This is a genomic window from Halomonas sp. GFAJ-1 (assembly GCF_000236625.2).
In the GTDB taxonomy this organism is placed as follows: domain Bacteria; phylum Pseudomonadota; class Gammaproteobacteria; order Pseudomonadales; family Halomonadaceae; genus Vreelandella.
This window is the reverse complement of the sequence record NZ_AHBC01000022.1, coordinates 57,672-114,767: the sequence shown is the minus strand read 5'-3', so window position 1 is coordinate 114,767 and position 57,096 is coordinate 57,672. Positions and strand designations below refer to the sequence as shown.

Genomic DNA, 57,096 nt, shown 5'->3' with positions numbered 1-57,096 from the left:
TCAGTTCTGTCGATGATGGAAAAAAGTTAAGATGCTCTCTTTGGTGGTATTAACGCCAGCGGATGCCAGGCCCTTGGTTTACCATTAAGTGCTTGGTTACCGCTAAAAGGTTCGAGTGTCATGAATACGCCAGTGTCCACTACCTGTATAAAAATCAAGGAGCTATCTCCATGTCGGCTGAGACCGCTAACCATGAAAATGCCAGTCGAGACCGTATTGAACGAAGTATCTTAAGTGCCGCTGAGCAGGTGTTTTCTCGCCACGGTTACCGCGGCGCTAGCCTACAGGCGATTGCCGACCAAGCCGGTTTGCCTAAAGCAAACATTCTGTATTACATGGGGAATAAGCAGGCACTGTACGTGCGTTTGCTGAACCGCATGATGAGCCGATGGAATGCGGTTCTTGAAGACATTACCCCTGAAAGTGATCCTGGACAGGTGCTGAGTGAGTTTATTCGCACCAAAATGTTGCTTGGACAACGCTATCCAGAAGGTTCGAAGCTCTTCGCCGCTGAAATTTTGGCCGGCGCCCCGTTTTTAAGCGACTATTTATCGGGAGAGCTGAGGGAGTGGGTAGCCTCTCGGGCGGTAATTATTCGTCAGTGGTCAGCACAGGGTAAAATGGACGATGTTGACCCGCGCTGGCTGATATTTTTGATCTGGTCATCTACTCAGCATTACACTGAATATAGTGCCCAGGTAAGCGGCATACTAGGTAGAAATACGCTCAGTGAAGCGGATATTGAATCGATTTCTCAGTTTTTAGAGCAAATAATTTTAAAAGGCTGCGGCATTCGGCAATCTTCCTCGCCTAGCAGTATCCACGCGTAACTATCATGTCTACTTTGCCTATTGAGCCGCATTTAGCCGCCTTGCAAACCGCATTAGATGCTCACAACCGGCTGATTTTGGTTGCTCAACCGGGAGCGGGTAAGACTACCCGTGTGCCGTTAACACTTCTTGGCAGCTCGTGGTCACAGGGGCAAAAGCTTTTGCTGCTAGAACCCCGGCGCGTTGCGGCGCGGTTAGCGGCAAACTATATGGCAGAGCAGCTTAATGAGTCGGTTGGCCAGACGATCGGTTATCGAATGCGTGGTGATAGCAAGGTTAGCGCACAAACCCGTCTGGAAGTGGTTACCCAAGGGGTGCTCACTCGCATGCTGCAGGATGATCCGCTCCTTGAAGGCGTTGCGGGCATTATTTTTGATGAGTTTCATGAGCGTAGTCTTGAAGCGGATCTTGGTCTTGCGTTTGCGCTGGATATACAGCAAAGCATTCGCGATGACCTACGGCTTATTGTGATGTCTGCCACGCTCGATGTCGTCGCGTTGAAAAATGTATTGGGAAACGATACGCCCGTCATTGAAAGCAGCGGTCGACAATTCCCTGTTGAAACACAATATCGTCCTACACGCGGCAGCGAATCGTTAGAAATGGCGGCTTTTCGCGTGATAAGCGAGGCTCTATCATGGCCAGATGCACGCGATGTGCTGGTTATCTTGCCCGGTGTGGCTGAAATTGCTCGACTAGTTCAGACGCTAGAGAGTGACATGCCTGATATTGAAGTGCGTGCATTACACGGACGAATGCCCATCGAAGCACAGCAAGCTGCGTTGAAGCCTCATGAAGTGCGCCAACGTGTGATTGTATCAACCGCGATTGCTGAATCCAGTGTCACCGTAAACGGTGTAAATGTGGTTATCGACGCAGGCCTGGAGCGAGTACCGCTATTTCAGCCGCGTACAGGGTTAACACGCTTAACCACACGACGTGTTAATCGCGCCAGCGCTGACCAGCGCAGGGGGCGGGCCGGTCGGCAGCAACCAGGCATATGTTTCCGCTTATGGCCCCAAGAACAGCCGCTGGTTGCCTATGGCGAGCCAGAAATCGCCCAGGCCGATTTATCTAAATTGGTACTTGAAGTTGCGGTCTGGGGCGTTCAGTCACCCGATGTGCTGGCATGGGTGACTCCACCGCCAAAGGGCGCTTGGCAAAGTGGCCAGGCGTTGCTTGAGCAGCTAGGCATCATTGACTCGGTGACTAAGCTAACGCCGCTGGGTAAGCAGAGTGCACTCTGGCCCCTTGAGCCACGGCTAGCCGTTATGCTGGCAACGTCTTTTTCACTCAATGCGGTGCCATTAGCCTGTGGATTGGCAGCGCTATTAGAGAGTAGAGAGCGCATAAACGGCACTTTACAGGAGGCTTTAGTTCAGCGATTTGGGCAGCCCGCACGGTTTCCCCAGTGGCAAAGAGAGGCTGAGCGCCTGGCTAAAGTAGCGGGTATAGCGTTGTCTCGCAGCGTTAGTTGCGAGCCGTTAGGCGTGCTGCTGGCACTGGCTTATCCGGATCGTATCGGTCAACTTATCACTTCCGGCCGGTTCAAATTGGCCAATGGGAAGACCGCAACATTACCCAGCCGCCACTCCCTGGCAAACGCCCCTTACCTTGTTGCGGTGAGTGTTGAAAGTGCTTCCAAGGATGCAGCCATTTACTTGGCAGAGTCGCTTGCGTTGGCAACACTTGTGCGTTTTTTCCCGGCAACCCAACAGTGGGTGGATCGGATAAGGTGGTCAGATTCCCAAGGCAAGCTTGTCGGCGAAGCCGTTCAGTGTCATGGAGAGCTGGTGTTAGCCTCTCGACCGCTCGGGGAGCTGCCCGCTGAGGCTATTCAGCGTGCATTACTCATAGCGCTGAAACAGCGTCCAAACGTGGTGTTTACAAAGGAGGTACGGCAGCTGCAGGGGCGTATGGCGCTGCTACATCGTCTCTTTCCAGACCAGTGGCCAGACTGGTCAGATAAAGTGTTAATGGATGCGTTGGATACATGGCTTTTACCCTACTTAGCGGGCATGACGCGCATGAGTCAGCTAGAAAAGATGTCCTTTCACACGCATTTACTGGCTTCGTTGAAGTGGGATGATCAGGTTGCTTTTGATCGATTAGCGCCTAAGGCGCTGCCTGTGCCTAGCGGCAGTCAGGTGATGCTCGATTATGCTCCCTGTCATGATGGCCGCCCGCCTGTGTTAGCGCTTAAACTGCAAGAAGCGTTTGGATGGCAAGACTCACCTAGCATTGCTGATGGGCATGCTGTGGTTCTCATTCATCTGCTTTCACCTGCAAGAAGGCCGCTACAAGTAACTCAAGATCTACGTAGCTTTTGGCTAAATGGCTATTCAGAGGTGCGTAAGGAGATGCGTGGTCGCTATCCAAAACACCCCTGGCCAGAAAATCCGTTAACTGCAAAAGCCACTGCCAAGACAACGCATGGCAGTGGCTCAGCGCATTAACGTAGGCGGCGCCATATGGCTTTTTCAATTTCGACTAACGCGTAAATAGCGAGACTTAACAGCAAAATGGCTAACCAGTGCTGCAATTGTAGGGCTTCGCTGGCAAAAATAACCTGCATTATCGGCCAGTAAGTAAATGCTAGCTGTAGGAGCATAATAGCGCCAATCGCTAGCCAAACCATGCGGCTACTAAAAATGCCGTGAAAGGAGAATGTGCTGTTGATGAGGAAGCGACTATTGATTAAATAGGCAGCGCTACCGACCACCAGCATATTGACGGCGGCAGTGCGCGCTAACTCAATGCTTTCGCCTTGGGCGAGAACCCAGCTGAAAACGCTGAAAACACCGCCCAGTAATAGTAATGAGACAAAGATGACACGCCAGAGTAGAAACATATCGAGCAATGCCGCTTTTGGGTCCCGCGGTTGACGCTGCATTAAATCCTGTTCACTTTCCTCGAAGGCTAGGGCTAAGCCGAGTGTGGTAGCCACCACCATGTTTACCCAAAGCGCTTGAAGCGGGGTGATCGGTAGGTTGGTGCCCGCCAGCACCGCCAGCATTATTGCTAAGCCTTGTGCACCGTTGGTAGGCAGAATGAAGGTGATCGTTTTACGAATGTTGTCGTAGACTTTTCTACCTTCAGCTATCGCATTCACAATCGTGGCAAAATTATCGTCTGCAAGTACCATTTCAGAGGCATCTTTTGCTGCCTCGGTGCCTTGAATGCCCATCGCCACGCCGACATCAGCACGTTTAAGGGCAGGGCCATCATTGACCCCATCCCCAGTCATCGCACATATACCGCCCTTTGCCTGCATAGCTTTAACCAGTCTTAACTTGTGTTCAGGCGATGCGCGGGCAAATACATCGACATCCGTAATAATCTCTTCAAGCTGTGTATCGCTCATTGCTTCAACTTCGCGACCGGTAACCACTCGCTCTGTCTGTGAAAAACCTAGTTGTTTGGCAATAGAAAGGGCAGTAGCGGCATGGTCCCCGGTAATCATGACAGGGCGAATGCCTGCTCTGAGACACTCTTTCACTGCGTCAATGGCTTCTTCACGCGGAGGGTCGAGTAGGCCGATGATGCCTAAAAAGGTGAGATCCTGTTGAATATGTTCATGATCAAGAGACGGTGAGTCGGGTGATGCTATTTCTGCGATAGCTAACACTCTCAAGCCTTGCGAAGATAGCTCTTCAATCCGTGTTTCCCATTGGCTGCGATCAATAGGTGATAACCCTTCTTGAGTCAACGTATGACTCGACATCTCAAGGAGCCTATCCGGGGCGCCTTTTACCAATACTCGATGCTTGCCATCAAGCTCGTTTACCGTTGCCATATATTTATGTTCAGACTCGAAAGGAATTGCATCAAGTCGCGGATGGCGCTCGCGTAGAGGCTGAATTTCAAAGCCTGCTTTAGCGGCAGCAACGATTAAAGCGCCCTCTGTCGGGTCGCCGACGATGTGGTATGAATCATCACGCTGGGCAAGTTCTGCATCATTGCAAAGCGAAGCGACCTTCAGGAAGTGGCTTAATGCAGTGTGATCTTCTATGGAAATAGAAGAGGGTTGTGATTGAGCATCAGCGTCGACCTGTCGAATATTGCCCTCGGGGTTAAAGCCAGTACCTTCAATGGTGTATTGAGCGTCACCAAGCCAAATAGATGTGGCTGTCATCTCGTTGCGAGTAAGTGTGCCGGTTTTATCGGAAAAAATAGTCGAAATTGAGCCAAGAGTTTCAACCGCAGGAAGGCGCCGAATAATTGCCTTTCGTTTCGCCATGCGCTGAACGCCAAGGGCTAGGCTAATGGTAACAATAGCGGGTAAGCCTTCAGGAATGGCGGCCACTGCCAAGCCTACTGCCGCCATAAACATTTCGTCTAGGGGTTGGTTGTGAAAAAAACTACCTACGGCCGCAGTTAGTGCGGCTGCGCCTAATATAAAGAACGCTAGCATGCTTCCAGCGCGGTCTAATTGGCGCAATAAAGGGGTTTTAAGCTGTTCAATGCCGCGTACTAGCTCAGAAATTTTACCAATCTCTGTTTGGGTGCCAGTTGCCACCACTAGGCCTTTGGCAGTGCCTTGAACAACAATCGTACTGGCATAAGCAATTGAGCTACGTTCAGCTAAATCAGCGTCGGTCGATACGGGGTGGGATTGTTTATCAACCGGTATGGACTCGCCCGTAAGAGCCGCTTCGTCGGTGCAAAAGCGTTTTACTTCAATTAAGCGAAGGTCGGCAGGAACACGGTCGCCACTTTCAATAAGTACCACATCACCAGGAACGACTGTTTCCGCGTCAACGACAGTTCGCTGCCCATTGCGTAACACTGTGGCTTGAGGGGAAAGCATATTGCGTATGCTTTGAATGGCCTGCTCAGCTTTACCTTCTTGAATAAATCCAATTAACGCAATGATCACTACCACCCCGAGGATGGCAGCGGCATCCAAGTGATGCCCCAGCAGAGCGCTGGCAACTGCTGCGATAATCAGGATAAGCATAAGGATGTTATTAAATTGATCTAAAAAGCGCCGATACCAGGGTCGCGCTTGTTCTTGCTGAAGCCTATTCGGGCCATGGGTTTTCAGCCGCGATTCAGCTTCTTGGCTGGATAAGCCGGTCGTGCTTGATTGCAGTGATGATATCGCTTCGTCTGCATCAGTGCTGTGCCATGCAGCAGTGGTTTCATTCGGTAGTGGTGTTTTGGCCATTCCGTGCCCCCTTTAATGTGTCAATACAAAATGCAGTATAGGGAAATATATGCTGCAGTGCAGTGACTGGGGACAAGGCTTAGATGTAATAGTGAAAAGCTAGATGAACGAAACGTTATTCAGGAATATCGCCTGGTAGACGATAGCGAACGCCTTCCGCCCGTTGCTCTTCATAACGTTGGTTTTCATTTTCCGGAACGACGCCCAATACAGTTTCCTGAGAGCCATCTGGCCACGTGTACGTGGTGCAGGCGGTTAAAGGTAGCAACAACCCCAGGGTGATAAAGGGAATGAATACATGAAATTTACGGCACTTGGGCATAGTTGGCTCCATAACCTGGGGTTGCTGCTTCGTTTTAAATAAACTGTGAGCGGCACTATAGGGCGCAACACGCTTGATTGTAAATTATTAGAGCTCTTCCCATAAGCTGCGCCGAAACTCATGGGAAAGCTGAGAAACTTTTGTCAGGCGCTCCATGTTGGCATCGGTGAGCGTCTTAACCATTTCTTGGTAGTGTTCTGTGAACTCAGCAGCGTTGCAGTGGTACGGATTGTCGGTCAGGCACAGCGTTAATTTTTCGCTGCTTTTGGCTAGGGCTTGAAAAAGTTGCGCCTCCATCTGCATAGCCTGAGTCACATTTTCTAACCAAGCAATTTGAAGTCGTACCATGGGCATCGTGCTTAATAAGCAGTATCGATGCCACCACGCCTGCATGGGTTGGGCATCGTCAATCCATGGCATGGAAGGGGTTTTATCGCTAGTTGCCATGGTGAGCTCCTTTTTTGATAGTGGAAACTGAACGGCATGATTTTTAAGATTGCCTATCTTGAACTATAGCTAAGTGCAGCATGAGTGCGCCGTTTTCGTAACGAAATTTGTCACTTTCCAGGAGATGCTCTATGTGGTCGGTTATTAAATCGGTTCTAGCCGCACTTATTGGCGTCCAAAGCGATTTCCAGCGCCAGCAGGATTTCTCAAGTGGGAAGCCCACTACCTTTATCTTAGTTGCCATTGTGGTAACCCTAATTTTTGTGCTGCTGCTCATAGCTGTGGCTAATATGGCGGCGCGGTGAAAAGCGTTGACAGCTTTTGCAAGGTAGTTCGTGACGTATGACACATGTTTTCTATACTGATTCTTATCACATAATCCCACCCTAATTAAAAAGCCGTTAATAACAACAATAACAAAGGAGGTAATTATGCTCTCACCGTGGCGCTGGCTGCTGCCCATAAGCTTTATTTCAACCGCTGCCCAAGCTCAATCCAGCGGGTGGAACATGCCCGTAGGCGTGACAGATATCAGTCGCGATATTTACGGTCTGCATATGACAATCTTTTGGATATGCGTAGTGATTGGCCTGATAGTGTTTGGAGTCATGTTTTACTCGCTGTTCCGCTATCGGCATTCAAAAGGAGCTAAACCAGCGAAATTTCACGAGCACACCACTGTTGAAGTGCTTTGGACAGCTATTCCGGTGTTAATTTTAGTGGGAATGGCCGTGCCTGCCACGGCCACACTTAAGAATATGTATGACACCTCTGAAGCCGAACTAGATGTGATGATCATCGGCCAGCAGTGGCGCTGGCGCTACGAGTATCTTGGTGAGGATGTGGCTTTTAACTCAAGCATGAGCACTCCTTGGGAGCAGATTCGTGGCGAGGAGGCACGTGATGAGCACTATTTACTTGATGTAGATGAGCCACTGGTGCTGCCTATTAACCGCAAAGTACGGTTCTTAATGACCTCAGATGACGTTATCCACTCTTGGTGGGTGCCGGACCTTGCCGTCAAGCAAGATACGATCCCTGGCTTCATTAATGAGAATTGGGTGCAAATTAACGAACCGGGTATTTACCGTGGTCAATGTGCAGAACTCTGTGGTGTTAACCATGGGTTTATGCCCGTGGTGGTGCATGCCGTTGAGGAGGAAGAGTTTGAAATATGGTTAGCGGAACGTAAAGAAGCGGCTCAGCAAGAAGCGATGGGAGTGGATCGGGAGTGGGAGCTTGATGAGCTAATGGCGCGAGGGGAGCCGGTATACCGCGCTATTTGTGCCTCATGCCATCAGGCGGATGGTCAAGGCGCGCCGCCTGCTTTCCCGGCGCTAGCCAATAATGACCAATTAATCGACGACTTGGACTGGCATATCGACCGTATTTTAAATGGCGTTTCGGGAACCGCCATGCCCGCGTTTCGCAATACGTTGAACCCGGTGGAGATTGCTGCGGTAGTGACCTATACGCGTAACGCATGGGGCAGCGACACGGGCGATGCAATTCAGCCAGCGGCAATTGCTGAAAAAATTGTTCAATAAAACGCATGCGTGCCAATCAGCAATGATAGCTACTAACGCTATCACAACAATAAAGTAGGCGGAGAGATTTATGGCGCCCAAACTACCTCCTCAACACTCGCTGCAGCATAGCTCTACCGCAGTGGCTGACGGTCAAGCACCCCATGCGCATCACGAAACGCCTAAAGGGATTATGCGTTGGCTGCTCACGACCAATCACAAAGAGATCGGCTCTTTGTACCTCATCTTTTCGCTGATTATGTTTTTTATTGGCGGTATTTTTGCGCTCGTAGTGAGAGCAGAGCTGTTCCAACCGGGTCTGCAGCTGGTTGAGCCTGAGTTTTTTAACCAAATGACCACAATGCATGGGCTAATAATGGTCTTTGCCGCGGTAATGCCAGCATTTACTGGCCTGGCTAATTGGATGATTCCTCTGCAAATTGGCGCGCCAGACATGGCGCTTCCTCGTCTAAACAACTTTAGCTTCTGGCTGCTGCCCGTCGCGTTTACATTGCTGTTGTCAACGCTCCTGATGCCTGGAGGAGGGCCAAATTTTGGCTGGACATTCTATGCGCCTCTATCAACGACGTATGCGCCGCCTTCAACCACGTTCTTTATTCTTGCCCTGCATATCGCGGGTATTAGCTCAATATTAGGTGCGATTAATATTGTTGCGACTATCCTCAACATGCGTGCTCCTGGCATGCGCATGATGGATATGCCGCTGTTTGTCTGGACTTGGCTCATCACCGCTTTCCTACTTATCGCCGTTATGCCTGTGTTGGCGGGCGTCATTACCATGATGTTAATGGATATAAACTTTGGCACTAGCTTCTTCGATGCTGCGGGCGGTGGAGACCCGGTGCTTTTCCAGCATCTGTTTTGGTTTTTCGGCCATCCTGAGGTTTACATTATGATTTTGCCCGCATTCGGGATTGTCTCCGCCATCATTCCTACGTTTGCCCGCAAACGGTTGTTTGGCTACGCCTCCATGGTTTATGCAACCGGCGCTATCGCACTGCTTTCGTTTTTAGTTTGGGCACACCACATGTTTGTGGTTGGTCTACCGTTAGCAGCAGAGCTGTTTTTTATGTACACCACAATGCTGATTGCAGTGCCAACGGGGGTTAAAGTCTTTAATTGGATCACCACACTGTTTCGAGGCTCAATTAGTTTTGAACCCCCCATGCTGTTCGCACTTGCATTTGTCGTTCTGTTCACCATCGGTGGTTTTTCGGGGCTTATGTTGGCAATTGCCCCTGCCGACTTTCAATACCACGATACCTACTTTGTGGTAGCCCATTTTCACTATGTGTTAGTGCCAGGGGCCATCTTTGCCATTATGGCAGGGGTTTACTACTGGCTTCCCAAGTGGACGGGGCACTACCCCCATGAACGATTAGCACAGTGCCATTTTTGGTGTTCGATTGTGGGCGTAAACCTGACGTTCTTCCCAATGCATTTTGCCGGTCTCGCCGGGATGCCGAGGCGTATCCCTGACTATGCGCTTCAGTTCGCGGACTTTAATCTTGTTTCAAGCATTGGTGCCTTTTTCTTCGGGGTGTCGCAGTTAATTTTTGTGCTGGTGGTGGTGCTGTGTGTCCGAGGGGGTAAAAAAGCGCCTGCTAAGGCATGGGAAGGCGCAGAAGACCTTGAGTGGAGTGTCCCTAGTCCAGCGCCCTTGCATACCTTTGAAACACCTCCCGTGTTTCATCGTGCACAACACGGCGAATAAGGCCTTATATAAGGCAAGGGGAGTGATATGTCTGAATATGAAGTCGTCAGGGCTGCGGGTGTGCGGCGCACCGTCATTCGGTCGATTGCGGCACTGATAGGCATGTTTGCGTTTGCGTTTGCGCTAGTGCCTCTTTATGACGTTTTCTGCCGCATTACAGGCATTAACGGCAAAGTAGATACCACTGCCCAGGCCATCATCCATGAGGAGGTTGATCAGTCGCGCTATATCACGGTGCAGTTTATCACTCGGGGGAGTGCTGGCTTACCTTGGCAAATGAGCGTAGCCACGCGTCAAATGCGAGTACACCCTGGGCAAACGGCTGAAGTGGATTTTACTTTTACGAATAATAGCGCCAAAGAGAGTTGGGGAAGAGCCATCCCAAGTGTTTCTCCCTCTAATGCGACGACCCACTTGCGAAAAGTAAGCTGCTTCTGTTTTCAGGAGCAGCAGTTGCAGGGTGATGAGCGTTTAACCATTCCACTGGTCTTCCAATTGGCGCGAGATCTGCCGGAAGAGATCACAACGATTACGCTGGTTTATACCCTGTACCCAGTTCATAACATGGCACTAGATTCCACAGTGAATAACAACAATAGCGTGGGGGATAAGATATGAGCGGCGGTAACTACTATGTTCCGACGACTAGCAGATGGCCCATTCTCGGCTCACTGGCGCTGGGGGTCATGATGGTGGGGGCAGGTTCCCAGCTAGTTTATGACACTGGTGCGTTAGTAATGCTGGCGGGTGTTCTTGGCGTTGTGGCGGTGATGGGGCTTTGGTTCAGGGATGTGGTCAGGGAGTCTATGAGTGGGTTGTACGACACCCAGATGGATCGCTCATTTAGGTGGGGGATGGGGTGGTTTATCTTCTCTGAGTTGATGTTTTTTGCTGCCTTTTTCGGTGCCCTTTTTTACGTTAGAACTTTTGCTATTCCTTGGCTAGGTGGTGAGGGAGAGAAAGGTGTCTCAGCGCTGCTATGGCCAGAATTCATCTCTCACTGGCCTCTGATGAACCCTCCTGATTCCTCTGTGCTAGGTCCTGAGCAAGTGTTCAGCCCATGGCAACTGCCGCTCGTTAATACGCTGATCCTTATCACGTCCAGTATCACGCTAACGGTGGCCCATGAAGCGTTAAAACTGGGCGAGCGTATTACCTGCCGAAACTGGCTTGCTGGCACAGTATTGTTGGGTTGCTGCTTTATCGTTATACAGGGGGTCGAGTACTACGAAGCTTACAACCATTACGGCATTACGCTGGAAGCCGGTATCTTTGGCGCTACTTTCTTTATTTTGACGGGGTTTCACGGTGTGCACGTCATTATCGGTACGATCATCTTAGGCTGTATTCTCGTCCGGATCTGTAAAGGCCATTTTGCTAACGATCATCATTTCGGTTTTGAAGCATCCTGCTGGTACTGGCATTTCGTTGATGTGGTGTGGGTGGGGCTGTTTATTTTTGTTTATGTCCTATAGCGGCTAGCCCAGTTCTCCTGACCAAAAGCCGAATACTAATAGCGCCATGAGAAGGCATGCCAGGGCAACACGCCACTTTAGTGATACCAGCAATCGCTTTGAAGGGGCGCTGTCTCGCAATAAAAAACCAGCGCCCGCTGCAAGGCTAATAACCATGGCAATAAATACTAAGGCAATAAGAAACTGTAACCACATGATGTCTACCTCTGTCAGATTAAGGCGCTTTTACGCGTGGTGTGCTTTTTGGAGCTTGTTAGTTGCATTAGGCATTTTTTTAGGACTATGGCAGTGGGAGCGTGCTAATGACAAGCGTGTTTTGTTAGACGCACGGGCGGCAGCTCCGGCTTTAACGGCGCCCCAAGAGATGCCGCAGGACGGCGCAATGGTAAGATTGAGGGGCGAGTATCTCCCACAACACACGCTCTTTTTAGACAATCGTGTGGTAGAAGGTCGGCTTGGGGTGGCTGTTCTCACCCCGTTGCGCGATGAGCATGGGCAGGTTTGGTTAATACAGCGTGGCTTTATTGAAACAGGCCCAAGTCGTAATGCCCCCGCTGCGCAAACGCCTAGCGGCAGTGTAGAAGTGTTTGGTGAATGGCAAACCACTCGCCCTGGTGGACCATTATATGGGGATAATCAAGAAGGACTCCGTCTGCAGCAAATGAGCTTGATACCTTGGCAAGAAACGCTAGCGCCCATTAGCTACCAGGGGTGGCTACATGCCACGGAAGGAGAAGGTGTTTTTATACCCTGGTGGCAAGCAAATGTAATGCCGCCCAGCCGGCATATTGGCTATGCTTTTCAGTGGTGGGGGTTAACACTTGCAGCTTTCGTTGTAATGATATTGGGTGGCTATCGCATGCGCAAAGACCGCATACAATAATAAGAGGAATGAAGAATGGAGCAGGCTAAAACGGTTCGATATCAGCGGCTCAAATTGATAATGATCTTTATTGTTTTTACAGCGCCTATGGCGACAGCCTGGGGAATGGTTAAATGGGGTTTTGGCATTCCTGCTCAACACACTGCACATGGAGAAGTAGCAGTAACGGCGCCAAATTTATATGAGTGGCCATTGGTTAATGTACCGGAAGGTTCGAAGGATGTATGGACGTTGGCGTTCGAGTGCGCCGTTGATTGTGAACAGCGTAAAGACGAGCTTTGGCGCCTTCACCGTGCTCTTGGCCGTGAAGCGCCGCGTTTGCAGCGGTTGCGCATCGGTGGTTCCTACGAAACCTTGCCCGGAGAGCAGGCTAACCAGTGGCAAGAGTCGCCAGCTTGGCGTAATGAAAGCGTTATTTGGTTACTGGATCCAATGGGAATGCCAGCGTTAGCATTTAATGAACAGGCTAATGCAAGTGATATTCTTGACGATATAAGGCATCTGTTCAAAGTAAATCACCATTAATGTTAGTCGGCACCCTGGGCCGTAAGGAAAGAGCATGCAATACGCAATGGAGCGGCGATTACGTTGGTTGGTGCGCCTCACCTTGGCAGGCACTCTGCTGACAGCCCTAGTGATTTTAGTAGGTGCCTGGACACGTTTAGTTGATGCTGGGTTGGGGTGCCCGGATTGGCCGGGTTGTTATGGGCGCTTGCTGGTTCCCGATAGCGAGCAAGCCGCGCTACGTCATCCTGATGTGCCTCTTGAGCCTTTTAAAGCATGGGTGGAAATGGCGCACCGCTATGTAGCGAGTTTTTTAGGACTGATGGTCATTAGCGTCGTCGCGCTAGGCTGGCCTCTGCGTCGCCGTCCTGGGTACCCTTGGGGCATTAGCCTGGCGTTACTCGTTGTGATTCTAATCCAGGGGGGCTTTGGTGCATTTACCGTAACACTCAAGCTTTGGCCGCAGGTGGTCACTCTCCATTTACTGGGTGGGCTGAGTGTATTAATGCTGTTTTTCTGGCTTCATTTGCGCGTTCGTCACGCATGGAAAGAGAGGGCGATGGGGCGGCAGTCTATTAATTTTTTATGGGCAGCGGCTATTGGCTTACTAGTGATTCAGCTGGCGCTTGGCGGCTGGGTCACCAGCAACTATGCAGGTATTGCTTGTCAAGGGTTTCCCACCTGTAACGGCCAATGGTGGCCAGAGATGGATCTAAGCGAGGGTTTTCATTTAACACAAACGGTTGGGCCTAATTATTTACACGGTCAGCTGCACGCAGACGCACGCACCGCTATACAAGTGGTTCACCGTATTGGTGCCTTGTTTTTGGGTATTGCGTTATTGGTGCTTTGGTGGCGGTATCGCTATTTAGTGATCCTAGGGAAGGCGCTAGCTGTTGTGGTTAGTGCCTATGCCGTACAGGTGGCGCTGGGTATTGCCAACGTCCTTCTGTGGCTGCCTTTATGGCTTGCTTTACTGCATACCGCTGGTGCAGTGGTGCTGACGCTTAGCGTTGGTTGGGCATGGTGGTGCTGGCGGCAAGCACCTGATGCGACACTTGTTGAGCGTCAATTGGCTCCAGCAACTGCCAAGTAGTGAGTTAAAAGTGGGTGTCATTGGTGTAACGACACCTTTAGGGTGTACAATTCTCGTTAAATTATTCTTGTGTGGCTAGCTGAAGGAGTGCCATGAATTCCACTACAGCTTTAGTTTTGCTCGCAGTAGGTATTGCGGTCATTGTTGCTCTCTGTGCCTATGCGCTTACCCTGCGTAAGGAGGTAAAGCGGCGAGAAGCTTATCGTGTCGATGAAGATCGTCGCGCACACCAAAATAGTCTAGAGAACCTTGACTACGTCGTTAGTGCGTTGGTTCAGGAGCAAGTAGATATAACTGAGGCCTCCTGGCGCTGTAAGGTTCTGCTTGAGATTGTTGATCCAAGCTTAACCGAAAGGCCAGAGTTTCAAGCGTTTGCCGAGGTTTATCAACGCACACAGCACTTGAAAACACACTCAGCACGTAAGCAGCTTTCCCCCCGTGAGCGGATGCAGGAAGATAAAGAGCGTTTGATTGTTGAGGATGAAATGCGCCCCGCAGTGTTAGCGGCAGCAGCAGCCGTTATCAAGTGGCGTGCCAAAGGACCAACGTCATTACACTGATGCCTCGTTGGAACCCCAAACGCACAATGACAACTATTTTTGAAACGAGTTCAGCTTTTTTGGCGCTTACAGCACCCTTTTTGCTATGCTGAAACGGTGGGTATTAGCAAGAAGTTGATATCTCGGTATTGTTGCCTTCTAGCGTTTAAACGTTAATCATAGGCAGAGTGTCCAGTATTAGAGCATTAGCTATGTATTGCTAGGGTGCTGGGCAGGCGAAAAAAGGATGCTCTCGCAATAAGAAGCATTGGATAGAATTGGTCGTGTGACCATTTCAGCATTGGATCAAGAAGGAGTCTTGCATGAAAAAATCAACAACTGGCTTGCTAGTCGGTTCTGCCCTGGTAGTTGGTTTATCAGGCTGCGCCAGCTCTGCCACCCAGACATCTGGACAGGCTAGTGCTAGCAGTGATCGTAGCTGGTATCAGCACCCGGCTGTTTGTGGTTTGGCTGGTGGTTTAATCGGCGGCAGCATTGGCTATGCCACCAGCGGTAGTTCCGATGAAGAAAGTGGTGCCGCTACAGGTGCTGCAGCTGGCGCTGCTATTGGTGGCCTGCTATGTGCTGACCGCACGCCTCAGCCTGTTGCGCCGCAGTGCCCAAGCTACGGCGAAGTGCCAGCTGGCGTTGCCGTTGATGCGCAAGGCTGCCCACTGGACTCCGACGGTGACGGCGTGCCGGATTACCGCGATCAGTGTCCAGGTACTCCGGCTGGCGTTGAAGTAGACGCGCGTGGCTGCCCGCTGGATTCTGATGGCGACGGCGTGCCGGACTACCGTGATCAGTGCCCGGATACCCCCGCAGGCGTTGAAGTTAACGCCCTGGGCTGCCCAGAAAGCCTTGTACTGCGTGATGTTAACTTCGAGTTCGACTCTGCTCAATTGACACCCAGCGCACAGCAAGTGCTTAACGGCGTTGCCGAGCGTCTGGTTAACAACCCTGACGTTCGTGTGAGCATTGAAGGTCACACTGACTCGCGCGGCTCTGCAGAGTACAACCAGAACCTGTCTCAGCGTCGTGCCGAATCAGTTGCTGCTTACCTGTCACAGCGTGGCGTAGAGACTAACCGTATGCGTGCAGTAGGCTACGGTGAAGAGCGTCCTGTTGCTTCTAATGAGACAGACGAGGGCCGCGCTCAGAACCGTCGTGTAGAGCTGGATGAGTGGAACTAAGCCACTGAGGCTAGTTCGGTTGAGCAATGATTGCTTATTGCAATGGTTTGCTTAATCAAATAAAGAAGCGGGAGGCCTTTGTGCCTCCCGTTTTATTTTACGGCTCACCGAATTCTGATAGGCTAGCGTCCTGCTATAAGAAAGGCCCGCAACTCCCGCCCATTGATAGCGAAATGTGATCCTTGGTATGGATCACCACTGCGCTCAAGGAATATTTGAATGCCCATTGTGACACTGCCTGATGGCAGCCAAAGAACGTTCGATACACCGCTTTCTATTATGCAGCTTGCTGAATCCATTGGCCCTGGTTTGGCCAAGGCCTGTGTGGCTGGCAAGATTGATGGTGTATTGGTTGATGCCGCTGATTTAATTGAGCAAGATGCTGAAGTGGCGATAATTACCGCTCGCGATCCGGAAGGTCTAGAGATCATCCGTCACTCTTGCGCGCACCTGATTGGGCATGCGGTTAAGCAAATGTACCCTGAAGCCAAAATGGCGATAGGGCCGGTCATTGAAGATGGTTTTTACTACGACATCGAGTTTGGTCAATCGGTTACTCCAGATGACCTTGAGGCCATCGAAACGCGCATGCGTTCATTAATTGAACACGAGTACGATGTAGTGCGCGAGTACGTTGATCGCGACCAAGCAATGTTGGCTTTTTTGCACCGTGAAGAGCCTTATAAGCAAGAAATTGTTCGTGATATCCCCGAGGGGGCGACCATTCGGTTGTATCATCACGAAGAGTATGTCGATATGTGTCGCGGCCCGCACGTGCCGAATACTCGTCATTTGAAAGCCTTTAAGCTGACTAAGTTGGCGGGTGCTTATTGGCGTGGTGACGCTGCTAACACTATGCTGACCCGTATTTACGGCACTGCATGGGGCGATAAAAAACAGCTGAAGGCCTACTTGCAGCGGCTTGAAGAGGCTGAAAAGCGCGATCACCGCAAGCTAGCGCGTAAGATGGACTTGTTCCATCTGCAAGAAGAAGCGCCGGGGATGGTGTTTTGGCACCCTAATGGCTGGACAATGTACCAGGCGTTAGAAGATTACATGCGCAAGATTCAGCGCGAGCATGGTTATCAAGAGATCAAGACGCCTCAAGTGGTTGATTTGTCGTTGTGGAAAAAATCTGGCCACTGGGGGCACTACAGTGAACTGATGTTCACGACAGAGTCGGAAAAGCGCGAATACGCGGTCAAGCCAATGAACTGTCCATGTCACGTTCAGGTGTTTAATCAGGGGCTAAAGAGCTACCGGGATTTACCACTGCGTTTGGCAGAGTTTGGCAGCTGTCACCGCAATGAGCCTTCAGGCTCGTTGCACGGTTTGATGCGCGTGCGTGGCTTTACTCAAGATGATGCCCATATTTTCTGCACAGAAGCGCAAATCCAAGCAGAGGCTGAAGCATTTATCGCACTAACGCTGCAGGTATACAAAACACTCGGTTTCGATGAAGTTGAGCTTAAGCTATCAACGCGTCCCGAGGATTTTCTGGGCGAAGCTGAAATGTGGGATCGTGCAGAGCAGGGGCTTGAAGCCGCGCTCAATGCGACGGGGCTCAAATGGGAGCTTCAGCCGGGTGAAGGCGCTTTTTATGGGCCTAAAATTGAATTTGCTCTACGTGATTGCCTGAATCGTGTTTGGCAATGTGGTACTCTTCAGCTAGATTTTAATTTGCCAGGACGTTTGGGAGCGCAATACGTCGATGAAGACGGTACGCGAAAAACTCCTGTAATGCTTCACCGTGCAATTTTAGGATCCTTTGAGCGTTTCTTAGGCATCCTAATTGAGCACTATGCGGGTGCGATGCCACTTTGGTTGGCGCCTCAGCAAGCAGTTTTGATGACAATTACGGACGCACAGCGTGACTATGCGCTCGAATTAGAGCATCGACTGCAAAAAAATGGCTTACGGGTCAAGGCGGACTTGAGGAACGAGAAGATCGGCTTTAAAATCCGTGAGCATACGTTACAGAAAGTTCCCTATCTCCTTGTGGTGGGAGATAAGGAAGTAGAAGCTGACTCAGTGGCCGTGCGAACTCGCAGCGGCGAGAATCTCGGCACTATGACGGTTGATGAGTTCATTGAGCGTTTTAGTGAAGAGCGAGCAGCCCTGGCGACATCGTCAATTGCCTAAGGAGACGGAGCGATCAAGCGAAGCAATCAGCGCGGGCGTCCACAAGACAAACGCCCACCAATGAACGAGCGAATTACCGAAGAAGAAGTACGTCTAATTGATGCTGAAGGTGAGCAGTTGGGTGTTGTGCCCACCACCGAAGCTCTTGAGCGTGCAGAAGCTGCTGGTTTAGACCTCGTGCAAATTTCGAATGCCGATCCTATTGTTTGTAAGATTATGGATTACGGCAAATTTGTTTTTGAGACGAAGAAGCAAAAAGCGGCTCAAAAGAAAAAGCAGAAGCAAATCCAGGTCAAGGAAGTTAAATTCCGGCCTGGCACCGACGAAGGCGATTATCAGGTCAAGCTTAAAAACCTGACGCGCTTTTTAGAAGGTGGTGACAAGGGCAAAGTCACATTGCGCTTCCGTGGTCGTGAAATGGCGCACCAGGACATTGGTCGCAAGCTAATGGAACGGATCGCGGCAGACCTGGAAGAGATCGGAGCGGTTGAGGCTTTCCCGAAAATGGAAGGCCGCCAGATGATCATGATTATTGCCCCGAAAAAGAAGTGATCCAACGGCGAAGTAAACGGGCCAGCGTGTAAACGCTGGTCGGCCCTGGGTTTTCTAAAAAATATCGAGCGGAGTTCTCTCATGCCGAAAATCAAAAGCAACAGCGGCGCTGCTAAGCGCTTTAAAAAGACCGCTAATGGCTTTAAGCACAAGCAGTCTTTCCGTAGCCACATCCTGACCAAGAAGTCGACCAAGCGTAAGCGTCAGCTGCGTGGAATGAAGCAGATTCATGCTGCTGATAAAGCGCTGATCCAGCGCATGCTGCCGAATCTGTAAGGTCGAATTATCTTATCTGAGTGCATATTGCCTCAGACTTAATGTCAGGAGTGTGTTATGACCCGTGTTAAGCGTGGCGTAGTTGCCCGTCGTCGCCATAAAAAAGTACTGAAACAGGCCAAAGGTTACTACGGTGCCCGTTCGCGTGTTTTCCGCGTAGCCAAGCAGGCTGTTATCAAAGCCGGCCAGTATGCTTACCGTGACCGCCGTAACCGTAAGCGCCAGTTCCGTGCGCTGTGGATCCAGCGTATTAATGCTGGTGCGCGCATTAACGGTATGTCTTACAGCCGTTTTGTTGGTGGCCTCAAAAAAGCCGGTATTGAAATCGACCGTAAAGTATTGGCCGATCTGGCGGTACACGAAAAAGCAGCGTTTGCTGCCATCGTGGAAAAAGCCAAGGCTGCCCAATAAGGTTTTTCGCGCTGAGTTAGATCAGTGTGAAATGCCCGAGGTCATTTCAGTGTGACCCAAACAGGGGAAGAGCAGCCGCTCTTCCCCTGTTTTTTTGTCACCTCCCTATGCCACACCATCTTTGGATGGAAACCGCTTAATTCGGAGTGAAACGGATGGATCACCTTCCTACTCTGGTATCAGAAGCTCGCGAAGCCATCCAGGCGGCGCCGAGTGTCTCTGCGTTAGATGAGTTACGAGTACGTTATTTAGGTAAAAAAGGCGATGTTACTGCCTTGTTAAAAGGCTTGGGTAAGTTATCCGCAGAAGAGCGTCCTGCCGCTGGCGAGCGTATTAACCAAGCGAAGCAAACTCTTTCCGAAGAAATTGATAAGAAGCGGCATGCGCTAGAAACCGAGGCATTGAACGCACGGTTAGCGGCAGAGCGGATTGACGTCACGCTACCGGGGCGTGGCCAGGCAGAGGGTGGGTTGCACCCTGTTACACGAACGCTTGAGCGTATCGAGAGTTTATTTACCCGTATTGGGTACGATGTGGCGGTAGGGCCTGAAATTGAGGACGACTACCATAATTTTGAAGCGCTCAATATTCCCGCTCACCACCCTGCGCGTGGAATGGCAGACACGTTCTACTTTGATGCTACTCGCTTGTTGCGTACGCATACCTCGCCGGTGCAAGTACGCACAATGAAAAGCAGTGAGCCGCCGATTAGGATCGTTTGTCCTGGGCGGGTATACCGAAGCGACTCCGACCTAACGCATACGCCCATGTTTCATCAGGTAGAGGGCCTGCTGGTTGACGAGGGCATAAGCTTTGCAGACTTGAAAGGAACGATAGAGGATTTCCTTCAAGCGTTTTTCGAGCGTGACGACCTCTCTGTACGTTTTCGTCCTTCCTACTTTCCGTTTACTGAGCCTTCGGCAGAAGTCGATATTCAGTGCGTCATGTGTAGTGGTAATGGTTGTCGCGTCTGCTCCCATAGCGGTTGGTTAGAAGTAATGGGCTGTGGAATGGTGCATCCAGAAGTATTCCGCCACTCGGGAATTGATACTGAGCGCTACACCGGTTTTGCTTTTGGAATGGGAGCGGAGCGTCTAGCCATGCTGCGCTATGGGGTGAATGACCTGCGCCTGTTTTTTGAAAATGATTTGCGCTTTTTACGTCAATTCTCCTAACGCCGCCGCCAAAGACAGGAACGAATATGAAATTTTCAGAACAGTGGCTGCGTGAATGGGTATCTCCGCAGTTGGATACGCAAGCGATTGCTGATCAAATCACCATGGCTGGCCTAGAAGTTGATGCGGTTGCGTCGGTTGCATCAGCATTCAGTGGCGTTGTTGTGGCGGAAGTGCTTACCAAAGAGAAGCACCCTGATGCTGATAAGCTTAACGTTTGTACGGTTAATGATGGTACGGGCGAGCCAGTTCAGGTGGTATGTGGGGCGCCCAATGTCGATGTAGGTCAGAAAATTCCTTTCGCCCAGGTAGGGGGTGTACTGCCAGGGGATTTTAAAATTAAAAAAGCCAAGCTGCGTGGTGTCGAGTCACGGGGCATGGTTTGCTCTGCTTCTGAATTGGGGTTGGAGGAGGAGGTCTCTCCCGGTATTTTGGTGTTGCCAGCCTCAGCGCCAATCGGGGTCAGTTTTCGAGAGTATATGCAGCTCGATGACATGACTATTGAGGTTGATCTAACACCTAACCGCGGTGACTGCCTTAGTATCAAGGGTCTTGCCCGAGAAGTTGGCGTATTGAATCGGCTACCGGTGAGCGGGCCTGCTACCCAGGCAATATCCGCTAGTATTGATGATACTTTTCCGATAGGTATTGAGGCTCCCGAGCAGTGCCCGCGCTATGCTGGTCGAGTCATTAAAGGCGTCGATGTTACCGTTGAAACGCCGCTTTGGATGGTAGAGCGCCTGCGCCGTAGTGGCGTTCGATCCATCGACCCAGTAGTAGATGTTACTAATTACGTTATGCTGGAACTTGGTCAGCCCTTGCATGCGTTTGATCGCGATAATTTGCAAGGTGGTATCACGGTGCGTTTGGCCCAAGAGGGTGAGCGGCTAACGCTGCTAGATGGTCAGGACATCGCGTTGCGCCCTGAAACGCTGGTGATAGCAGATAATAGCGGCCCCTTGGCGATGGCCGGCATTATGGGCGGTGAGAATTCAGGTGTTAGTAAATCCACTCATACTATTTTCCTAGAATCGGCGTATTTCACACCTTTAGCGATTGCGGGAAAAGCCCGCTCCTACGGTATGCATACTGATGCATCGCATCGTTTTGAGCGTGGTGTTGACCCTGAGCTTGCTGGTGTGGCCATTGAACGCGCCACGCAGCTGTTAATCGACATTTGTGGTGGGCAGGCAGGTCCTGTGACAGAGGCGGTTAGCAAGCCGCATATGCCAGCATTGCGGGCGATTTTTCTGCGAGAAAGCCGGTTGGAGAGTGCCCTTTCAAAGCATCTGGCTGCCGATGATGTGACCGATATTCTTCAGCGGCTGGGGTTAGAGGTAGATAAGCAGGCTGAAGGCTGGTCGGTGACAGCCCCCAGTTGGCGGTTTGACTTGGCTATCGAAGAGGATCTCATCGAAGAGATTGCTCGTATCCATGGCTACAATAACCTGCCTGTACGTCGGCCTGCGGCACGGTTAGCGTTGCGGCCTGCTAACGAGGCAACGCTGACCCAAAGGCAGCTGCGTAATCAGATGGTTGCGCGTGGCTTCCAAGAAGCGGTTACCTATAGCTTTGTAGCACCTGAGCTACAGGCGGCTATCTTGCCTGATGCGGTTTCTCCAGTGCTAGCCAACCCGATCTCATCTGATTTGTCAGTGATGCGCGCAAGCCTATTTCCTGGGCTAGTCCGTGCGCTAGAACACAATCTTAATCGCCAGCAGACCCGGGTGCGTTTATTTGAGACTGGTTTGGTGTTCAATGGTCATCTAGACAATCTCGCCCAAGTACCCATGATGGGGGCGTTAGTGTGTGGCTCCCGTGAGGCTGAAGGCTGGAGTTGTGCCAAGTCGTCGGTTGATTTTTACGACTTGAAAGGCGACCTGGAAAGTCTGTTGACACTTGGGGGGAATCAGCACGCGTGGCGTTTTGAGCCAGCGGTGCATCCGGCGTTACACCCAGGCCAAAGTGCGCAGCTGCTGCATAATGGCGAGCCTGCTGGCTGGATTGGCACTCTTCACCCGCAGGTTCGGGCAACGCTGGGGCTAAAAGTCGATGCGGTGCTCTTTGAAGTACGCCTTGATGCCCTTAGCGAAGGGCGTATTCCTGCTTTTGAGCCGTTATCACGTTACCCAGAAGTGCGTCGCGATTTAGCCTTTATGCTGAGCCAAGAAGTGCCGGTTCAGGCATTGCTAGACTGTGCCCAGGCTGAGGCAGGTGATTACTTGAAAGACATTAAGCTATTTGATGTCTATGCTGGTAAAGGGGTTGCTGACGGCTTCAAGAGTATTGCGTTAGGCTTGACCTGGCAGCATCCATCGCGCACGCTAAACGATGAAGAAATCAATCAGTTGGTCGATTCAATCGTGACACAAGTGCGTGTCAAATTGGACGCTGAACTGCGCGGCTAACCAGTACATGCCATGACGCGACGCTTATCACGTTCTTGGCAATGCGTTTGCTACAAGGAGGAGCCTTATGGGTGCGTTGACCAAAGCAGAGCTAGCGGAGCATTTACACACAGAGCTGGCGCTGTCTAAGCGAGAAGCAAAAGCGATGGTGGAAGCTTTTTTTGAAGAGATCCGTGCCTGTTTGCGCGAGAACGAGCAGGTCAAACTATCGGGGTTTGGTAACTTCGACTTGCGCGATAAGCGTGAGCGCCCTGGGCGTAATCCTAAAACAGGCGAGGAAATACCTATCTCTGCTCGTCGCGTCGTAACGTTTCGCCCTGGCCAAAAGCTGAAGCAGCAAGTGGAGCATTTTACCAGCTCACAATAGCCCTTAGCGCTTTATCCGTCTGTAGGTGAACGCAAGGCCGGTGAATGTAGCCAACAAAAAAGGAGTGCCTATGGCGCTCCTTTTTTAATGCGTATGTGTTTTTTGATGCCTGTGTGTTTTTGAGTAACTTAGCCCAGCAAAATCTAGGAGGACGTTGCTAAAGGCTTTATACGCCTCGCCCCTCTATCAGCCAAGTTATCACTACCTTGAGAATATAGCCCAGCATGCCAGCGCCGAGCACCACAAACAGCATAATGGTGCCAAATTTCCCCGCATTCGATTTTTTCGCAAGATCCCAAATAATAAAGCACATGAAAATAATTAGACCGCCAACCATGATCGGCGTTATCCAAGTCTCAAAGGTTTGCTGCATGAGAACTCCTAGTTGTGGTCGCAAGAGGGCTGAAGGAGAGGCGTGCGTCAATTTTGCCAATCGTGTTAATATTTGAGCAAATTCATCAGGTATTTGTCGACTGAACAAAGCGCAGTGCGACACTTTTACAGGGGAGTGCGACGATGCCCAAGCTAAACATCTTAGTTGGAACCATGTATGGCGGCGCGTTAGATGTTGCTGAGCAAGTTAAGCCACTTTTTGAGCAGGCAGGCTACAGCGTCGATATTATTGAACAGCCCACCTTAAATGATGTGACCGGTAGTGATGGGGTTTCCCTGTTTTGTGTCTCCACGACAGGAAGTGGTGATTTTCCAGGTAACTTTGTGCCTTTTGTTCGCTCTTTGCGCGACCAAAGTCCTTCGCTAACGGCCTTGCGCTACGGCCTGATTGCGTTGGGCGATAGCTCCTACGGAGAAACGTTCTGTGGTGCAGGTAGGGCCCTTGATGCGTTGTTGGAAGACCATGGTGCGATGCGCCTAGGCGAACGGCTTGAGGTGGATGCAATGGAGACTTTTATGGCAGATGATGCCGCGCTGCCCTGGGTAGAAGAGTGGATTGATGCTCAGCAGCTGAAGGTTGGCTAGCGATGCAGAGGATCCCTTACTCTCCCGAACGGGTTAGCGTCGCTATTGGACTGTGTCTTGTCATGCTGTCCGCTTTGCCGCGCTATGCGGCAGGAGGGCATGAGTCGCGCCAGACACTGCTTTTGATAGCCTTAGTCTTCGTCGCTAGTGCTGCCGTGTTACAGTGGCGGATGCTATCTGTGACTGCGCGCCAAGGCTTGCCGAAGCTCATTATGCGGTTGGCCGTAATGATGGTATTCGGAGCACTAGCCATGGGAAGCTGGCATGCGCTATTTACTGACTGGATCAGTTGGCAGGTCTTTATTTCTCATGCTGCCACCGCTGGCTTGCTGCTACATGCCGTTAGTTTGTGGTGGTTCAGGCGTGAAGAGTGAAAAATGAGATGAGTGGTTAGTTAAAAATAGCCACATTCGAACGAATAGAGCAGTGTTTCCGCTCAAAGTGACGTTTTAAGCACGGTATTTAAGGGTTGTTCCCTTGTAATTGATGGTTCTGACCCCATCTTGCGAGCATGGCGCTTGCCACCATGCGCTAGGGTTCTTAAAATCGCCCCTTGAACTTATTATACGCAATCAACACAACGCCCAGCCGCTAGAGGACAATTCATGCAAGTTTCCGTCGAGACGACCTCCCAGATCGAACGCCGTATCACAATTCAGGTGCCGGCTGCCGAAATCGACGAGGCCGTCAGCGCTCGCTTGAAAGACACTGCGAAAAACGTTCGCTTGAATGGTTTTCGCCAAGGCCGGGTGCCGATGGCTGTAGTTCGTCAGCGCTACGGCGATAGTGTACGTAATGAAGTGGTTGGCGAGGTAATGCGTGAGCGTTATGTGCGCGCCATCACTGAAGAGGGTCTTAACCCTGCAGGCTTCCCGCAGATTGAGCCTAAAGTTAATCAAGCGGGTAAAGACCTTGAATTTGTTGCACTGATGGAAGTTTACCCTCAGGTTGAATTGGCTTCGATTGAAGGTGTTGAAGTTGAGCGTCCTGTGGTAACCGTCAGCGATGCAGATGTCGATGAAATGATTGACACGCTGCGTAAGCAAAACGCTGGGTGGGAAGAAGTGGATGCCGCCGCCGCTGATGGTGACCAAGTGACCATCGACTTTCAGGGTTTCCTGGGCGATGAGCCATTTGAAGGCGGAAGCGCTGAAGGTCATGCCCTTGTTATCGGTTCTAACAGCTTTATACCCGGCTTTGAAGAGCAGTTGATTGGCGCTAAAGCAGGTGAAGAAAAAACCATCAGCGTTACCTTCCCTGACGACTACCAGGCTGAGCATCTTGCCGGTAAAGAAGCGACGTTCAAAGTCACCGTCCACAAGGTGAGCACCCAGAAGCTACCTGAGGTTGACGCTGAATTTATCGAGCGTTTCGGTGTGGAAGGCGGTGACGAGTCCCAATTCCGTGCTGAAATTAAGAAAAATATGACCCGTGAAGCGGCTCAGGCGGTTGATAACCGTGTCAAGCAGCAGGTGTTGGATGCGCTGAAAAACGCTAATGAAATCCCCGTGCCTAGCGCCTTGGTTCAGCAAGAGACGGATGGTATGAAGCGTCAGGCTGCCCAGCAGTTTGGTTTAGGCGAAGATTTCGACGTTAGTCAGTTGCCCAACGAATTGTTTGCAGAGCAAGCCAAAGGTCGTGTTCAAGTAGGCCTGTTGCTGGCGGAAGTTATCAAGGCTAACGAGCTAGATGCTGATGATGATGCCATCAAAGCTAAGGTCGAAGAGTTGGCTGAACAGTACCAAGATCCATCAGAGGTTGTTAGTTACTATATGGGTAACGAACAGCTAAAAACCCAGGTGAAGTCTGCCATTCTTGAAGAGAAGGCGGTAGAGAAGCTGCTGGAGCAAACCAATGTCAAAGACGTTGAGATGTCTTATCAGCAAGCGCTAGCGGCTGCTCAACAGCAGGCTGAACAAGATGAGAACGCTGAAGAGGGCGAGCAGGCAAGCGCCTGATCTCATTGAGTAGCGCACCTTTAACGGGTGCGCTTTTCCCTTACCGGACGCAAGGAATCACCCGAATGAGTGAATTTGATATTCAAAACGCCGGCGGTTTAGTGCCCATGGTGGTTGAGCAGAGCGCCAAAGGGGAAAGAGCCTACGATATTTATTCACGTCTGCTAAAAGAGCGTGTCATCTTCCTGGTAGGCCCGGTAGAAGATTACATGGCGAATTTGGTCGTCGCGCAGCTGCTATTTCTTGAGTCGGAAAATCCTGATAAAGATATTCATCTCTATATCAACTCGCCAGGCGGCTCTGTGACAGCGGGTATGTCAATTTACGACACCATGCAGTTTATCAAGCCTGACGTTTCTACCGTATGTATCGGTCAAGCGGCCAGCATGGGCGCGCTGCTGCTGACAGCCGGTGCGGCTGGCAAGCGCTACTGCTTGCCCAACTCTCGGGTAATGATCCATCAGCCGCTAGGTGGTTATCAGGGGCAAGCGTCGGATATTGAAATCCACACCCGTGAGATATTGGGTATCCGCGAGAAGTTAAACCAGATTTTGGCGCATCACACAGGCCAAGATATCGAGACAGTTGCCAGTGATACTGATCGCGACAACTTTATGAGCGCTCATAAAGCCAAAGAATATGGCTTGATTGACGCAGTGCTGGATAAGCGCCCTACATCCTGATAGCGTGATAGGATTCTGCTTTTCTAACGAGCTTTTCCGGCGGCGTAAGCCGCCGCAGTGATAGAGGTACGCGAATGGCCGACGGCAAAGGCAAGGACGAAGGTGGTAAGCTGCTTTACTGTTCGTTTTGCGGTAAAAATCAAAACGAAGTACGTAAACTAATTGCAGGCCCGTCCGTATATATCTGCGATGAGTGTGTCGACTTATGTAATGACATCATTCGCGAGGAAGTTCTCGAAGCCGATGCCGAGAGCGATGAGGAGCGTTTACCTACGCCCCGCGAAATACGTCACACATTAGACGACTACGTCATCGGGCAAGATCGCGCCAAAATGGTGCTTTCTGTAGCGGTTTATAACCACTACAAGCGCTTAAAAGCAGACGTACGTGATGGCGATGTGGAGCTAGGTAAATCTAATATTCTGCTCATTGGTCCTACCGGTAGTGGTAAAACGCTGCTAGCAGAAACCATGGCGCGGCTATTAAATGTGCCTTTCACCATTGCTGATGCAACAACATTAACGGAAGCAGGCTACGTGGGTGAGGATGTCGAAAACATCATCCAGAAGTTGCTCCAGAAGTGTGATTACGACGTCGAAAAAGCTGAGCGCGGAATTGTCTACATCGATGAGATAGATAAAATTTCACGCAAATCTGATAACCCATCCATTACACGGGACGTATCAGGTGAAGGTGTACAGCAGGCGCTGCTTAAGCTAATTGAAGGTACGACCGCCTCTGTGCCGCCGCAAGGTGGCCGTAAGCACCCGCAGCAAGAGTTTGTTCAGGTAAACACGGGTAATATTCTGTTTATCGTAGGTGGTGCGTTTGCTGGTTTGGATAAGGTTATTCGTGATCGCGCTGAGAAAGGCGGCATTGGCTTTAACGCCAGCGTGAAGAGTAAAGAGTCCTCGCGTGGTGTTGGCGAGCTGCTTGCGGATGTTGAGCCAGAAGATTTAGTGAAATTTGGGTTAATACCCGAATTCGTAGGTCGACTTCCGGTAATAGCAACGCTCACCGAGCTAACCGAAGATGCACTGGTACAGATTCTGACCGAGCCCAAGAACTCGCTTGTGAAGCAGTATGCCAAGCTCTTCGAAATGGAAGATGTCACACTTGAATTTAGGGATGATGCACTGCGCTCAGTAGCGGCTAAGGCAATGGAGCGTAAAACCGGTGCCCGTGGTCTGCGTTCTATTCTTGAGTCTGTCCTGCTTGACACTATGTATGAGATTCCTTCGCTGGAAGGTGTCAGCAAAGTGGTTATTGACGAGTCTGTAATTGCAGGAGAAAGCGAGCCACTGTTGCTCTACTCCCAAGAGGAAGCTCGCGTTGATGGCACTGATGGCTAGCCAGTTGGCTTGCACTGCGGCCTAGCATATGTCGCTTGTGTTGAACCAGGGGGTCGCCTAGGCGACCCCCTGCTATTAGGCATAGTACATTTTTGTGACATGCTTTTAGTATAGTGCTTTTACATAGTGTTCTTGTACAATGTTTGTGCAAGTGCTTTTCATGCTGTGAGGTGCTTGTTCAAGTACCCTTAAAGTACACATCCGATTTTGAGGAACGTCTGCGATGCAGCAGAACGCCGAACAGACACAATGTCTACCCCTGTTGCCACTGCGGGATGTCGTTGTTTACCCGCAAATGGTCATCCCTCTTTTTGTTGGCCGTGAAAAATCTATCCAAGCCTTGGAAGCGGCGATGGAGGCCGACAAGCGTGTACTGCTGGTGGCTCAGCGCGAGGCTTCTCAGGATGATCCGGACAACGCAGACCTTTACGCCATGGGGACTGTGGCGGATATTATGCAGTTGCTTAAATTGCCAGACGGCACCGTAAAGGTGCTTATTGAGGGTAGTTTTCGAGCTGATGTTGTCACTATTGAAGAAAATGAAGCAGGTTATACTCAGGCCCATTTAGTGGCGCGTGAAAGTGAACCGCTTACCAGTCGCGAGCAAGAAGCGCTGGTGCGCGTGCTGCTAAATCAATTTGAGCAGTACGTAAAACTATCCAAAAAAGTCCCCAACGAAGTTCTTAACTCCCTTTCGGGGATTGAAGACCCGAGCCGTTTGGTGGATACCATCTGCGCTCATTTGTCGCTGAAAATTGGTGACAAACAAGAGCTACTAGAGATGGATCGTGTGCGGGATCGCATCGAACATCTGATGGCGCTAATTGAGTCTGAAATCGATTTGCTTCAAGTCGAGAAGCGCATTCGTTCTCGCGTCAAAGAGCAGATGGAAAAGACCCAGCGTGAGTACTACCTGAATGAACAGATGAAAGCCATCCAGAAAGAGATGGGTGAGCTGGATAATGTTCCTAATGAGACGGAAAAGTACGAGCAGGCCATCCAGACTTCAGGTATGCCCAAAGAGGCGGCTGAAAAAGCGACTCAAGAGCTTAATAAGCTTAAGATGATGGCAACTAACTCCGCCGAAGCTACTGTCGTGCGGTCTTATCTCGACTGGCTAATTGCTGTTCCCTGGAAAAAGCGCACGCGGGTAAAGCATGACTTGGTAAAAGCTCAGCAAGTGCTTGATGAGGATCACTACGGCCTGGAAGAGGTCAAGGCGCGTATACTGGAGTATTTGGCGGTACAGAAGCGCGTACGCAAGATGAAAGGCCCTGTGCTGTGTTTAGTGGGGCCGCCTGGTGTGGGTAAGACTTCTCTGGGGCAGTCCATTGCGCGAGCGACCAATCGTAAATATGTGCGCTTGGCGTTAGGGGGGGTGCGCGATGAATCAGAGATTCGTGGCCACCGGCGTACTTATATCGGGTCGCTACCCGGTAAATTGATGCAGCGAATGAGTCGTGCAGGTGTGAAGAACCCGCTATTCTTACTTGATGAAGTGGATAAACTGGGTATGGATCATCGTGGTGACCCCGCGTCAGCGCTTTTGGAAGTTCTCGACCCTGAACAAAATAATAGCTTTAGTGATCATTACTTAGAGCTTGATTACGATCTCTCCGAAACGTTGTTTATCTGTACGGCCAACTCGATGAATATCCCCGGTCCGCTGCTTGACCGTATGGAGATTATTCGTCTGCCGGGTTACACCGAAGATGAGAAGCTTGCCATCGCCAAACGCTACTTGTTGCCCAAGCAACTGGAAGCTAATGGTCTCAAAGATGCCGAGCTGGCACTGCAGGATGACGCGTTATTAGAACTAGTGCGTTACTACACGCGTGAAGCGGGTGTGCGTGAATTAGAGCGCCAAATCGCAAAAGTATGTCGAAAGGTGCTGCGCGAACGTCTAGAGGCGGAGCGGGTCTCTCAAGAGCAGAAAGGTAGCAAATTACAAGCGGGCCAAGAGCTGTCCGCTGAAGAGATCGAAGCCTATGCGGGCGTACGCCGCTATAGCTACGGACTAGCAGAGAAAGCGAACCAAGTGGGGCGTGTAACTGGGCTTGCCTGGACCTCCGTGGGGGGTGAGCTGCTCAATATTGAGTCTGTAGTGACGCCTGGTAAAGGCCGCATTAATAAAACGGGTTCGCTTGGCGACGTGATGAAAGAGTCGGTCAGCGCTGCTCAAACGGTGGTCAAGGCGCGTGCGCATGAGTACGGGATCGACCCCCAGCGGTTTGAGACCGAAGATCTTCATATACACGTTCCGGAAGGTGCGACACCGAAGGACGGACCAAGTGCTGGTATTGCCATGGTGACAGCGATTGTCTCGGCCTATACTCAGCGTGCGGTGCGCTGTGATGTTGCCATGACAGGTGAGGTTAACCTGCGTGGAGAAGTATTGCCTATCGGCGGGTTAAAGGAGAAATTGCTGGCAGCTCGTCGCGGTGGTATAAAGACCGTCTTAATTCCTGAGGAAAATCGTCGAGATCTCAAGGAAGTACCGGAAAATATCAAAGGTGCACTTGATATTCGTCCCGTACAATGGATAGATGAGGTGTTAGCGGTAGCGCTTGTGAACAATCAAGTCGATGAAGGTGCCTCGTTAAAAGGTACTGATAAGTCTTTTAGTTCGAATGCCGTAGTCAGCACGCATTAAGCATTAGGGCTCTTTGGAGCTTTAATATTACGTAATAAGTTTGCCCATTGCCGTGTGCAAAGGGCATTCTGCGGCTCGGTCGCTTGACAGGTGTTTCAAGGCATTGCTATAAAACGCAGCTATGCTTTGAGGTTGTAGTACCCGGTGATCGCGCCGTTCAGAGCCATTTTTTGAAACAGTTAAGGGGTGAAGTGTGAATAAGTCCGAGCTGATTGAAGCTATTGCCGCGTCTGCTGATATTCCTAAAGCAGCGGCAACCCGCGCATTGGATGCCATGGTGGAGTCTGTCACCGATAGCCTCAAAAAAGGCGAGAGTGTTTCACTGGTAGGCTTTGGTACTTTCGCGATTAAAGAGCGCGCTGCACGTACAGGCCGGAACCCACAAACGGGTCAGCCAATTCAAATCAGCGCTGCTAAGGTTCCCAGCTTTAAAGCCGGAAAAGCGCTGAAAGACGCCGTCAACTAATTGGCGCGTTTGTTGTAATCTAATGGGCGCATCGCATCCGCGATGCGCCCATGTTATTTTCTAGCCCGTTATTTGGGGCGATGGTTTTTGCTGTAATAATCTGAGGCTAGCATGCTGCAAAGTATTCGAGATGGCTCCAGAAGCTGGGGTGCCAAAATAATCATCGGTGTTATGGTGGCTGCCATGGCACTGTTCGGTATTGAGTCGCTGTTCAGCGTATTCGGCAGTGATCCTAATGAAGTAGCAAGCGTCAATGGCGAGCCGATCATGCGTCAGCAGGTTGAGCTTGAGGTTCAGCGCGCATTACGCTCTGGTCAAGTGCCGCCGGAACAAGAGCGTGCTTTGCGTAATGAAATGCTTGATCAGCTGATTACTCAAAAGCTGTTGACCCAGTATGCAGAGGATGGCGGGTTCTATGTGTCGGATGCCCAGTTAGACCAGATGATTATTGGTCTACCTGAATTCCATGATCAGGATGGCCGCTTCTCATCTGAAGTTTTTCGTAACCGTTTGGCCGGAGCGGGCTATACACCGCTCTCATTCCGAGAAGAGCTCCGGGTAGATATTAAGCGCCAGCACCTTCAGCAAGGTTTAGCATTTAGTGACTTTAGCTTAGCCAGTGAGCAGGAGCGTTTGGCAGAACTGCAGCGCCAGCAGCGTAGCTTCCGTTATTCAATGCTAAGTGCCAATGATGTTGAGCTAGACATCCAAGTTACTGAAGAGCAGATGCAGGCGTATTACGATGCCAATCAGTCACGCTTTGAGCGTCCCGAACAGGTGCGTGTTGAGTATGTGATGATTGATCGTCAGGAAATGGCTGCGGGACGTGATGTCGATGAAGATGCCTTGCGGGCGGCATGGCGCGAACAGAATCGAAACGCTGATCGCCAAGTGTCCCATATTATGGTGACGTTTGGCGGAGATCGCAGCCGTGAAGAAGCCCAGGAACGCGCGGAGGAAGCGTTGCAGGCTTTGGAAGAGGGAGATACCTTCGCTGAAACGGCTTTACGCTACTCCGATGATACTGCCAGTGCAGAAGAGGGTGGCGACTTAGGCGTGATTAGTCGTGGTTTCTTTGGTGATGCCTTTGACGAGGCTGCTTTTGCGCTGAGCGAAGGTGAAACGTCTCAACTGGTAGAAATGGACGGCGCTTTCCATATTTTGCAGGTGACGGGCATAGCAGCGCCAACGTTTGAAGAACAGCGCGATGCGCTTCAGCAGGAAGTAGCGCTGCGTGAAGTGAACGATGACTTTAATCGCCAGGTTCAGCGCTTAATTGACGAAAGTTTTGCGGCTGATGATCTGGAAAGCGTAGCAGATGACCTTGGTTTGATGCTCAATCAGACAGACTGGCTAGCCCGCGGTGAAGGCGAGGGTGCGTTATCCGAACCGGGAGTGCTGGATGAAGCATTCAGTGCTGACGTGCTTGAAGAGGGTTATAACAGCGAAGTGATCGAACTTGACGACGATCGTCGTCTGGTACTTCGCGTCGCCGAGCATCGTGAACCTACCCGTCTAGATTTGGATGATGTGCGCGACGAAGTCGAAAGTGCTGTCGCTGCACAGCAGCGTCAAGAAGCGCTTCAGGACGAGGCTGCGCGTATTATTTCAGCGCTAGAGTCAGGTAGCGAGGTAGATGTTTCATGGCTTGAGGCTGCTAATGTATCGCGGCAGTCTGATACTACATTGCCACAAGCGCTGGTGCAGGAGGTGTTTCGCATGCCTCGTCCTCAAGAAGGGCAAAGTATCTTTCGTGCGATAGCGTTACCGCAAGGTGTGGCGGTGGTCGCATTGGACAGCGTGTCTACCGGAGAGGTGGATGAGCAGATAACCTCTTTTGTGGCGCAAATGGCCGAACAGCTTCGCTCGCAATCAGTCATCCAGGGGTTGATTGATGACCTTCGCAGTAATGCTGATATTGAGCGATAAATATTCAATAGCACCAAAACTAAATAGCTTTAAAACTGAAAAAGCCGATCATGTGATCGGCTTTTTTACTGCATTTTTTTACTGCTACTAACGATAGCTATGGCGGGGAGTGCAGTGCGAACTGGCGAAGCACGGGCATGGCATGGTGTTCAGGTGTTTGCTCAATGATTACATCCCAACCGTGCTGGTTATCCCAGTCACCGAGAACAAACCGTTTAGCCGGCACGTCCTCCACCGTTATGTCATGCACTTTCGGGCGGTGTGTATGGCCGTGAATCATGGTCGATACGCCAAAACGTGCCATCAGCCGCACTACTTCATCATGGGTAACATCCATGATCTCTTCAGCCTTGTTAGCGTTAGCATCCCCCGACTGCATGCGTAAGCTTTTAGCGAGCTCAGAGCGCTGTTCCAGGGGAAGCGCTAATATTTGCGCTTGCCACTGTGGGTCTCGAGATTGTTGGCGAAACTCCATATAGGCCTCATCTCTCGTGCATAAGCTATCGCCATGGAGAATGAGCACGGGTACGCCTTGAAGCTCAACTGCCTGGGCTTCGGGCAGTAAGTTCCCCTGGCAGGCATTAATAAAGCGCTCCCCGATTAAAAAGTCACGGTTGCCATGCAGGAAGTTGACGGCCGTTCCATTGCTGCTAAGCGCTCGTAACCGCTGGATTACGTCATGGGCGATTACGCTCAGGGGGTGCGGCGTGTCGAGCAGGTCATCGCCGATCCAAGCATCAAATAGGTCGCCCAAAATATATAGGGCGTCTGCCCCCGTGGCAGTTTGTTCTAAATAGCGATAAAACCCTTGGTTAATCTCAGGTGTCTCGCTACTCAGGTGCATGTCGGCTACCAACAAAGTACGCATAAGACTCCCGGCGTTTTATTCTGCTTCTTTCACGTACGCACGCTCAATGATCACATCTTCAGCGGGTACGTCCGCATGCATGCCACGGCGGGTAGTGTTAACGCCTTTGATAGCGTTGACTACGTCCATTCCGTCGACCACTTCACCAAATACAGCGTAACCCCAGCCTTGAAGGCTCTTGCCGCTATGGTTTAGGAAGCTATTGTTGCCCACATTAATAAAAAACTGTGCAGTGGCAGAGTGTGGGTCTTGGGTGCGCGCCATAGCGAGCGTGCCTTCGGTATTTTGCAGGCCGTTATCGGCTTCGTTTTCAATAGGATCGCGGGTCGGCTTTTGATTAAACTCTTGGTCGAAACCGCCGCCCTGCACCATGAAACCATCGATGACGCGATGAAAGAGCGTGCCGTCGTAAAATCCTTCGCGCACATATTGCTCAAAGTTAGCAGCGCTAACGGGCGCTTTTTCATGATTAAGCGCAATAGTGATGTCACCGTGGTTGGTCTGTAATACGATCATAGATAAATTCCTGTTCAATAAAGGCGTTCGCCTTGGCGCTGTGCATCGGCGTCACGTTATAATAGCGGTTTTGCCCGGCGCCGCGAAGCGCTAACCCTATTAGCGTAGGCATCGGTTGCCTAGCACGCCATCCACCATGAGGTTATCAACACCACCATGACCAACGAGACCACCCCTGCGCCGAACTTCATCCGCAACCAAGTACGCGAGGAAATTGAGGGCGGCCAGGTCAGTAAAATTGTCACGCGCTTTCCCCCCGAGCCTAATGGCTTTCTGCATATCGGTCACGCTAAGTCGATCTGCCTAAATTTCGGGTTGGCGGAGCAGTTGGGTGGTGAGTGTCACCTACGTTTTGACGACACCAACCCGGCGAAAGAAGAGCAAGCGTATATTGATGCCATTCAGGAAGATGTCAGTTGGCTGGGTTTTGAGTGGGCTGGCCCGGTACGCTTTGCATCAGATTACTTCGACCAGCTCTATATCTGGGCGCAGCACTTAATCCGTGAGGGCAAAGCGTATGTTGACGATTTATCGCCGGACGAAATCCGCGAGTATCGCGGTACCTTAACTGAACCTGGCAAGCCAAGCCCTTACCGCGAGCGTAGCGTTGAAGAGAACCTTGATCTGCTTGAGCGGATGCGTATCGGCGAGTTTGCAGAAGGTGGAAAAGTGCTGCGCGCTAAAATTGATATGGCGTCTCCCAATATTAATTTGCGCGACCCGATCCTCTATCGCGTTCGGCACGCCCACCATCATCAAACTGGGGATAAGTGGAAAATCTACCCCTCTTACGATTTCACCCATGGCCAATCAGATGCTATCGAGGGCATTACCCACTCAATCTGCACGTTGGAATTTGAAGATCACCGCCCGCTTTATGAGTGGTTTTTAAACAACCTTCCAGTGCCAGCGAAACCGCGCCAAATTGAGTTCGCCCGCCTGAATCTTGATTACACGCTAACCTCTAAGCGCAAGTTGAAGCTATTGGTTGATGAGCGCATTGTCGATGGGTGGGACGACCCGCGTATGCCGACAATTTCCGGTATGCGCCGTCGTGGCTACACACCAGCCTCAATTCGTAAGTTCTGTGAAATGATCGGTGTTACCCGGGCTGACGGTGGCTTGGTTGATATCGCCATGCTGACCCATGCGATTCGCTCAGACCTTGAGGACAATGCTCCGCGTGGTATGTGTGTGCTAAAACCGCTTAAGGTGGTGTTGACCAACGTTCCGGAAGACCATGAAGAAGTCTACGAAGTGCCGGGACATCCCGCGCGGGATGATATGGCCGTGCGTAAAGTGCCGTTTGGCCGCGAGCTTTACATCGACCATGATGACTTTATGGAAGATGCCCCTAAAAAGTTCTTCCGCCTAGCGCCGGGGAAAGAAGTGCGGTTGCGCAATAGCTATGTGATTCGCTGCGATGATGTGATTAAGGACGCAGCGGGCGAGGTGACCGAGCTGCACTGCTCAGTAGATTTCGATACCCTGGGCAAAAACCCAGAAGGGCGCAAAGTGAAAGGCGTCATTCATTGGGTGAGCGCGGCCCACGGTGTGCCCATGGAAGTTCGCTTGTATGAAAACCTGTTCTTAGTTGAGCAGCCGGATCGTGACAAAGATGTCGACTTCCTAGAGCACCTCAACCCTGAGTCTCTGACGGTTTGTCAGGCGATTGGTGAGCCTAGTTTGGCCGATGCGGCCCCCGAAGATCGTTTTCAGTTTGAGCGGATGGGGTATTTTTGTGCCGACCGTCACGCCTCCAAACCAGGACAGCCGGTGTTTAACCGGACCGTAGGATTAAAAGATAGCTGGGCGAAAATCAAACAGAAGGGTTAAGGAATAGTCATATGCAGATTTACAATACGCTGACACGCCGCAAAGAACCGTTTACCCCGCTCGTCGCGGGTAAAGTAAGCATGTATGTCTGTGGTATGACGGTGTATGACTATTGTCACCTTGGTCACGCACGAGTCATGGTGGCCTTTGATGTAATTACCCGCTATCTTCGCCATCGCGGTTACGATGTTACCTACGTTCGCAATATCACCGATATAGACGACAAAATCCTTAAGCGCGCTGACGAGAACGGAGAAACGATCAGCGCGCTGACGGAGCGTATGATTGATGCAATGCACGATGATGAAGCGCGCCTAAACGTGCTGCCACCGAGCAGGGAGCCACGCGCTACGGGGCATATTGGCGATATCATCGCGATGATCGAAACACTCATTGATAAAGGCTTTGCTTACCCTGCTAAAAATGGCGATGTCTATTACCGAGTGCGGAAATTTGCGAACTACGGCAAGCTGAATAATCGTCAGCTCGACGATATGCGCTCGGGCGCACGGGTGGACGTGGATGTTCATAAAGAAGATCCGCTCGACTTCGTGCTATGGAAAGCCGCCAAGCCTACTGAGGCACACTGGCCCTCGCCATGGGGAGATGGGCGTCCTGGCTGGCATATCGAGTGCTCTGCCATGTCGACCTGCTGCTTAGGTGATACTTTCGATATTCACGGTGGCGGTCCCGACCTCACGTTTCCTCACCACGAAAATGAAATTGCCCAGTCTGAGGCGGCTACCGGCAAAACCTACGTTAATACGTGGATGCACGCAGGCGCTGTGCGGGTTAATCAGGAAAAGATGTCAAAATCCTTAGGCAACTTTTTCACTATCCGTGACGTGCTGGCAGAGCACGATCCAGAGGTTGTGCGTTATCTGTTAGTGGCCAGCCACTACCGTAGCGCGATTAATTATTCGGTGGATTCACTGGTCGAGGCACGTAAATCGTTGACGCGGTTTTATACGGCACTGGAGGGCGTAGAGGTACAGGAAAGTGTAGGTGAAGAGTTACAGCAGGCGCCAACCAGTGAGGTCGCGTTTATCGCCAGCAAAGAAGAAGTTGCTGCTTATAGCGAACGCTTCACGACGGCGATGGATGATGATTTCAACACACCTGAAGCACTGGCGGTGCTGTTTGATTTAGCCCGTGAGGTTAATCGTGCGAAAGGTGAGTCCCCTCAAAAAGCTCTGCTTCTTGCACTTGAGCTTAAGCGTTTAGCCAGCGTGCTGGGCTTGCTACAGCAGTCGCCCGACACCTTTTTAAAGGGGGCGCAGCAGCACGGCGTTGCGCTAAGCGAGACCGAGATTGAAGCTAAAATTGCCCAGCGCAAAGAGGCTAAAGCCAGTAAAGATTTTGCGCAAGCAGACGCGATCCGCGACGAGTTGGCAGCGCTTGGTATTATTCTAAAAGACTCTCGGGAAGGAACCACGTGGGTTATTGAAGCGCCTCAATAAATCGCAACGTTCAGACGCCGCGAGAGCGGCGTCTGACTTCAACGCAGATGGCTCTTATACTGAAGTGACTGCAAAAGCCGCTTATGAAAAGGACAACTAAGATGCGCTATGTCATGAAACCTATACTCGCCGCTGGCTTATCAGCCCTGGTTTTCTCGGCGGCTAACGCCAGTGATCCGGTTGTCGTTTCTTCCAAGATAGATACGGAAGGATCGGTGCTGGGTGAGTTAATCATTCAAACCTTAGAACGTAACGACATTGCTACTCAAGACCGTTTGCAGCTTGGGGGCACTAGCGTAGTACGTAGTGCGCTACAAGCCGGCGAAATTGATCTTTACCCTGAATATACCGGTAACGGTGCGTTTTTCTTCGATATGACCGATAGCCCGGTGTGGAACAGTGCTGAAGATGCCTACCAAACGGTTAAAGAGCGTGATGCGGAGCAAGGGCTTGTCTGGCTGCAGCCCGCGAGTGCCAATAATACCTGGGCGATGAGTGTTCGAGAAGATGTGGCCACAGCTCATGAGCTGGTCACCCTGGACGATCTTGCCGAATATTTAGCCGAAGGTGGAGTGTTTAAATTTGCCGCCAGCGCGGAGTTTGTCGAATCTGAACAAGCGCTTCCGGCCTTTCAAGAAGCCTATGGGTTCGAGCTAAGCGGCGATCAATTGCTAGTGCTATCCGGCGGTAACACGGCAGCGACAATGCGCGCCGCTGCGCAGCAAACGAGTGGTGTCAATGCGGCGATGACCTATGGTACTGATGGTGGTTTGAGTGCGCTTGGCTTGGTGGTGCTGGAAGACTCCAGAGGCGTACAGCCGGTTTATCAACCCGCCCCTGTTGTGCGTGCAGGCGTCTTAGAGGCGCATCCCCGTATTGAAGCGCTGCTTAACGATGTGTTTGCGACGCTGGATTTAGTCACGCTGCAGTCCTTAAATGCTGACGTAGCGGTTAATGGCTTATCGCCTAACCAAGTGGCACGTGATTACCTTGATAGCTTGGATGACTAATGAATGCCGTTAACTGATGCGCTGCCCATCGCTAAGCTGAATCAGCGCATATGGCACCCTAATGCGGTGCTGTTGAGTTTAAGCCTAGTGATGTTGGCGGTTATCTGGCTGTTAAACCCGGTCAGTGTTGCTCCCAACCGAATTGTACCAGGTACCTCTTACCACCTATTAGACGCAGTGGGGTGGTTTGGGGCGCTACTCATCTCATTATTGATAAGTGCGCTGGCTGCATTGGCGCTGCTTCCAACGCAGGCTAACTACCGGGCAATGTTGGCACTAGTAATTGTCATGCTGTTACTTATGCCGTTTGGCCTGATGGTCGCTAGTCATTGGTTAGTAGACCCTGATCTCCCTCAAGCGCGTTTAAGCATTGGCGCCGCTTCCTGGTCGCTGCTGTTTATACTGTTACTCTGCCTGGTAGAGCTACGTCTTCGGCTGGGTTTGTCTCGACTTGCGACCACGCTGTTATTGAGCTGCGTGGGTGTTGTGTGGTGGTTGAGTGCTTCGTTGTGGCTGCAGAATATGGCGCTGGTGCAGGAATTTCAGGCCCGTGAGCAGCAGTTTTGGCGCGCCACGCTTCAACATATTCATTTAGTCAGCACGGCGGTGGGGGTGAGCGTTGTGGCAGGTTTGCTGTTAGCAATGCTAATGCGACGCTATGCCAAGCTACAAAAAATTGCTTTTTCTCTGCTGAGTTTTTTACAAACCATTCCCAGTATCGCACTATTTGGCCTGCTACTGGCGCCTCTGGCATGGGTAGCGGCTAACCTTCCGTTTTTAGCAAAGCTCGGGGTGAGTGGAATTGGTACCACGCCCGCGTTAATCGCGCTGATCACATACAGTTTATTGCCTATGGTGCGTAATACTTACATCGCGCTGGAAGAGGTAAGTAGTGACACCTTGGAAGCGGCTAAAGCGATGGGAATGCGCAGTAGCCAACGCTTTTGGCAGGTACGCTTTCCTTTGGCCTTGCCGGTGCTGTTAGAGGGCGTACGTATTACCACTGTCCAAGCGATAGGCTTAACCGCAGTAGCGGCATTGATTGGTGCAGGAGGGCTGGGCACCTTTATTTTTCAGGGACTAGGCCAGGCTGCGATGGATATGGTGCTACTTGGTGCTCTCCCTATTTTATTACTAGCGTTGGTCGTTGACGCTGGCTTAGGGGCGTTGGCCGACGCGCTGCGTCCCGGAGGACATGAATGATAGAGCTTTCCCATGTATCAAAGCACTTTGGTGAAGAAGCCGCCGTTGATGATATATCGCTGCGTGTTGCCAAGGGAAAGTTCTGTGCGTTGGTCGGTACCTCTGGCTGTGGTAAGTCCACCACCCTACGTATGATTAACCGCCTCATCGAACATAGCGCAGGCGACATCCTGCTTGACGGTCAGGCTATCCAGAGTTACGACCCCGTAAAGCTTCGCCGACGTATTGGTTATGTCATCCAAAGTACCGGACTTTTCCCCCACTGGACGGTCGCGCGTAATATTGGTTTGGTACCCAGGCTTTTGAAGTGGCCGCGTGACGAGGTCACCGCGCGAGTAGAAGAACTCATGGGAATGCTGGGTCTGCCGATAGAAGAGTTTGCCCATAAATATCCTCATCAGCTGTCGGGAGGCCAGGCTCAGCGTGTGGGCGTTGCCCGGGCGTTAGCCGCCAATCCTGATATTCTATTAATGGATGAGCCGTTTGGCGCCCTTGATCCTATCACCCGTGAAAAACTTCAGGATGAAATGGTCAAGCTTCAGGCGCGCCTGCATAAAACAGTGGTGTTCGTGACCCACGATATGGATGAGGCCCTAAAGCTTGCCGATCATTTAGTGGTGATGCGCAACGGACGAATTGTCCAACAGGGAACGCCGCTGGCGCTATTGCAGCACCCGGAAGACCCTTTCGTCGATTCGCTGCTAGGGGGGCTTGAGCGGGGCCTGAAACAGGCAGCGCTGACCCGAGTGAAAGATCACATGACCTCTCTTGGGCAAAGCCTACCGGCTCAGTCGCGAGTGCCTGCTGAGTACTCTCTCCGTCAGGCGCTTTCCATGATGCTGCGCGACCATTGTGACCGGCTTACGGTGGTAGACCAGCAAGATATGCCGATCGGAGAGCTCTCGTTGCGAAAAATTGTTAAAGAAGCGCAGCTAGATAAGGTTAGTGCACGCGATGCTTACTAGTCGGCGTATTGAGCCTTCATCAAACGCTCACCATGGGTGGGTGTTACCCCTTATTTGGGGCGTGCTGTTAGTTGCTGCTGTGTTAGTTATGCCCTATCTGGAGAGCGTGTTCCGCTGGTTGGAGCCTGATGCACGTCAGGTCATATATCGCCGGGCTGAGTTTTCTAATCTATTAGGTCGCCACTTATTGGTGGTGGGGGTCGCAGCGGTGGTCACGGTCTTAGTGGGGGTGCTGGCAGGAATTGCGGTTACCCGCAAACGTGGGCAAGATTTTTTACCGCTAGTTGGGCAGTTAGCTTCCATCGGGCAGACGTTTCCGCCTGTGGCTGTATTGGCGCTAGCAGTGCCTACGCTGGGCTTTGGTACGCTGCCTATTATCGTCGCGCTGATGCTTTATGGGCTGCTGCCTATTGTGCGTAATACCTTGGCGGGTCTCCAGGGGGTAAGCGCTGATATCAAACAGGCAGCGCTTGCCATGGGCATGACTCCCTGGCAAGTATTGCATCGCGTTGAGCTGCCCTTAGCCGCACCCGTGATACTGGCGGGTGTTCGAACATCGGTAACGATTAACATCGCAACCGCTGCCTTAGGCGCGACGGTGGGTGCCAGTAACTTAGGTGACCCCATTATTGCCGGCATTGTGAATGGCAATATGGCCTATGTAGTGCAGGGGGCCTTGCTCATAGCACTGCTAGCGTTGACAGTGGACAGCCTCTTCGATGCTTACCAACAAACCCTACGTTCCCGCCTTTCTGCGTCTTAAGTTGTATCCCCTAAAGTAGCCTACTGAGTTAATGTCCTTGTGTTGCGTTGATCGCTGTCAGATAAATCCACTGGCATAAAAGGTCAGCACCGACAACACTGCCCTCAAAAGGGGCAAAACAAGGATAATAATGATGACACAGTACGTACATCAGCCGCTCTTCTTGACCGGTGACGAGTTTACAATTGACACTTTTAGTTTGCTCGACCCAGAGGGCGAGCTTTATGAAGGTGCCAGTGAGCCAGCCCTTGAGCGTGACCACGCGAGACGGCTCTATCAAGCGATGCTAGCAACCCGCATTCTTGATGAACGCATGCTAGCCGCTCAGCGCCAGGGGCGGCTTAGTTTCTACATGCAGTGCACGGGTGAGGAGGCAGCCGTCGTCGGGGCAACTGCCGCACTTAACGACGCTGATATGATCATGGCGCAATATCGTGAGCAGGGCGCTTTGATGTACCGCGGCTTCTCCATTGACGAATTCATGAACCAGCTCTTTGGTAACGAGCTGGATTATGGAAAGGGTCGGCAAATGCCGATCCACTATGGCTCGCGCAAGCTGCACTACATGACGATTTCCTCCCCCCTTGCTACGCAAATTCCTCAGGCGACTGGCTATGCTTACGGCCAAAAACTGGCGGGGGATGGCCACTGCACGCTGACCTTCTTTGGCGAAGGCGCCGCCTCTGAAGGGGATTTTCACGCCGCACTCAATATGGCCTCGGTGCATCAAGTGCCAGTGATTTTCTTCTGCCGTAACAACGGTTATGCCATTTCGACGCCTTCTACGGAACAGTTCGCCGCCGATGGAATTGCGCCGCGGGCATTCGGCTACCACATGCATGTTATTCGTGTGGACGGTAATGATGCACTAGCGGTGTTTGAAGCGACTACCCAGGCCCGTAAAATTGCCGTAGAGAAAAACCAGCCTGTGTTGATTGAGGCAATGTCCTATCGGCTTGCGGCTCACTCTTCCTCTGATGACCCTTCCGGCTATCGCTCGAAGGAGGAAGAAGAGATATGGAGAGCGAAAGACCCACTGCTGCGCCTGCAAAAGTGGCTCGTTAAAAAGGGCTGGTGGAGTGAAGAAGAGGAGGCTGCCCAGCAAGAGAGCCTGCGAAGAGAGGTGCTCGACACCCTGAAACGAGCTGAAAAACGCCCGCCGCCGCCGCTGGACTCATTGATTAGCGATGTCTACGCCGATGTCACCCCCGCGCTACAACGTCAGCTAGACCAGCTCAAGCGTCATATTCGTCGCTACCCAGACGCGTACCCGAAAGGTGCCAAGTCTCTTGACCTGGATGTTGATACGGCCACTGATTCCCAGGGGGATGCGTAAAATGCCTACGATGAATATGTTACAGGCGATTAATAACGCCCTTGATATCGCCATGGCCGAAGATGAAAAAGTGATCTGCTTTGGTGAAGACGTCGGGGTATTTGGTGGGGTTTTTCGTGCCACCAGCCATTTACAGGAAAAATATGGCAAAGCTCGCTGTTTCAACACGCCGCTGGTGGAGCAGGGAATCATCGGCTTTGCTAACGGCTTAGCCGCACAAGGCTCGGTGCCCGTTGCGGAAATTCAGTTTGCCGATTATATCTTTCCTGCGTTTGACCAAATTGTTAATGAAACAGCCAAGTTCCGATATCGGTCGGGAGATTTGTTTAACGTAGGCGGTTTAACCATCCGCACGCCCTACGGCGGCGGTATTTCAGGCGGTCTCTATCACTCGCAATCTCCAGAAGCGTACTTCACGCATACGCCAGGCCTGAAAGTGGTGGTGCCCCGCAACCCCTATCAAGCTAAAGGGTTGTTGTTGGCGGCTATTCGCGACCCAGACCCCGTGCTTTTTCTTGAGCCTAAGCGACTCTACCGTGCAGCGGTAGGCGACGTGCCGGAAGAGGATTATCAACTGCCGATAGGTGAAGCTGAGATTGTCAAAGAGGGCAGTGACATCACGCTAGTGGGCTGGGGCGCGCAGATGGAGGTTATTGGTAAAGCCGCAGAGCTTGCCGAAGAGCAAGGTATTTCCTGTGAGGTTATTGACCTAAGATCCCTGCTGCCGTGGGACGAAGATACGGTGGCGGAGTCAGTGCTCAAAACCGGACGCTTGATTGTTAGCCACGAAGCCCCCTTAACCGGCGGCTTTGCAGGAGAAATTGCTGCGACCATTCAAGAGCGTTGTTTTCTCTATCTGGAATCGCCCATTTCACGGGTGACTGGGCTGGATACGCCATTCCCGCTAGTGCTGGAAAAAGAGTATCTGCCCGACCATCTGAAAATTTTTGAAGCGATTCGCGAAAGCGTTAACTTTTAGCGCCAGGGAGAAAAATAATGAGCGATTTTATGCTGCCGGATATCGGTGAAGGCATTGTTGAGTGCGAAGTCGTTGAATGGCGCGTTGCTGAAGGTGATCGAATTGAAGAAGACCAGCCAATTGTTGAGGTAATGACCGACAAAGCGCTGGTAGAGATTACTGCACCAGAGCCAGGCATCGTCACTAAGCTCTATGTGCCCCAGGGCCAAGTGGCCAAGGTGCATGCGCCACTGTATGCCTATCAGTTAGAAAGTGAGGTAACGGGCGGGACAGGGCAAAGCAGCGATGCTGATACAGCGGAAGCGCCCAAAGCAGCTGCGCAAGCGCATTCGGCGCCTAAATCCAGGGAATCATCGTCGTCACATGCTGCACCGAGCAATTCCATGGGTAAAACCACCATGGGAAAAGTACCCGCTAGCCCCGCGGTTCGTCGTTTGGTACGGGAACATGAGCTGCAGTTAAACGACATTTCAGGTAGCGGTAAAGATGGCCGGGTATTAAAAGAGGATGTGCTGGCGCACCTTGACCAAACGGCGCTAGTGCCAGCATCTGCAAACCAAGTGAGTGGCCAGCCTTTGGTGCGAAGCGAACCACAGACGCCTAGGGTTGAGCCGCTGCGTGGCGTGCGAGCGGTGATGGCCAAGCGAATGGTTGAGTCTGCAAGCACCATTCCGCACTTTCACTACGGCGAAGAGATTGACGTTACCGAGCTGCTAGCCCTGCGCGAGCGCTTAAAGCCACAAGTAGAGGCCCTGGGCGAACGCTTGACGCTGATGCCTTTCTTTATGAAAGCGATGGCGCTTGCCGTTGCCCAAGCACCGATCGTTAATGCCCAGCTTAATGCCGCAGGTGACGAGCTTCACTACTATGCCCAGTGCAATATCGGTATGGCAGTAGATAGTAAAGCGGGCTTACTGGTGCCTAATGTCAAAGGCGTTGAGCAACTGACGCTGCTGGATATAGCCCGTGAAGTAGGGCGGTTAACCACCTCCGCGAGAGAGGGCCGCGTAGATCAGGCAGACCTAAAAGGCGGCACCATCAGCATTTCCAATATCGGAGCGCTGGGTGGGACCTATGCAGCGCCGATTATTAATGCCCCTGAAGCGGCTATTGTGGCCATTGGCAAAACCCAGTGGCTGCCGCGCTTTGATGAGCATGGTGCGGTGCAGCGTCGGGCGATTATGACGATCACCTGGGCAGGAGACCACCGCTTTATTGATGGTGGTACCATCGCGCGTTTCTGTAACGCTTGGAAAGGTTTTTTAGAAGCGCCGGAAACCATGCTGCTGCACTTGGGCTAGGTGCACGTTAACCCATGACTCAGGCACCGCTTCAGCAGTTTTATATACCTGAAGAGCAGTCGGTATATCTGCTAAGCCACCATGATGCCCGTAAGCTCAAAGACTGGGTGGCGCTGTGCCAAACACAGCTCACCCAGCTTGGCTACACGGGAATTGAGCTTATCGGCAAAGGTGCCTATGGGTTCGTATTTGCGGGCAGTGCGCTTGAGCAAGGTGTACCTGCCCACTACGTTTTCAAGTTTTCGCGTATTACCCTACCCGCGCATCTGCAAGAACGCCTCGAAGAAGAAGCGTTTATGCTCGATCAAGTGGCCCACCCGCTGATTCCTAAACTAGTGGCCTACCAGCGTGCGAGAGGCCAGTCAATCCTGGTGATGGAGCGTGCGCCAGGCTGGAACCTGGAGCAGGTCTCGCTCAAAGAGGGGAAGCTTTCTCCCCGCTTAATTATCCGCATTGCCGTTCAACTGGCAGATATTCTGACAACGCTTCGCCGTGAAGCAGGCCCTAATGCCCGCCCCGTCGTGCACGGTGACATCAAGCCTTCTAATTTGGTGTTTAACCCCTCAACCGAGCAGGTCGCGCTGATTGACTGGGGCTCCTCTGTGTTTGCGCAACTGGATGAAAAGCTGCAGTTTGTAGGCGCGAATGTGATGGAGCTGATGTCGGATAACTTGCAGCAAACGAACGCCCGCTTAGGGGATGTCTACTTTATAGGGGAGGAGCAGCTTAACGGGGCACTCTCGTCGCCGCGCTTTGACGAGCAGGGCGTGGCGGGCACGCTTTATGCGCTCGCCTCAGCACAATCCTGCCGTTTTGGGCATCGTGCCATCCCGGCAAGCTCACTGGGGCTGCCAATGGAGTTTGCCCGCACCTTAGACGGTATGCTGGACCCTGACCCGCAAATGCGTCGGCGTGCTGGGGACTATTTTTTAAGCGCCATGCCACGACTAGCCCAAGGGGTGATGATTGACCTACCCGTTACACCACAAACACCGCTTGTGCCGGTATGGGGGCGTCCCGCGCGACAAGAAATAGACACAGTGGTGTATAGCTCGCGCAAAGCCTTTCTACGTGAAGCGAACGCGGAAGAAACGCTTAACGACGTTAATGATGTGCAGCTGGACCGCTATTACAAGCAGTTTATGCAGGGCATGGGAGAGACCGAAAAGGCTTTTCTGGCCTCGGTGAGCCGTTTGGGAAAATACCCCGTGGTGGGCGGCCTAGCAGTGCGTTGGGAGCGGGAAGGTGTCTATATCGATTCGTCACTTAATCTGCACGACCCGGCGTTAAAAACTGCCTTTATCGAAGCGGTTAATAACATGGTGCATTTGGCCCGTGCTATTCATCGTCAGGGGATTTTCAAAAGCTGCCTGTTTAATGCCCGCCAGACGCTGCACTTAGAACGCGACAGTGTGCAGGCGTCATTTCATTGTGAGCCGGGCATGGTGATTAGCTATGAACTTAGCGCGGCGCCTGAAATGGAAGACCGCACTCGTCAGCATAGTTACTTTGAAGATGGTCCTGATCCAGAAGAGCTTCTTGCGCTTCCCAACAGCATTATGCAGATATTAAAGCGGCTTAATGAGATTCATCATACGGGGATGATTATCTTCGAAGCACTGCCTAAGCATCTTAAAATCCACAGCTATTATCGGTTACTTGATCCTAGCCGCGAGCAAGAGTTTTGCAGCTTGCTGGCGCGTATGCTGGACTCCGTTAGCCAGATCGAGGGGCTTGGGGTGTCTGGGTTTATGAAAATGCCCTATAAAGATACGCGGTTTTTCACCCACCTTGAGCGTCAGCCCGAGCACTACTACCCTAAAAACCCTCGGGCGTTCCTAAGAAAGCACTCATAAATGGCTTATAAACTGCGGGCTTGATCCCCCAGCCATGTCGCCAACTGCTGGGTGAGCACATCGCTTGCTTGGCCAAAAGCATCAACTACGTCAGGAATTTCAGCACTGCTTGCCTGGGTGCGAGTTGAGAAACTGTTGGCCACTATTGGCTGACGATCTTGAGTACCTACCAGTTGTACGTCTAGCTGAATCTTAACGCTGGGCGGGGTGGTGTCGTACTCGCTTTGAAAGTGGCGTAGCTCGCTAAGTAGTAATAGATCATGAGGCAGGCGGTCGCTACCTACGCTAGTAAACAGCTGGCGTTGCTGTAAACCAGTAATCAGCCGAGCTTGTAGCATAGCCGGTGCATCTTCATGCCATCGAGAGCCTTCGTATACATTAACCACATTGCGCTCTGGATACACCACAATGCGGTTACTGCTTAGCAAGTGGCCAGCTTCAGGGGTCGCTATACCCAGCCGTATAGGGAGTGCTGAGGAGGTTGCTTCTGACGTAGCAGAGGGCGTAGATGCGGGCAGCCGATAGAACGTGGCGGGTTCGCTTTCCGGCAGTATTGAGCAACCGCCAAAGGTTAGCAATAAAGTCGCCAACATGACGACTGTAAGCGGGGAACGAAGGCTCATGGGCGGAACTCCTCTACCTGATCACGACCCAGGAAAAAATCTCTGGGGCTCTCTTCAAGTTGACGGGTAATGCGGTCTAACGAATTAAGCATAGAGCGCAGCGCAGAAAGGGCGGGGGCGATATCCCGCGTACCCTGTAGCGTGCTCTCAACGTCACCCGCATTGTCATTTACCAACTGCTCAATACGCTGAGCGGCACTAGCGACATCACGGCTGGCGACAGCCGCGCTCTCCATTACTAGCTTTCCATCCTGTCTCAGTAGCTGTGTAGCTTCCTGACTAAGCGCGTCAATGCTGCCAAGGGTAGTGGTGGCTTGGCGTGACACGTCACCAAACAGCGCCATATTTTCTTCAAGCGCTGCCTGTTGGGAAGCTATCATGTCAGTGATTTGGGCAATGTTAGTGAGGATATTGCCTGCTTGTTCCCGGTTACCATCGTCGAACAGCTCGTTGACGTTTCGAAGAATGGAATTGATGTTCTCAATCATCTCTTCGCCCTCGTCAAAGAGCGTAGCGATAGGCGAAGCATCCGCCTGAATGAATGGCGCGTCATCACTGGTTTGGTCGGTCAGGCGTGGGCTTTCCGGACTGCCACCGTGTAGCTGAACTGACATACTGCCCGTGATATTAGCAAATGCCAGCTTCGCGCGGGTATCCAGTTTGACGGGGGTATCCTCGTACACGCGAATCGCTGCAATGACTTGGCGCGGGTCTCTTGGGTTTAATTCTAAGCCGGTCACATTCCCTACTTCGATACCGTTATATTGCACTCTGCTGCCAACGGAAAGGCCACTGACGCTGCGCTCAAATAAAATTTGATAAGGTTGGTAGTCTCGTTCGCCTGCTGCATGGCTCATCCATAGTGCAAACAGCAGCGCACCAACCCCTGTTAGTAGCGTGAAGAGTCCAATCAGTATGTGATGGGCACGCGTCTCCATATGCGTTCTCCTGTGGTTGATGAGCGTCTATTGTTGATGAGCGTGTTGTGCCGCTCTGCCCCTGGGGCCTTGGAAATAATCTTGTATCCACTCATCGTCGTACGATGCGACGCGCGCAAGCGTGTCAGCTACAAGCACCTTTTTTTGCGAAATAACCGCTACCCGGTCACAGGCCGCGTATAACGTATCCAGGTCATGGGTCACCAGAAAAACGCTGAAGCCCAGCGCATCGCGCAGGGTAACCAGCAGTTCATCAAAAGCTGCCGCACCAATAGGGTCAAGGCCCGCCGTTGGCTCATCGAGAAAGAGAATGTCTGGGTCTAGCGCAAGGGCACGGGCCAGCGCTGCGCGTTTTATCATCCCGCCCGAAAGCGACTCAGGAAATTGCAGTGCGGTATTAGGTGAAAGCCCCACCAGCGACAGCTTGATTCGTGCCAAATACTCTGCTTCTTCTCTTGAAAGCTTTGCGTGCTCAATGAGCGGTAACGCAATGTTCTCCTGCAAGTTTAGCGAGCTAAACAGGGCGCCGCGCTGAAACAACACGCCAAAGCGCCGCTCTACTTGACTACGCTGCTCTTCGTTGAGGTCATTTAAGCGCGTACCTAACACTTCAATAATGCCGTCATTAGGTCGCTTTAAGCCAACAATACTCCGTAGTAGAACTGACTTTCCTGTTCCCGAGCCGCCCACTACCCCCAGGATTTCACCGCGCTCAAGGGTGAAGTCCAGGTCTTCATGAACAACATGGTCGCCAAAGCGATTCACCAACCCTCGGACTTTAATCACCGGCTGATTGGCTTGTTGTGTAGGTTTATCTGACGCCATCACCAGCCCATCTCCATAAAGAACAGCGCAGCCAGGGCATCCAGCAAAATCACCATAAAAATCGATTGCACGACGCTAGAGGTAGTATGCTCACCCACTGATTGCGCGCTGCCGCTAACCTTAAAGCCTTCCAGGCAGCCGATCACAGCAATCACAAACGCAAATACAGGTGCCTTGCTAAGCCCTACCAAAAAGTGCGTTACCGAGACATCCTTTTGTAACGTGTTCATGAATTGAGTAAGGGGTATATCCAGTGAGAGGGTTGCCACTACGGCGCCACCTAACAGCCCGCAGAGCATGCCAACAAAGGCCAGTAGCGGTAGGCTGATCAGCATCGCCATGACCCGGGGAAGTACCAACAGCTCAATAGGATCAAGGCCTTGTGCTTGAAGGGCATCAATTTCTTCATTGGATTTCATAGCGCCCAACTGCGCAGTAAATGCGCTTGCGGTGCGGCCAGCGAGCAAAATAGCGGCAAGTAGAACGCCAAATTCGCGTAGAAAAGAGAAGGCGACCAAATCGATGGTGTAGACGGTGGCGCCAAACTCCGCGAGCACCGTGGCGCCCAGGAAAGCGACCACGGCTCCCACCATGAAGGTTAAAAGAGCGACAATGGGCACCGCATTCAAGCCACTTTGCTGAATATGGGCAATCATGGCGGTGAAGCGCCAGCGGCTGGGGCGCAGTAGTAAGGAGAAAAAAGTGGCAAGTACCAAGCCAATAAAGGCTAGCAGTTGGCGCTGTTGAGACCACAGCCCAATCACTTGCTGACCGGTGGTAGCCAGCGCATCAGTTATTCGCTGCTGTTTACGGGGTTGGATATCCAGAGGCGCTTCCATTGCTTCGGCAATGCGCACCAGCAACGCCTGTTGCTCTTTCGGTAAGTCACCAGCCCACTCGGGCACTTGCTTGGCCTTTTCAATGCCGATCATTTCAACAATCAACGCCGCACCTGCGGTATCCAGGCGTTCAATACCGTTTAGCATGACGTGAGTATGTGAAGATAGCTGACGCTGTTGGCTAAGCGCGCGCTTTAGGGTATGAAAATTGCCAAGCGTCCACTCACCGTGAAGCGATAGCTTCCCGCTCTCGTTGGTTATCCACTCGTTTGGCATCCCTGCTCCTCATCGACATCCACGGTAACGTGATGGCCTTATGATGCAATCAAACGAGTGTTAGTTAAAGAAAAGTTATGAACTACTTAACGTGAAACACGATATCGCGGTGCTAGCTCCTGCTTAATATTGGCGGCTACTTCTTTTAAGCGAGGCCCTAAATTGTTAATTAAGCGATCATGGTCTAGGCGTAGACTGGAACCGCCACAGTTAATAGCCATTACTTCTGCGCCATCCTCTAGGATAAGCGGCATAGCTACTGCGCTTATATCGCGCTGCCACTCTTGCTCAGAAAGGCAAAAGCCGTATTGAGCATAATCCTTGAAGCTCTGCTGAATGCCCGCCTCATAGCGTGGCCACTCACTGCCATACACCTCAGCCAGCTCTTGAAGCACCTGCTGGCGCCTTTCGTCAGACAAACCACATAGCCAGGCGCGGCCGATGGCTGAGGTGGCAATAGGCAACCGCGAGCCAGCATCCAAGCGGATAATGAGAGGGCCATGACCATGACAGGTTTCCAGATAAACCATATCATTGCGGTCGGCACCCCCCAGGCTCACATTGCAGTCAGTGGCATCGGCGAACTTCTGCAGATGCGGTCGGGCAATTTCACGAATGCCCATATTGGCAAGAAAGCGATACCCCAGCGCCAATACACCTGGGCCGAGCCGATATTTCTCCAAATGAGTGTTGTGCTGCAAATAGCCAAGCTGTGTAAGGGTATAGGTTAACCGTGACACCGTGGGACGAGGGATATGCGTCCGGTTCGAGAGTTCGGCATTGCCTAAATACTCTTCACCCGCGCCAAAAGCACGCAGCAGCTCTAGCCCGCGTGCTAATGCGGTTACGAAGTTACGATCTTTTTCGGGCAGTTGTGAATCATCACCAGTGGTGTCAACGGGTTGCATTAAGAGTCCCAACTAAATGGCTTATTTAAGGGCAATTATCGCATATCTACTTAGCAACGGCTTATACGTGCATCAACGAAATATGCTGCCAGTATGGCTAGCTCAGCGCTCCAGCCGCTCAATAACCGTTGCGATACCCTGGCCCACACCAATACACATGGTAACCAGCGCATAGCGGCCATTAGTGGCTTCAAGCTGGCGCAGCGCGGTAAGTGCTAAGCGCGCCCCAGAAGCTCCCAGCGGATGGCCGATAGCAATAGCGCCGCCGTTTGCGTTCAAGCGTGAGTCATCGGCAGAAAGCCCCAACTGTTGAACGCAGCCAAGCACTTGCACGGCAAACGCTTCGTTAATTTCGATAACGTCCATCTGCTCAAGGGTGAGCCCTGCACGAGCAAGCGCTTTTTGTGACGCAGGCACTGGCCCTAAACCCATCACCCGAGGGGCTACACCGGCAACGGCGCTGGCAACAATTCGTGCACGGGGTGTTATACCGACGCGCTCTCCGGCGGCCTGCGTACCGACAATCAAAGCGGCAGCGCCATCATTCAGGCCTGAGGCATTCCCGGCGGTGACTACGCCGCCTTCAAATAGCGCGCCTAGCTTGGCAAGCTTATCTTCGGTGCTCTGGGGGCGCGGATGCTCGTCTTTATCAACCAATAGTGGCGGCAGCTTGCGCCCTTGGGGTACCTCAACGCCCATCATTTCGCCGTCATAGAAGCCGTCTGAGAGCGCTTTTGCATAGCGCGCCTGGGAGCGGGCGGCAAAGGCATCGCTAGCATCGCGACTGATACTCAAGTCATGAGCGATGTTATCGGCGGTTTCCGGCATGCTGTGGCTGCCAAACGCTTTGGCAATATGAGGGTTAGGGAAGCGCGAGCCGATCACTGTGTCATACATTGGCTGATTGCGAGCAAAGGGGGAGTCCGCCTTGCCCAGCACGTAAGGCGCGCGAGACATGGACTCTACACCGCCCGCTAAAAACAGCTCGCCTTCGCCTAGCCGTGCCGCCCGGGCTGCATCCATCATTGCCGCAAGGCCGCTACCGCAAAGGCGGTTCACCGTTTGGGCGGCCACTTCGATAGGCAAGCCGGCTAACAGCCCCCCATGGCGCGCTACGTTTCGTGAATCTTCGCCTGCCTGGTTGGTACAGCCTGCCAGCACTTCTTCATAGCTCTCTAGGGCGAAAGGATTACGGGCCACCAGTGCTTTGAGAGTGAGGCCGAGTAACTCATCTGGCCGAATCGCCGCCAAGCTACCGCCATGGCGACCAAAAGGGGTACGTAAACCGTCGTAAATATAGGCGTGTTGCATAGTAGAGCTCCTTGTTATTTGGATGTGCGTTACACAGTGGTTAACGATAGTTGCAGTGCGGCGCGACGGCGTAACCACGGGCTAGGGCGATACCGAGGGTCACCGGTGGCATCAAGCAGGTTGGTCAGTATCGTCATGATGCGCGTGGCGCCGTAATGGTCGCCCATGCGCAATGGACCGAAGGGGTAGCCCAAGCCAAGCTCAACTGCCCGGTCGATAGTGGTAGGTTCGGCGACGCCTTGTTGAGCAATGTCCGCCCCTACGTTGACGATGCAGGCAATAATGCGCTGCAGAACAAAGCCATTACTATCCTGCAAGGTGCTTACCGGTGTGCCATCGTGATTGAACAGGCTGCACGCTGACTGAAGGTAGGCGGTGCCGGTCACCGGCGTGGCCATTAGGCTTCGGCGTTTATCTAGTCCGGCGAGCATATCCGCGGCGACGCACTGTTTAGCATCTAGCCCCTGGCGTAGCGCACAGCTGGTGGCATCTTCTCCAAACGGGGTAAGCAGGCACAGTGCTTGGCCAGAGGGAGTTGCTCCTGTTTCTAACGGCCAGCCGGCAGCGGTTACTAACGCTGCGAGTGCGTCAGCGCTTTCGGGGTCGTCCTGACTGATCCATACCGGGCAAGGGGATACAGACTTAATATCGGGTGCTTCCGGCATTTGCTGCTTGCCATCCACATAACGATAAAAGCCTTCACCGGTTTTGCGGCCCAGCAAGCCCGCGGCCAAACGTTGCCGAGTTAAGGGTGAGGGGCGAAAGCGTGCCTCCTCATAATATTGGTGGTAAACCGACTCCATCACCGCGTGAGAGACATCCAGCCCGGTAAGATCGAGTAGCGTAAAGGGGCCCATTTTGAAACCGCCCTGGTCGACCATAATGCGGTCAATGGTGGCCGGGTCTGTTACGCTTTCGCCTAAAATGCGCAGGGCCTCGGTACCGAAGGCGCGACCGGCATGATTGACCAGAAACCCAGGGGTATCGGTGGCCTGGGCTGTGAAATGGCCCATGGCTTTACCGAGCGCGTTGACCTGCTGAGTTACGTCGGCTGATGTGCGAAGACCGGGGATGACCTCGGCAATTTTCATTAGCGGGACGGGGTTAAAGAAGTGAAAACCAATGACGCGTTCGGGATGCTGGCAGGCGGCGGCAATGGCCGTGACTGAGAGCGAAGAAGTATTGGTCGCCAATACCGCCTGTTGGCTGACAATCGCTTCTAAATCGCTAAATAACCCCTGCTTGGCCTCCAGCTTTTCAACAATGGCTTCCACCACGATATCGCAAGGGGCGAGGGCGTTGAGCGCGTTTGCTTCGAGTAGCCGCTCGCTATAGTGCTGGGCCTGTTCTGGGGTAATTCGCTGCTTCTCAGCGCTTCGCTGCCATAAGCCATTAATAAAGTGCTTAGCCTCTTTCACAGCCCCTTCTTTTACATCGAAAAGCATAACGTTTAGACCTGCCTGAGCCGCCAGCTGAGCGATGCCACGCCCCATAGCGCCGGTACCGACAATGCCAAGCGTGGTAAAAGAGCACGTCGTTGATTCGCTGGACATACGCTAAATCCTCTCTTGAGTGAGTTCTTGTTATAGAATTTTTAATAGCCAAGTTTTGCAATGCAGAATGGTGTTTCAATTATTGACTGCCATCCTAGGCTATGCAAAAGTGCCTGACAAGCTGAGTGAACACTAATTTCGCTATGCAAAATAGATGGCGCACTCTTTGACGTAAGCCACTCAGCAAGCGCCACTTCTAACGATAAAAAACTGTTGCCACCAGGAGCCGTCATGATCCGCGATCCCGAACTGCTTAATCAGCTTGTTGATACTATTTCTCGCTTTGTCCGTGAGCGCTTAATTCCTAACGAGGCGCGTTTAGCGGAAGAGGATGCAGTGCCTCCGGAGCTTCTAGCGGAAATGAAAGAGATGGGTCTGTTTGGGCTATCGATTCCAGAAGAGTACGGCGGCCTAGGGCTTACCATGGAGGAGGAAGCCCTGGTAGCGATAGAAATTGGTAAAACATCGCCAGCCTTTCGCTCAGTGTTTGGTACCAACAACGGTATTGGCGCCCAAGGGATTTTGATTGATGGCACCGACGAGCAAAAAGCAAAGTATGTGCCGCGCTTGGCCACCGGCGAGATTTTAAGTTCTTTTTGTTTGACCGAGCCGGATTCAGGCTCTGATGCTGCCAGCCTGCGTACTACAGCGGTGCGCGATGGCGATCATTACATTTTGAATGGCACCAAGCGCTATATCACCAATGGCCCTGAAGCTGATTTATTTACCGTAATGGCTCGCACGGATCCTGCTAACAAAGGCGCTGGCGGCATATCAGCCTTTATTGTGGAAGGCGATACGCCTGGATTAATTCGCGGCCCTGCCGATAGCAAAATGGGACAGAAGGGCGCTCATACCTGCGATATTATTTTCGATAACTGCCGGGTGCCCGCCGAAAATATTATTGGCGGAAAAGAGGGACAAGGTTTTAAAACCGCAATGAAGGTGCTTGATCGCGGACGGCTGCATATTTCAGCGGTCTGTGTAGGTGTTGCTGAGCGATTAGTAGAAGAGTCGCTGCGCTATACCATGGAGCGTAAACAGTTTGGCGCAGCCCTTGCTGAGCATCAATTGATTCAAGCGATGCTAGCGGATAGTAAAACCGAAGCCTATGCAGGCAAAACCATGGTGATGGATGCTGCACGCCGCAAAGACGATGGCGAAAATGTGTCTACCTTGGCTTCTTGCTGCAAATTGTTTTGTGCAGAAATGGTGGGGCGAGTGGCCGACCGTGCAGTGCAGGTACATGGCGGTGCAGGCTATATGTCCGAATATGCCGTTGAGCGCTTTTACCGCGATGTACGGCTATTCCGCATTTACGAAGGGACGACACAGATTCAGCAAATCGTCATTGCGCGGAATATGGTGCGGGAGGCGTCTTAATGGCTTTATCGGTCTCTTACCAAGCGCCGGATGAAAGCATCTTTGGTCGCCTCGCCAGTGAACTGGTAGCAGAGCTTCCCGACCGGCTGAGTACCCGCGTGCTGGAAAATGCCAAATTGCTTAGTGAGCATCCTGCCATTGTGGATGGCGATGTGCGCTGGAGCTACGCTGAGCTTGGTGAGGAAATACACGCCGCTTGCGACTGGTTAAGCACGATGGGTATTCGTCCTGGCGATCGCATTATGACAGTGAGTGAAAACTGTCGTGCCCTGGTTGTCTTACTGCTGGCAGCCAGTGAGCTTAATGTATGGGTCGCGATTGTTAATTCACGACTATCGGCTCAAGAAGTTGACCTGATTCAGGGTAACTGCCTGCCCCGGCGGGTGTTCTATACCTGTGATGCTTCGCCTGAGGCTGGCCAGCACGCTCAGCGTCACGCAACCGACCGCTATCAGCACCCTACATTGGGTGGTCTCGGGATCTCGCCGCTTTATGACAGTGAGCCTGAGCCAGTGAGCATAAGCGGTGGCGAGCAAGTGGCAGCGATGATCTACACCTCGGGCACTACCGGGACACCGAAAGGCGTCATGCTGACCCACCGAGGTATTCTTTACATTGCCTCAATCTCAGGCGGTATGCGCCATTTAAGCGAAGGCCAGCGGGTCTACGGCGTATTGCCAATGTCTCACGTGTTTGGTCTCTCCTCGGTGTGTATGGGGTCGCTGTATAATGGCGCTTGCCTATATACCGTGCCGCGCTTTGATGCCGCTCAACTGCTGGCGGCTCTGAAACAGGAACGAATAACTGTCCTCCAGGGCGTGCCTGCCATGTATGCCCGTGCCTTGGAGTATTTGAAGCGCGAGCAGCAACCACTCGAAGCACCTGAGTTAATTTATATCTCTGCAGGTGGCTCACCGTTAGATAGCGACACCAAAGTGCGCGTGGAGGCGGCCTTTGGGCTAGCACTGCATAACGGCTATGGATTAACCGAGGCTAGCCCCACCATCAGTCAAACGCGCATCGATGATCGCCATAGCAATAGCACCGTGGGCCGCGTGCTTCCTCTACTGGAGTATCGTCTAGAACCCCTCAGTGATAGCGGAACTTCTGAGCAGCCTGGCGAAGAAGTGGGTGAACTGTGGGTTCGCGGTCCCAATATTATGAAGGGCTATTTTCGCCAGCCAGAGGCAACCCGCGCAACATTAACCGAGGATGGCTGGCTGAATACCGGCGATATCGCCAAACTCGACCATGATGACCAGCTCTATATCGTTGGG

Annotated in this window: 53 protein-coding genes (1 of these 53 cut by a window edge); 39 read left to right on the top strand and 14 right to left on the bottom strand. The window is 51.9% G+C overall.

What is annotated here, in order from left to right:
• The first annotated feature begins 170 nt into the window (after positions 1–170).
• Together MOY_RS06070 and hrpB are read left to right on the top strand one after the other, a co-directional pair.
• Positions 171–830 carry a TetR family transcriptional regulator C-terminal domain-containing protein gene (locus MOY_RS06070; protein ID WP_009097648.1) on the top strand — a complete coding sequence of 220 codons (660 nt, stop codon included), beginning with the start codon at positions 171–173 and terminating at the stop codon, positions 828–830.
• A 5-nt stretch (positions 831–835) separates the two neighbouring features.
• Positions 836–3,286 (top strand): ATP-dependent helicase HrpB, encoded by a 2,451-nt coding sequence (gene hrpB / locus MOY_RS06065; protein ID WP_009097646.1) that lies wholly within the window; start codon positions 836–838, stop codon positions 3,284–3,286.
• On the opposite strand, the gene MOY_RS06060 is transcribed toward hrpB, so the two are convergent.
• The 3 genes from MOY_RS06060 to MOY_RS06050 form a co-directional block, all read right to left on the bottom strand.
• Complete coding sequence (locus MOY_RS06060; protein WP_009097644.1) at positions 3,283–6,000, bottom strand: cation-translocating P-type ATPase; 2,718 nt, start codon at positions 5,998–6,000, stop codon at positions 3,283–3,285. The two genes, hrpB and MOY_RS06060, sit on opposite strands and share 4 nt — an antisense overlap.
• Before the next feature lie 115 nt (positions 6,001–6,115).
• Positions 6,116–6,322 (bottom strand): hypothetical protein, encoded by a 207-nt coding sequence (locus MOY_RS06055; protein WP_009097642.1) that lies wholly within the window; start codon positions 6,320–6,322, stop codon positions 6,116–6,118.
• An 87-nt stretch (positions 6,323–6,409) separates the two neighbouring features.
• On the bottom strand, positions 6,410–6,769 hold the full coding sequence (locus tag MOY_RS06050; RefSeq protein ID WP_009097640.1) for a hypothetical protein: 360 nt from the start codon (positions 6,767–6,769) through the stop codon (positions 6,410–6,412).
• A gap of 131 nt (positions 6,770–6,900) precedes the next feature.
• Between MOY_RS06050 and MOY_RS16880 the strand changes: the two genes are divergently transcribed.
• The 5 genes from MOY_RS16880 (at position 6,901) to MOY_RS06030 (ending at position 11,505) form a co-directional block, all read left to right on the top strand.
• Complete coding sequence (locus MOY_RS16880) at positions 6,901–7,074, top strand: DUF2970 domain-containing protein (RefSeq protein WP_009097636.1); 174 nt, start codon at positions 6,901–6,903, stop codon at positions 7,072–7,074.
• 126 nt (positions 7,075–7,200) lie between these two features.
• Positions 7,201–8,316 carry a cytochrome c oxidase subunit II gene (gene coxB, locus MOY_RS06045; protein ID WP_009097634.1) on the top strand — a complete coding sequence of 372 codons (1,116 nt, stop codon included), beginning with the start codon at positions 7,201–7,203 and terminating at the stop codon, positions 8,314–8,316.
• A gap of 70 nt (positions 8,317–8,386) precedes the next feature.
• Positions 8,387–10,030 carry a cytochrome c oxidase subunit I gene (ctaD, locus tag MOY_RS06040; RefSeq protein ID WP_009097632.1) on the top strand — a complete coding sequence of 548 codons (1,644 nt, stop codon included), beginning with the start codon at positions 8,387–8,389 and terminating at the stop codon, positions 10,028–10,030.
• Positions 10,031–10,057: 27 nt separating this feature from the next.
• Complete coding sequence (locus MOY_RS06035) at positions 10,058–10,648, top strand: cytochrome c oxidase assembly protein (RefSeq protein WP_009097631.1); 591 nt, start codon at positions 10,058–10,060, stop codon at positions 10,646–10,648.
• Positions 10,645–11,505, top strand: coding sequence for a cytochrome c oxidase subunit 3 (locus MOY_RS06030; RefSeq protein WP_009097629.1), 861 nt, complete (start codon positions 10,645–10,647; stop codon positions 11,503–11,505). The genes MOY_RS06035 and MOY_RS06030 overlap by 4 nt, the downstream gene beginning before the upstream one ends.
• Positions 11,506–11,508: 3 nt before the next feature.
• Here MOY_RS06030 and MOY_RS06025 read toward each other — a convergent pair whose 3' ends face one another.
• Positions 11,509–11,700: a DUF2909 family protein gene (locus tag MOY_RS06025; protein WP_009097625.1), complete on the bottom strand. Its 192-nt coding sequence runs from the start codon at positions 11,698–11,700 to the stop codon at positions 11,509–11,511.
• Here MOY_RS06025 and MOY_RS06020 point away from each other — a divergent pair.
• From MOY_RS06020 to MOY_RS05965, 12 genes are all read left to right on the top strand, one after another.
• Positions 11,660–12,388, top strand: coding sequence for an SURF1 family protein (locus tag MOY_RS06020; protein WP_328287027.1), 729 nt, complete (start codon positions 11,660–11,662; stop codon positions 12,386–12,388). The two genes, MOY_RS06025 and MOY_RS06020, sit on opposite strands and share 41 nt — an antisense overlap.
• 15 nt (positions 12,389–12,403) lie before the next feature.
• A complete protein-coding gene (locus MOY_RS06015) occupies positions 12,404–12,913 on the top strand; it encodes a hypothetical protein (protein WP_009097622.1) in 510 nt (169 codons plus the stop codon).
• Between the two features lie 34 nt (positions 12,914–12,947).
• A complete protein-coding gene (locus MOY_RS06010; RefSeq protein ID WP_035540220.1) occupies positions 12,948–13,988 on the top strand; it encodes a COX15/CtaA family protein in 1,041 nt (346 codons plus the stop codon).
• Positions 13,989–14,080: 92 nt separating this feature from the next.
• Positions 14,081–14,548, top strand: coding sequence for a DUF2489 domain-containing protein (locus MOY_RS06005; protein ID WP_009097618.1), 468 nt, complete (start codon positions 14,081–14,083; stop codon positions 14,546–14,548).
• A 302-nt stretch (positions 14,549–14,850) separates the two neighbouring features.
• The gene (locus MOY_RS06000; protein WP_009097616.1) at positions 14,851–15,720 is read left to right on the top strand and encodes an OmpA family protein; all 870 of its coding nucleotides are present in this window, start codon (positions 14,851–14,853) and stop codon (positions 15,718–15,720) included.
• A 219-nt stretch (positions 15,721–15,939) separates the two neighbouring features.
• On the top strand, positions 15,940–17,862 hold the full coding sequence (gene thrS / locus MOY_RS05995; protein ID WP_009097615.1) for a threonine--tRNA ligase: 1,923 nt from the start codon (positions 15,940–15,942) through the stop codon (positions 17,860–17,862).
• Positions 17,863–17,874: 12 nt separating this feature from the next.
• On the top strand, positions 17,875–18,414 hold the full coding sequence (gene infC / locus MOY_RS05990) for a translation initiation factor IF-3 (RefSeq protein ID WP_082429671.1): 540 nt from the start codon (positions 17,875–17,877) through the stop codon (positions 18,412–18,414).
• A gap of 81 nt (positions 18,415–18,495) precedes the next feature.
• On the top strand, positions 18,496–18,690 hold the full coding sequence (rpmI, locus tag MOY_RS05985) for a 50S ribosomal protein L35 (RefSeq protein WP_009097609.1): 195 nt from the start codon (positions 18,496–18,498) through the stop codon (positions 18,688–18,690).
• A gap of 57 nt (positions 18,691–18,747) precedes the next feature.
• Positions 18,748–19,101, top strand: a complete 354-nt coding sequence (gene rplT, locus MOY_RS05980) for a 50S ribosomal protein L20 (protein ID WP_009097607.1) — start codon at positions 18,748–18,750, stop codon at positions 19,099–19,101.
• A 155-nt stretch (positions 19,102–19,256) separates the two neighbouring features.
• Positions 19,257–20,276, top strand: a complete 1,020-nt coding sequence (pheS, locus tag MOY_RS05975; RefSeq protein ID WP_009097605.1) for a phenylalanine--tRNA ligase subunit alpha — start codon at positions 19,257–19,259, stop codon at positions 20,274–20,276.
• Between the two features lie 26 nt (positions 20,277–20,302).
• Positions 20,303–22,684 carry a phenylalanine--tRNA ligase subunit beta gene (pheT, locus tag MOY_RS05970; RefSeq protein ID WP_009097599.1) on the top strand — a complete coding sequence of 794 codons (2,382 nt, stop codon included), beginning with the start codon at positions 20,303–20,305 and terminating at the stop codon, positions 22,682–22,684.
• A gap of 67 nt (positions 22,685–22,751) precedes the next feature.
• Positions 22,752–23,051, top strand: a complete 300-nt coding sequence (locus MOY_RS05965; RefSeq protein ID WP_009097598.1) for an integration host factor subunit alpha — start codon at positions 22,752–22,754, stop codon at positions 23,049–23,051.
• A 166-nt stretch (positions 23,052–23,217) separates the two neighbouring features.
• On the opposite strand, the gene MOY_RS05960 is transcribed toward MOY_RS05965, so the two are convergent.
• Positions 23,218–23,424, bottom strand: coding sequence for a DUF2788 domain-containing protein (locus tag MOY_RS05960; RefSeq protein WP_009097597.1), 207 nt, complete (start codon positions 23,422–23,424; stop codon positions 23,218–23,220).
• A 143-nt stretch (positions 23,425–23,567) separates the two neighbouring features.
• Here MOY_RS05960 and MOY_RS05955 point away from each other — a divergent pair, with 143 nt between their 5' ends.
• The 8 genes from MOY_RS05955 (at position 23,568) to MOY_RS05920 (ending at position 33,070) form a co-directional block, all read left to right on the top strand.
• On the top strand, positions 23,568–24,029 hold the full coding sequence (locus MOY_RS05955; protein WP_009097596.1) for a flavodoxin domain-containing protein: 462 nt from the start codon (positions 23,568–23,570) through the stop codon (positions 24,027–24,029).
• A gap of 2 nt (positions 24,030–24,031) precedes the next feature.
• Positions 24,032–24,403, top strand: a complete 372-nt coding sequence (locus tag MOY_RS05950; RefSeq protein ID WP_035540216.1) for a hypothetical protein — start codon at positions 24,032–24,034, stop codon at positions 24,401–24,403.
• Positions 24,404–24,634: 231 nt separating this feature from the next.
• Positions 24,635–25,987 carry a trigger factor gene (gene tig / locus MOY_RS05945; RefSeq protein ID WP_009097588.1) on the top strand — a complete coding sequence of 451 codons (1,353 nt, stop codon included), beginning with the start codon at positions 24,635–24,637 and terminating at the stop codon, positions 25,985–25,987.
• Between the two features lie 65 nt (positions 25,988–26,052).
• The gene (gene clpP, locus MOY_RS05940; protein ID WP_009097587.1) at positions 26,053–26,670 is read left to right on the top strand and encodes an ATP-dependent Clp endopeptidase proteolytic subunit ClpP; all 618 of its coding nucleotides are present in this window, start codon (positions 26,053–26,055) and stop codon (positions 26,668–26,670) included.
• 74 nt (positions 26,671–26,744) lie between these two features.
• On the top strand, positions 26,745–28,022 hold the full coding sequence (clpX, locus tag MOY_RS05935; RefSeq protein WP_009097586.1) for an ATP-dependent Clp protease ATP-binding subunit ClpX: 1,278 nt from the start codon (positions 26,745–26,747) through the stop codon (positions 28,020–28,022).
• 223 nt (positions 28,023–28,245) lie between these two features.
• The gene (gene lon / locus MOY_RS05930) at positions 28,246–30,675 is read left to right on the top strand and encodes an endopeptidase La (RefSeq protein WP_009097585.1); all 2,430 of its coding nucleotides are present in this window, start codon (positions 28,246–28,248) and stop codon (positions 30,673–30,675) included.
• A gap of 193 nt (positions 30,676–30,868) precedes the next feature.
• Entirely contained in the window at positions 30,869–31,141 is a 273-nt protein-coding gene (locus tag MOY_RS05925; RefSeq protein ID WP_007114333.1) for an HU family DNA-binding protein, read from the top strand.
• Between the two features lie 111 nt (positions 31,142–31,252).
• Positions 31,253–33,070, top strand: a complete 1,818-nt coding sequence (locus MOY_RS05920) for a SurA N-terminal domain-containing protein (RefSeq protein ID WP_009097584.1) — start codon at positions 31,253–31,255, stop codon at positions 33,068–33,070.
• A 97-nt stretch (positions 33,071–33,167) separates the two neighbouring features.
• Here MOY_RS05920 and MOY_RS05915 read toward each other — a convergent pair whose 3' ends face one another.
• Together MOY_RS05915 and MOY_RS05910 are read right to left on the bottom strand one after the other, a co-directional pair.
• Positions 33,168–33,938, bottom strand: coding sequence for a UDP-2,3-diacylglucosamine diphosphatase (locus MOY_RS05915; protein WP_009097581.1), 771 nt, complete (start codon positions 33,936–33,938; stop codon positions 33,168–33,170).
• Between the two features lie 15 nt (positions 33,939–33,953).
• Positions 33,954–34,454, bottom strand: coding sequence for a peptidylprolyl isomerase (locus tag MOY_RS05910; RefSeq protein WP_009097579.1), 501 nt, complete (start codon positions 34,452–34,454; stop codon positions 33,954–33,956).
• Between the two features lie 156 nt (positions 34,455–34,610).
• Here MOY_RS05910 and MOY_RS05905 point away from each other — a divergent pair, with 156 nt between their 5' ends.
• The 10 genes from MOY_RS05905 to MOY_RS05860 all read left to right on the top strand — a co-directional run bounded on the left by MOY_RS05905 (position 34,611) and on the right by MOY_RS05860 (position 47,163).
• The gene (locus tag MOY_RS05905; RefSeq protein ID WP_009097577.1) at positions 34,611–36,290 is read left to right on the top strand and encodes a glutamine--tRNA ligase/YqeY domain fusion protein; all 1,680 of its coding nucleotides are present in this window, start codon (positions 34,611–34,613) and stop codon (positions 36,288–36,290) included.
• Positions 36,291–36,301: 11 nt separating this feature from the next.
• On the top strand, positions 36,302–37,750 hold the full coding sequence (gene cysS, locus MOY_RS05900; protein WP_009097575.1) for a cysteine--tRNA ligase: 1,449 nt from the start codon (positions 36,302–36,304) through the stop codon (positions 37,748–37,750).
• A gap of 101 nt (positions 37,751–37,851) precedes the next feature.
• Positions 37,852–38,760 (top strand): glycine betaine ABC transporter substrate-binding protein OsmF, encoded by a 909-nt coding sequence (gene osmF / locus MOY_RS05895; RefSeq protein WP_009097573.1) that lies wholly within the window; start codon positions 37,852–37,854, stop codon positions 38,758–38,760.
• Between the two features lie 3 nt (positions 38,761–38,763).
• Positions 38,764–39,963 carry an ABC transporter permease gene (locus MOY_RS05890; RefSeq protein WP_009097571.1) on the top strand — a complete coding sequence of 400 codons (1,200 nt, stop codon included), beginning with the start codon at positions 38,764–38,766 and terminating at the stop codon, positions 39,961–39,963.
• On the top strand, positions 39,960–40,928 hold the full coding sequence (locus MOY_RS05885) for an ABC transporter ATP-binding protein (RefSeq protein WP_009097570.1): 969 nt from the start codon (positions 39,960–39,962) through the stop codon (positions 40,926–40,928). Before MOY_RS05890 ends, MOY_RS05885 begins: the two co-directional genes overlap by 4 nt.
• On the top strand, positions 40,918–41,691 hold the full coding sequence (locus tag MOY_RS05880) for an ABC transporter permease (RefSeq protein ID WP_009097569.1): 774 nt from the start codon (positions 40,918–40,920) through the stop codon (positions 41,689–41,691). Before MOY_RS05885 ends, MOY_RS05880 begins: the two co-directional genes overlap by 11 nt.
• 133 nt (positions 41,692–41,824) lie before the next feature.
• Positions 41,825–43,027 carry a thiamine pyrophosphate-dependent dehydrogenase E1 component subunit alpha gene (locus tag MOY_RS05875; RefSeq protein ID WP_009097567.1) on the top strand — a complete coding sequence of 401 codons (1,203 nt, stop codon included), beginning with the start codon at positions 41,825–41,827 and terminating at the stop codon, positions 43,025–43,027.
• A 1-nt stretch (position 43,028) separates the two neighbouring features.
• Entirely contained in the window at positions 43,029–44,006 is a 978-nt protein-coding gene (locus MOY_RS05870; RefSeq protein WP_009097565.1) for an alpha-ketoacid dehydrogenase subunit beta, read from the top strand.
• 17 nt (positions 44,007–44,023) lie between these two features.
• The gene (locus MOY_RS05865; RefSeq protein ID WP_009097563.1) at positions 44,024–45,307 is read left to right on the top strand and encodes a 2-oxo acid dehydrogenase subunit E2; all 1,284 of its coding nucleotides are present in this window, start codon (positions 44,024–44,026) and stop codon (positions 45,305–45,307) included.
• A 14-nt stretch (positions 45,308–45,321) separates the two neighbouring features.
• Positions 45,322–47,163, top strand: a complete 1,842-nt coding sequence (locus MOY_RS05860) for a protein kinase domain-containing protein (protein ID WP_009097551.1) — start codon at positions 45,322–45,324, stop codon at positions 47,161–47,163.
• 5 nt (positions 47,164–47,168) lie between these two features.
• On the opposite strand, the gene MOY_RS05855 is transcribed toward MOY_RS05860, so the two are convergent.
• The 7 genes from MOY_RS05855 to MOY_RS05825 all read right to left on the bottom strand — a co-directional run bounded on the left by MOY_RS05855 (position 47,169) and on the right by MOY_RS05825 (position 54,436).
• Positions 47,169–47,786, bottom strand: coding sequence for an ABC-type transport auxiliary lipoprotein family protein (locus tag MOY_RS05855; protein ID WP_009097549.1), 618 nt, complete (start codon positions 47,784–47,786; stop codon positions 47,169–47,171).
• Positions 47,783–48,724, bottom strand: coding sequence for an MlaD family protein (locus MOY_RS05850; protein ID WP_009097546.1), 942 nt, complete (start codon positions 48,722–48,724; stop codon positions 47,783–47,785). Before MOY_RS05850 ends, MOY_RS05855 begins: the two co-directional genes overlap by 4 nt.
• A gap of 27 nt (positions 48,725–48,751) precedes the next feature.
• The gene (locus MOY_RS05845; protein ID WP_009097544.1) at positions 48,752–49,549 is read right to left on the bottom strand and encodes an ABC transporter ATP-binding protein; all 798 of its coding nucleotides are present in this window, start codon (positions 49,547–49,549) and stop codon (positions 48,752–48,754) included.
• On the bottom strand, positions 49,549–50,664 hold the full coding sequence (locus MOY_RS05840) for an ABC transporter permease (RefSeq protein WP_009097542.1): 1,116 nt from the start codon (positions 50,662–50,664) through the stop codon (positions 49,549–49,551). Before MOY_RS05840 ends, MOY_RS05845 begins: the two co-directional genes overlap by 1 nt.
• A gap of 86 nt (positions 50,665–50,750) precedes the next feature.
• Complete coding sequence (locus tag MOY_RS05835; protein WP_009097540.1) at positions 50,751–51,572, bottom strand: IclR family transcriptional regulator; 822 nt, start codon at positions 51,570–51,572, stop codon at positions 50,751–50,753.
• A 102-nt stretch (positions 51,573–51,674) separates the two neighbouring features.
• On the bottom strand, positions 51,675–52,883 hold the full coding sequence (locus MOY_RS05830; protein ID WP_009097537.1) for a 3-oxoadipyl-CoA thiolase: 1,209 nt from the start codon (positions 52,881–52,883) through the stop codon (positions 51,675–51,677).
• A 29-nt stretch (positions 52,884–52,912) separates the two neighbouring features.
• Positions 52,913–54,436: a 3-hydroxyacyl-CoA dehydrogenase gene (locus tag MOY_RS05825; protein WP_009097535.1), complete on the bottom strand. Its 1,524-nt coding sequence runs from the start codon at positions 54,434–54,436 to the stop codon at positions 52,913–52,915.
• Between the two features lie 231 nt (positions 54,437–54,667).
• Between MOY_RS05825 and MOY_RS05820 the strand changes: the two genes are divergently transcribed.
• Both MOY_RS05820 and MOY_RS05815 read left to right on the top strand, forming a co-directional pair.
• A complete protein-coding gene (locus MOY_RS05820) occupies positions 54,668–55,819 on the top strand; it encodes an acyl-CoA dehydrogenase family protein (protein ID WP_009097533.1) in 1,152 nt (383 codons plus the stop codon).
• On the top strand, positions 55,819–57,096 hold the 5' portion of the coding sequence (locus MOY_RS05815) for a class I adenylate-forming enzyme family protein (RefSeq protein WP_009097531.1). 324 nt of this gene lie beyond the right edge of the window; only the first 1,278 of its 1,602 coding nucleotides appear in the window; it begins with the start codon at positions 55,819–55,821; the stop codon falls past the right edge of the window. The genes MOY_RS05820 and MOY_RS05815 overlap by 1 nt, the downstream gene beginning before the upstream one ends.

Bases quoted from the DNA above. Each gene is read 5' to 3' on its own strand.
- MOY_RS06070 (WP_009097648.1), top strand. From the start codon at position 171: ATGTCGGCTGAGACCGCTAACCATGAAAATGCCAGTCGAGACCGTATT.
- hrpB (WP_009097646.1), top strand. From the start codon at position 836: ATGTCTACTTTGCCTATTGAGCCGCATTTAGCCGCCTTGCAAACCGCA.
- MOY_RS06060 (WP_009097644.1), bottom strand. From the start codon at position 6,000: ATGGCCAAAACACCACTACCGAATGAAACCACTGCTGCATGGCACAGC.
- MOY_RS06055 (WP_009097642.1), bottom strand. From the start codon at position 6,322: ATGCCCAAGTGCCGTAAATTTCATGTATTCATTCCCTTTATCACCCTG.
- MOY_RS06050 (WP_009097640.1), bottom strand. From the start codon at position 6,769: ATGGCAACTAGCGATAAAACCCCTTCCATGCCATGGATTGACGATGCC.
- MOY_RS16880 (WP_009097636.1), top strand. From the start codon at position 6,901: ATGTGGTCGGTTATTAAATCGGTTCTAGCCGCACTTATTGGCGTCCAA.
- coxB (WP_009097634.1), top strand. From the start codon at position 7,201: ATGCTCTCACCGTGGCGCTGGCTGCTGCCCATAAGCTTTATTTCAACC.
- ctaD (WP_009097632.1), top strand. From the start codon at position 8,387: ATGGCGCCCAAACTACCTCCTCAACACTCGCTGCAGCATAGCTCTACC.
- MOY_RS06035 (WP_009097631.1), top strand. From the start codon at position 10,058: ATGTCTGAATATGAAGTCGTCAGGGCTGCGGGTGTGCGGCGCACCGTC.
- MOY_RS06030 (WP_009097629.1), top strand. From the start codon at position 10,645: ATGAGCGGCGGTAACTACTATGTTCCGACGACTAGCAGATGGCCCATT.
- MOY_RS06020 (WP_328287027.1), top strand. From the start codon at position 11,660: ATGGCAATAAATACTAAGGCAATAAGAAACTGTAACCACATGATGTCT.
- MOY_RS06025 (WP_009097625.1), bottom strand. From the start codon at position 11,700: ATGTGGTTACAGTTTCTTATTGCCTTAGTATTTATTGCCATGGTTATT.
- MOY_RS06015 (WP_009097622.1), top strand. From the start codon at position 12,404: ATGGAGCAGGCTAAAACGGTTCGATATCAGCGGCTCAAATTGATAATG.
- MOY_RS06010 (WP_035540220.1), top strand. From the start codon at position 12,948: ATGCAATACGCAATGGAGCGGCGATTACGTTGGTTGGTGCGCCTCACC.
- MOY_RS06005 (WP_009097618.1), top strand. From the start codon at position 14,081: ATGAATTCCACTACAGCTTTAGTTTTGCTCGCAGTAGGTATTGCGGTC.
- MOY_RS06000 (WP_009097616.1), top strand. From the start codon at position 14,851: ATGAAAAAATCAACAACTGGCTTGCTAGTCGGTTCTGCCCTGGTAGTT.
- thrS (WP_009097615.1), top strand. From the start codon at position 15,940: ATGCCCATTGTGACACTGCCTGATGGCAGCCAAAGAACGTTCGATACA.
- rpmI (WP_009097609.1), top strand. From the start codon at position 18,496: ATGCCGAAAATCAAAAGCAACAGCGGCGCTGCTAAGCGCTTTAAAAAG.
- rplT (WP_009097607.1), top strand. From the start codon at position 18,748: ATGACCCGTGTTAAGCGTGGCGTAGTTGCCCGTCGTCGCCATAAAAAA.
- pheS (WP_009097605.1), top strand. From the start codon at position 19,257: ATGGATCACCTTCCTACTCTGGTATCAGAAGCTCGCGAAGCCATCCAG.
- pheT (WP_009097599.1), top strand. From the start codon at position 20,303: ATGAAATTTTCAGAACAGTGGCTGCGTGAATGGGTATCTCCGCAGTTG.
- MOY_RS05965 (WP_009097598.1), top strand. From the start codon at position 22,752: ATGGGTGCGTTGACCAAAGCAGAGCTAGCGGAGCATTTACACACAGAG.
- MOY_RS05960 (WP_009097597.1), bottom strand. From the start codon at position 23,424: ATGCAGCAAACCTTTGAGACTTGGATAACGCCGATCATGGTTGGCGGT.
- MOY_RS05955 (WP_009097596.1), top strand. From the start codon at position 23,568: ATGCCCAAGCTAAACATCTTAGTTGGAACCATGTATGGCGGCGCGTTA.
- MOY_RS05950 (WP_035540216.1), top strand. From the start codon at position 24,032: ATGCAGAGGATCCCTTACTCTCCCGAACGGGTTAGCGTCGCTATTGGA.
- tig (WP_009097588.1), top strand. From the start codon at position 24,635: ATGCAAGTTTCCGTCGAGACGACCTCCCAGATCGAACGCCGTATCACA.
- clpP (WP_009097587.1), top strand. From the start codon at position 26,053: ATGAGTGAATTTGATATTCAAAACGCCGGCGGTTTAGTGCCCATGGTG.
- clpX (WP_009097586.1), top strand. From the start codon at position 26,745: ATGGCCGACGGCAAAGGCAAGGACGAAGGTGGTAAGCTGCTTTACTGT.
- lon (WP_009097585.1), top strand. From the start codon at position 28,246: ATGCAGCAGAACGCCGAACAGACACAATGTCTACCCCTGTTGCCACTG.
- MOY_RS05920 (WP_009097584.1), top strand. From the start codon at position 31,253: ATGCTGCAAAGTATTCGAGATGGCTCCAGAAGCTGGGGTGCCAAAATA.
- MOY_RS05915 (WP_009097581.1), bottom strand. From the start codon at position 33,938: ATGCGTACTTTGTTGGTAGCCGACATGCACCTGAGTAGCGAGACACCT.
- MOY_RS05910 (WP_009097579.1), bottom strand. From the start codon at position 34,454: ATGATCGTATTACAGACCAACCACGGTGACATCACTATTGCGCTTAAT.
- MOY_RS05905 (WP_009097577.1), top strand. From the start codon at position 34,611: ATGACCAACGAGACCACCCCTGCGCCGAACTTCATCCGCAACCAAGTA.
- cysS (WP_009097575.1), top strand. From the start codon at position 36,302: ATGCAGATTTACAATACGCTGACACGCCGCAAAGAACCGTTTACCCCG.
- osmF (WP_009097573.1), top strand. From the start codon at position 37,852: ATGCGCTATGTCATGAAACCTATACTCGCCGCTGGCTTATCAGCCCTG.
- MOY_RS05890 (WP_009097571.1), top strand. From the start codon at position 38,764: ATGCCGTTAACTGATGCGCTGCCCATCGCTAAGCTGAATCAGCGCATA.
- MOY_RS05885 (WP_009097570.1), top strand. From the start codon at position 39,960: ATGATAGAGCTTTCCCATGTATCAAAGCACTTTGGTGAAGAAGCCGCC.
- MOY_RS05880 (WP_009097569.1), top strand. From the start codon at position 40,918: ATGCTTACTAGTCGGCGTATTGAGCCTTCATCAAACGCTCACCATGGG.
- MOY_RS05875 (WP_009097567.1), top strand. From the start codon at position 41,825: ATGACACAGTACGTACATCAGCCGCTCTTCTTGACCGGTGACGAGTTT.
- MOY_RS05870 (WP_009097565.1), top strand. From the start codon at position 43,029: ATGCCTACGATGAATATGTTACAGGCGATTAATAACGCCCTTGATATC.
- MOY_RS05865 (WP_009097563.1), top strand. From the start codon at position 44,024: ATGAGCGATTTTATGCTGCCGGATATCGGTGAAGGCATTGTTGAGTGC.
- MOY_RS05860 (WP_009097551.1), top strand. From the start codon at position 45,322: ATGACTCAGGCACCGCTTCAGCAGTTTTATATACCTGAAGAGCAGTCG.
- MOY_RS05855 (WP_009097549.1), bottom strand. From the start codon at position 47,786: ATGAGCCTTCGTTCCCCGCTTACAGTCGTCATGTTGGCGACTTTATTG.
- MOY_RS05850 (WP_009097546.1), bottom strand. From the start codon at position 48,724: ATGGAGACGCGTGCCCATCACATACTGATTGGACTCTTCACGCTACTA.
- MOY_RS05845 (WP_009097544.1), bottom strand. From the start codon at position 49,549: ATGGCGTCAGATAAACCTACACAACAAGCCAATCAGCCGGTGATTAAA.
- MOY_RS05840 (WP_009097542.1), bottom strand. From the start codon at position 50,664: ATGCCAAACGAGTGGATAACCAACGAGAGCGGGAAGCTATCGCTTCAC.
- MOY_RS05835 (WP_009097540.1), bottom strand. From the start codon at position 51,572: ATGCAACCCGTTGACACCACTGGTGATGATTCACAACTGCCCGAAAAA.
- MOY_RS05830 (WP_009097537.1), bottom strand. From the start codon at position 52,883: ATGCAACACGCCTATATTTACGACGGTTTACGTACCCCTTTTGGTCGC.
- MOY_RS05825 (WP_009097535.1), bottom strand. From the start codon at position 54,436: ATGTCCAGCGAATCAACGACGTGCTCTTTTACCACGCTTGGCATTGTC.
- MOY_RS05820 (WP_009097533.1), top strand. From the start codon at position 54,668: ATGATCCGCGATCCCGAACTGCTTAATCAGCTTGTTGATACTATTTCT.